General features: G+C 69.3%; 58 protein-coding genes (2 of these 58 cut by a window edge). 23 read left to right on the top strand and 35 right to left on the bottom strand.

The features are described 5' to 3' along the window. The 21 genes from G4G93_RS08050 to G4G93_RS07955 all read right to left on the bottom strand — a co-directional run. Positions 1-196 carry the 5' end (the start) of a glycoside hydrolase gene (locus G4G93_RS08050; RefSeq protein WP_165082941.1) on the bottom strand. Its footprint begins 200 nt before the window's first position, so only the first 196 of its 396 coding nucleotides appear in the window; its start codon is at positions 194-196; its stop codon lies off the left edge, out of view. Further along, positions 193-744 (bottom strand): DUF1833 family protein, encoded by a 552-nt coding sequence (locus G4G93_RS08045; protein ID WP_165082939.1) that lies wholly within the window; start codon positions 742-744, stop codon positions 193-195. Before G4G93_RS08045 ends, G4G93_RS08050 begins: the two co-directional genes overlap by 4 nt. Positions 745-748: 4 nt before the next feature. Beyond that, complete coding sequence (locus G4G93_RS08040) at positions 749-1,123, bottom strand: hypothetical protein (RefSeq protein WP_165082937.1); 375 nt, start codon at positions 1,121-1,123, stop codon at positions 749-751. Then, entirely contained in the window at positions 1,123-5,070 is a 3,948-nt protein-coding gene (locus G4G93_RS08035) for a phage tail length tape measure family protein (protein WP_165082935.1), read from the bottom strand. Before G4G93_RS08035 ends, G4G93_RS08040 begins: the two co-directional genes overlap by 1 nt. Beyond that, on the bottom strand, positions 5,060-5,260 hold the full coding sequence (locus tag G4G93_RS08030) for a hypothetical protein (protein ID WP_165082933.1): 201 nt from the start codon (positions 5,258-5,260) through the stop codon (positions 5,060-5,062). The genes G4G93_RS08035 and G4G93_RS08030 overlap by 11 nt, the downstream gene beginning before the upstream one ends. A gap of 50 nt (positions 5,261-5,310) precedes the next feature. Beyond that, positions 5,311-5,727: a hypothetical protein gene (locus G4G93_RS08025; protein ID WP_165082931.1), complete on the bottom strand. Its 417-nt coding sequence runs from the start codon at positions 5,725-5,727 to the stop codon at positions 5,311-5,313. Positions 5,728-6,240: 513 nt separating this feature from the next. Beyond that, complete coding sequence (locus G4G93_RS08020) at positions 6,241-7,182, bottom strand: phage tail tube protein (RefSeq protein WP_165082929.1); 942 nt, start codon at positions 7,180-7,182, stop codon at positions 6,241-6,243. 17 nt (positions 7,183-7,199) lie between these two features. Beyond that, positions 7,200-7,634 carry a hypothetical protein gene (locus G4G93_RS08015; RefSeq protein WP_165082927.1) on the bottom strand — a complete coding sequence of 145 codons (435 nt, stop codon included), beginning with the start codon at positions 7,632-7,634 and terminating at the stop codon, positions 7,200-7,202. After that, a complete protein-coding gene (locus tag G4G93_RS35795; RefSeq protein WP_246736613.1) occupies positions 7,634-7,891 on the bottom strand; it encodes a hypothetical protein in 258 nt (85 codons plus the stop codon). Before G4G93_RS35795 ends, G4G93_RS08015 begins: the two co-directional genes overlap by 1 nt. 239 nt (positions 7,892-8,130) lie before the next feature. Continuing rightward, the gene (locus tag G4G93_RS35790) at positions 8,131-8,289 is read right to left on the bottom strand and encodes a hypothetical protein (protein WP_246736612.1); all 159 of its coding nucleotides are present in this window, start codon (positions 8,287-8,289) and stop codon (positions 8,131-8,133) included. A gap of 174 nt (positions 8,290-8,463) precedes the next feature. Continuing rightward, positions 8,464-9,042, bottom strand: a complete 579-nt coding sequence (locus tag G4G93_RS08005) for a hypothetical protein (protein WP_165082923.1) — start codon at positions 9,040-9,042, stop codon at positions 8,464-8,466. Positions 9,043-9,056: 14 nt separating this feature from the next. After that, positions 9,057-9,722 carry a DUF6441 family protein gene (locus tag G4G93_RS08000; RefSeq protein WP_165082921.1) on the bottom strand — a complete coding sequence of 222 codons (666 nt, stop codon included), beginning with the start codon at positions 9,720-9,722 and terminating at the stop codon, positions 9,057-9,059. After that, a complete protein-coding gene (locus G4G93_RS07995) occupies positions 9,719-10,066 on the bottom strand; it encodes a hypothetical protein (RefSeq protein WP_246736611.1) in 348 nt (115 codons plus the stop codon). Before G4G93_RS07995 ends, G4G93_RS08000 begins: the two co-directional genes overlap by 4 nt. A gap of 11 nt (positions 10,067-10,077) precedes the next feature. Next, entirely contained in the window at positions 10,078-10,425 is a 348-nt protein-coding gene (locus G4G93_RS07990; RefSeq protein WP_246736610.1) for a hypothetical protein, read from the bottom strand. 23 nt (positions 10,426-10,448) lie between these two features. Then, entirely contained in the window at positions 10,449-11,504 is a 1,056-nt protein-coding gene (locus tag G4G93_RS07985) for a major capsid protein (protein ID WP_206289614.1), read from the bottom strand. A gap of 6 nt (positions 11,505-11,510) precedes the next feature. Then, the gene (locus G4G93_RS07980) at positions 11,511-11,891 is read right to left on the bottom strand and encodes a head decoration protein (RefSeq protein ID WP_165082916.1); all 381 of its coding nucleotides are present in this window, start codon (positions 11,889-11,891) and stop codon (positions 11,511-11,513) included. A gap of 3 nt (positions 11,892-11,894) precedes the next feature. Continuing rightward, positions 11,895-13,046 carry a head maturation protease, ClpP-related gene (locus tag G4G93_RS07975; RefSeq protein ID WP_165082914.1) on the bottom strand — a complete coding sequence of 384 codons (1,152 nt, stop codon included), beginning with the start codon at positions 13,044-13,046 and terminating at the stop codon, positions 11,895-11,897. An 11-nt stretch (positions 13,047-13,057) separates the two neighbouring features. Further along, positions 13,058-14,605: a phage portal protein gene (locus tag G4G93_RS07970; RefSeq protein WP_165083227.1), complete on the bottom strand. Its 1,548-nt coding sequence runs from the start codon at positions 14,603-14,605 to the stop codon at positions 13,058-13,060. A 62-nt stretch (positions 14,606-14,667) separates the two neighbouring features. Then, a complete protein-coding gene (locus tag G4G93_RS07965) occupies positions 14,668-14,922 on the bottom strand; it encodes a phage head-tail joining protein (protein ID WP_165082912.1) in 255 nt (84 codons plus the stop codon). A 2-nt stretch (positions 14,923-14,924) separates the two neighbouring features. Further along, positions 14,925-16,925, bottom strand: coding sequence for a phage terminase large subunit family protein (locus tag G4G93_RS07960; RefSeq protein WP_246736609.1), 2,001 nt, complete (start codon positions 16,923-16,925; stop codon positions 14,925-14,927). A gap of 34 nt (positions 16,926-16,959) precedes the next feature. After that, entirely contained in the window at positions 16,960-17,625 is a 666-nt protein-coding gene (locus G4G93_RS07955; protein ID WP_312891795.1) for a hypothetical protein, read from the bottom strand. A gap of 244 nt (positions 17,626-17,869) precedes the next feature. On the opposite strand from G4G93_RS07955, the gene G4G93_RS07950 reads away from it, so the two are divergent. Then, positions 17,870-18,169, top strand: coding sequence for a hypothetical protein (locus tag G4G93_RS07950; RefSeq protein WP_165082908.1), 300 nt, complete (start codon positions 17,870-17,872; stop codon positions 18,167-18,169). Between the two features lie 292 nt (positions 18,170-18,461). Here G4G93_RS07950 and G4G93_RS07945 read toward each other — a convergent pair whose 3' ends face one another. The 8 genes from G4G93_RS07945 to G4G93_RS07910 form a co-directional block, all read right to left on the bottom strand. Further along, the gene (locus G4G93_RS07945; protein ID WP_165082906.1) at positions 18,462-19,076 is read right to left on the bottom strand and encodes a transcription termination/antitermination NusG family protein; all 615 of its coding nucleotides are present in this window, start codon (positions 19,074-19,076) and stop codon (positions 18,462-18,464) included. A gap of 69 nt (positions 19,077-19,145) precedes the next feature. After that, positions 19,146-20,072, bottom strand: a complete 927-nt coding sequence (locus G4G93_RS07940; RefSeq protein ID WP_165082904.1) for a toprim domain-containing protein — start codon at positions 20,070-20,072, stop codon at positions 19,146-19,148. Next, positions 20,053-21,531 carry a DEAD/DEAH box helicase gene (locus G4G93_RS07935; protein WP_165082902.1) on the bottom strand — a complete coding sequence of 493 codons (1,479 nt, stop codon included), beginning with the start codon at positions 21,529-21,531 and terminating at the stop codon, positions 20,053-20,055. The genes G4G93_RS07940 and G4G93_RS07935 overlap by 20 nt, the downstream gene beginning before the upstream one ends. Next, positions 21,528-22,169: a helix-turn-helix domain-containing protein gene (locus G4G93_RS07930; protein WP_165082900.1), complete on the bottom strand. Its 642-nt coding sequence runs from the start codon at positions 22,167-22,169 to the stop codon at positions 21,528-21,530. Before G4G93_RS07930 ends, G4G93_RS07935 begins: the two co-directional genes overlap by 4 nt. Then, positions 22,166-22,429, bottom strand: coding sequence for a hypothetical protein (locus tag G4G93_RS07925; protein ID WP_165082898.1), 264 nt, complete (start codon positions 22,427-22,429; stop codon positions 22,166-22,168). Before G4G93_RS07925 ends, G4G93_RS07930 begins: the two co-directional genes overlap by 4 nt. A gap of 85 nt (positions 22,430-22,514) precedes the next feature. Continuing rightward, positions 22,515-22,817, bottom strand: coding sequence for a hypothetical protein (locus G4G93_RS07920; protein WP_165082896.1), 303 nt, complete (start codon positions 22,815-22,817; stop codon positions 22,515-22,517). Beyond that, positions 22,817-23,131 (bottom strand): DUF837 domain-containing protein, encoded by a 315-nt coding sequence (locus G4G93_RS07915; protein ID WP_165082894.1) that lies wholly within the window; start codon positions 23,129-23,131, stop codon positions 22,817-22,819. Before G4G93_RS07915 ends, G4G93_RS07920 begins: the two co-directional genes overlap by 1 nt. A gap of 3 nt (positions 23,132-23,134) precedes the next feature. Beyond that, a complete protein-coding gene (locus G4G93_RS07910; protein ID WP_165082892.1) occupies positions 23,135-23,494 on the bottom strand; it encodes a hypothetical protein in 360 nt (119 codons plus the stop codon). A 272-nt stretch (positions 23,495-23,766) separates the two neighbouring features. Here G4G93_RS07910 and G4G93_RS07905 point away from each other — a divergent pair, with 272 nt between their 5' ends. The 9 genes from G4G93_RS07905 to G4G93_RS07865 all read left to right on the top strand — a co-directional run bounded on the left by G4G93_RS07905 (position 23,767) and on the right by G4G93_RS07865 (position 30,513). Beyond that, positions 23,767-24,033 (top strand): hypothetical protein, encoded by a 267-nt coding sequence (locus G4G93_RS07905; RefSeq protein WP_165082890.1) that lies wholly within the window; start codon positions 23,767-23,769, stop codon positions 24,031-24,033. Positions 24,034-24,213: 180 nt separating this feature from the next. Beyond that, positions 24,214-24,429 (top strand): hypothetical protein, encoded by a 216-nt coding sequence (locus tag G4G93_RS07900; protein ID WP_165082888.1) that lies wholly within the window; start codon positions 24,214-24,216, stop codon positions 24,427-24,429. A 553-nt stretch (positions 24,430-24,982) separates the two neighbouring features. Next, positions 24,983-25,927, top strand: a complete 945-nt coding sequence (locus G4G93_RS07895; protein WP_165082886.1) for a helix-turn-helix transcriptional regulator — start codon at positions 24,983-24,985, stop codon at positions 25,925-25,927. 181 nt (positions 25,928-26,108) lie between these two features. After that, positions 26,109-26,918 (top strand): Bro-N domain-containing protein, encoded by an 810-nt coding sequence (locus G4G93_RS35495; RefSeq protein WP_206289613.1) that lies wholly within the window; start codon positions 26,109-26,111, stop codon positions 26,916-26,918. Positions 26,919-27,030: 112 nt separating this feature from the next. Further along, positions 27,031-28,482 carry a hypothetical protein gene (locus G4G93_RS07885; protein WP_165082884.1) on the top strand — a complete coding sequence of 484 codons (1,452 nt, stop codon included), beginning with the start codon at positions 27,031-27,033 and terminating at the stop codon, positions 28,480-28,482. Between the two features lie 3 nt (positions 28,483-28,485). Beyond that, positions 28,486-28,866 (top strand): hypothetical protein, encoded by a 381-nt coding sequence (locus tag G4G93_RS07880; RefSeq protein WP_165082882.1) that lies wholly within the window; start codon positions 28,486-28,488, stop codon positions 28,864-28,866. Next, a complete protein-coding gene (locus G4G93_RS07875; protein ID WP_165082880.1) occupies positions 28,863-29,333 on the top strand; it encodes a hypothetical protein in 471 nt (156 codons plus the stop codon). Before G4G93_RS07880 ends, G4G93_RS07875 begins: the two co-directional genes overlap by 4 nt. Continuing rightward, positions 29,330-29,803, top strand: a complete 474-nt coding sequence (locus G4G93_RS07870; RefSeq protein ID WP_165082878.1) for a hypothetical protein — start codon at positions 29,330-29,332, stop codon at positions 29,801-29,803. The genes G4G93_RS07875 and G4G93_RS07870 overlap by 4 nt, the downstream gene beginning before the upstream one ends. Continuing rightward, positions 29,800-30,513 (top strand): hypothetical protein, encoded by a 714-nt coding sequence (locus G4G93_RS07865; protein WP_165082876.1) that lies wholly within the window; start codon positions 29,800-29,802, stop codon positions 30,511-30,513. Before G4G93_RS07870 ends, G4G93_RS07865 begins: the two co-directional genes overlap by 4 nt. Positions 30,514-30,524: 11 nt before the next feature. On the opposite strand, the gene G4G93_RS07860 is transcribed toward G4G93_RS07865, so the two are convergent. Beyond that, the gene (locus G4G93_RS07860) at positions 30,525-30,707 is read right to left on the bottom strand and encodes a hypothetical protein (protein WP_165082874.1); all 183 of its coding nucleotides are present in this window, start codon (positions 30,705-30,707) and stop codon (positions 30,525-30,527) included. 289 nt (positions 30,708-30,996) lie between these two features. Here G4G93_RS07860 and G4G93_RS07855 point away from each other — a divergent pair, with 289 nt between their 5' ends. Continuing rightward, positions 30,997-31,257: a pyocin activator PrtN family protein gene (locus G4G93_RS07855; protein ID WP_165082872.1), complete on the top strand. Its 261-nt coding sequence runs from the start codon at positions 30,997-30,999 to the stop codon at positions 31,255-31,257. Here the strand turns inward: G4G93_RS07855 and G4G93_RS07850 are convergent. After that, on the bottom strand, positions 31,242-32,330 hold the full coding sequence (locus G4G93_RS07850) for a site-specific integrase (protein WP_165082870.1): 1,089 nt from the start codon (positions 32,328-32,330) through the stop codon (positions 31,242-31,244). The two genes, G4G93_RS07855 and G4G93_RS07850, sit on opposite strands and share 16 nt — an antisense overlap. 130 nt (positions 32,331-32,460) lie before the next feature. Between G4G93_RS07850 and dusA the strand changes: the two genes are divergently transcribed. The 3 genes from dusA to G4G93_RS07835 all read left to right on the top strand — a co-directional run bounded on the left by dusA (position 32,461) and on the right by G4G93_RS07835 (position 36,961). Beyond that, a complete protein-coding gene (gene dusA, locus G4G93_RS07845) occupies positions 32,461-33,483 on the top strand; it encodes a tRNA dihydrouridine(20/20a) synthase DusA (protein WP_165082868.1) in 1,023 nt (340 codons plus the stop codon). A gap of 90 nt (positions 33,484-33,573) precedes the next feature. Continuing rightward, positions 33,574-35,658, top strand: a complete 2,085-nt coding sequence (glgX, locus tag G4G93_RS07840) for a glycogen debranching protein GlgX (RefSeq protein ID WP_165082866.1) — start codon at positions 33,574-33,576, stop codon at positions 35,656-35,658. Between the two features lie 700 nt (positions 35,659-36,358). Continuing rightward, positions 36,359-36,961: a phasin family protein gene (locus tag G4G93_RS07835; protein ID WP_165082864.1), complete on the top strand. Its 603-nt coding sequence runs from the start codon at positions 36,359-36,361 to the stop codon at positions 36,959-36,961. Between the two features lie 467 nt (positions 36,962-37,428). Here the strand turns inward: G4G93_RS07835 and G4G93_RS07830 are convergent, their stop codons facing one another. Then, entirely contained in the window at positions 37,429-38,349 is a 921-nt protein-coding gene (locus G4G93_RS07830) for a LysR family transcriptional regulator (protein WP_165082862.1), read from the bottom strand. 93 nt (positions 38,350-38,442) lie between these two features. Between G4G93_RS07830 and G4G93_RS07825 the strand changes: the two genes are divergently transcribed. From G4G93_RS07825 to mmsB, 3 genes are all read left to right on the top strand, one after another. Beyond that, positions 38,443-39,942 carry a CoA-acylating methylmalonate-semialdehyde dehydrogenase gene (locus tag G4G93_RS07825; protein ID WP_165082860.1) on the top strand — a complete coding sequence of 500 codons (1,500 nt, stop codon included), beginning with the start codon at positions 38,443-38,445 and terminating at the stop codon, positions 39,940-39,942. A gap of 174 nt (positions 39,943-40,116) precedes the next feature. Then, positions 40,117-41,259 carry an acyl-CoA dehydrogenase family protein gene (locus tag G4G93_RS07820; protein WP_165082858.1) on the top strand — a complete coding sequence of 381 codons (1,143 nt, stop codon included), beginning with the start codon at positions 40,117-40,119 and terminating at the stop codon, positions 41,257-41,259. A 61-nt stretch (positions 41,260-41,320) separates the two neighbouring features. Further along, positions 41,321-42,208: a 3-hydroxyisobutyrate dehydrogenase gene (mmsB, locus tag G4G93_RS07815; protein WP_165082856.1), complete on the top strand. Its 888-nt coding sequence runs from the start codon at positions 41,321-41,323 to the stop codon at positions 42,206-42,208. A 281-nt stretch (positions 42,209-42,489) separates the two neighbouring features. On the opposite strand, the gene G4G93_RS07810 is transcribed toward mmsB, so the two are convergent. Both G4G93_RS07810 and G4G93_RS07805 read right to left on the bottom strand, forming a co-directional pair. Next, positions 42,490-42,999: a GNAT family N-acetyltransferase gene (locus tag G4G93_RS07810; protein WP_165082854.1), complete on the bottom strand. Its 510-nt coding sequence runs from the start codon at positions 42,997-42,999 to the stop codon at positions 42,490-42,492. 244 nt (positions 43,000-43,243) lie between these two features. Beyond that, the gene (locus tag G4G93_RS07805; RefSeq protein WP_165082852.1) at positions 43,244-44,158 is read right to left on the bottom strand and encodes an outer membrane protein; all 915 of its coding nucleotides are present in this window, start codon (positions 44,156-44,158) and stop codon (positions 43,244-43,246) included. A 233-nt stretch (positions 44,159-44,391) separates the two neighbouring features. Between G4G93_RS07805 and G4G93_RS07800 the strand changes: the two genes are divergently transcribed. The 5 genes from G4G93_RS07800 (at position 44,392) to G4G93_RS07780 (ending at position 53,963) form a co-directional block, all read left to right on the top strand. Continuing rightward, positions 44,392-45,843: a cobyric acid synthase gene (locus tag G4G93_RS07800; RefSeq protein WP_165083224.1), complete on the top strand. Its 1,452-nt coding sequence runs from the start codon at positions 44,392-44,394 to the stop codon at positions 45,841-45,843. Positions 45,844-46,186: 343 nt separating this feature from the next. Next, positions 46,187-47,572, top strand: a complete 1,386-nt coding sequence (locus G4G93_RS07795; protein ID WP_165082851.1) for a DUF1800 family protein — start codon at positions 46,187-46,189, stop codon at positions 47,570-47,572. 21 nt (positions 47,573-47,593) lie between these two features. Continuing rightward, on the top strand, positions 47,594-48,853 hold the full coding sequence (locus tag G4G93_RS07790; protein WP_165082849.1) for a DUF1501 domain-containing protein: 1,260 nt from the start codon (positions 47,594-47,596) through the stop codon (positions 48,851-48,853). A gap of 194 nt (positions 48,854-49,047) precedes the next feature. Then, the gene (locus G4G93_RS07785) at positions 49,048-52,365 is read left to right on the top strand and encodes a helicase-related protein (RefSeq protein ID WP_165082847.1); all 3,318 of its coding nucleotides are present in this window, start codon (positions 49,048-49,050) and stop codon (positions 52,363-52,365) included. Between the two features lie 101 nt (positions 52,366-52,466). Continuing rightward, the gene (locus tag G4G93_RS07780; RefSeq protein ID WP_165082845.1) at positions 52,467-53,963 is read left to right on the top strand and encodes a DUF2252 domain-containing protein; all 1,497 of its coding nucleotides are present in this window, start codon (positions 52,467-52,469) and stop codon (positions 53,961-53,963) included. A gap of 89 nt (positions 53,964-54,052) precedes the next feature. On the opposite strand, the gene G4G93_RS07775 is transcribed toward G4G93_RS07780, so the two are convergent. Next, positions 54,053-54,877 (bottom strand): LysR family transcriptional regulator, encoded by an 825-nt coding sequence (locus G4G93_RS07775; RefSeq protein WP_409513820.1) that lies wholly within the window; start codon positions 54,875-54,877, stop codon positions 54,053-54,055. Between the two features lie 120 nt (positions 54,878-54,997). On the opposite strand from G4G93_RS07775, the gene G4G93_RS07770 reads away from it, so the two are divergent. Further along, a protein-coding gene (locus G4G93_RS07770; protein WP_165082841.1) for a tautomerase family protein crosses the window boundary here: on the top strand, positions 54,998-55,249 show its 5' portion. The gene runs 129 nt beyond the window's last position; only the first 252 of its 381 coding nucleotides appear in the window; its start codon is at positions 54,998-55,000; the stop codon falls past the right edge of the window.

Here is a 55,249-nt window from a genome sequence, read left to right as displayed (position 1 = left end):
GCCAGGCGGCCCGGGCGGGATGGCTCGCCAGCACCCGCGCTCGCTCGCGCGTGTCCGCCACCAGCGCCGGATCGGCGACCGGCAGCAGGCGGTCGAACAGCGTCGCCTGGACGAGGCTGGCGAGGTGCCAGCAGTTGAAGGCATCGCGGTCATAGGGCCGGCCGCGGACGCTCCGGAGGAATGCAGCCCGGGTCACGTCGTGAACAGCCCGGGATATTCGTCGCGGTTGAAGAAGGCGTGGGGCCCGGTCGGGACGTTCTGCTGCCGTCCATCCGGCCAGGCGATCGTGCCCTCGGCCCGGTCCGCCGTGATGTCGAACGCCACCATCTCCATGCCCGACAGCGTGTCGTCGTCGGGGCCGGTCACCGCGTCGAGCCGGCCGGGCAGGACCCGGTACTGGCGGAAGGCGACCTTGATGGCCTCGTTGTAGCCGATCACGCCCTGCATCAGGTCGTGGAGCAGGTCGCTGACGTTGTCGATCTGGAGCCGACCATCGGTCGGGCCGTCCTGGTCGGCGCCGGGCGCGATCAACGCGAACGCGCAGAGGAGGTGCGGGACCTTCGGGCCGCCCTCGACCAGCGGCAGCAGGATCGTGTCGCCCGGCTCGCCGAGCTCGCTGTCGACGTTCTGGGCCAGCAGGATCGCCGCGTCGAGCGAGGCGTGATCGACCTCCACGGTGGTGATGATGATGCCCTCGGTGTCGCCGGAGGCGTAGGCCTCGCGTAGGGCTGCGCTGACAGTCACGGGGTCACCAGTCCTGGACGGTCAGGGCGAAAGAGACGAGGTACTCGAACTTCTTCGGCGCCGACCACGCGACCTTGCCCTTGATCTGACAGGTGCGGGTACCGACGCTCATGTCAGGCAGCAGCACCGGCGCGGTGAAGCGCCGGGCGCCCGTGTTCAGGTCGTTCAGGTGGAAGGCCTTGAACGCCACGAACTGCGTCGGCGAGAGGCGCAGTTGCATCGCGAGCGGTGTCGTGACGAACAGCGTTCGACGGCGGACCCGGTCCGGCCCGTCGTCGAACTGGGTCGACTGCGCCTCCGGATGCAGGCTGTCGGAACCGGCCGACGAGGCGAGCCCCCGCAACGGCGGGAGCCCGGCCGGCCAAGTGGGGAGCGCCATCAGCCGATCCGCGCCCAGGCACCGCCGGCCGCCTGCTGAAGCGGGCCACGGCCGTTGCGGGCGCGCCCTGCCAGCCCGCTCTCGACGGTCCGCAGCACCTGGTCATAGGAGCCGTCGGCGCGGCGCTGTGGCGGGCCGTCCGCCTCGAGCGCCATGCCCGGGGGCGTGACGAAGTTGATCGTCGGCGCTCCCCCACCCGCGCTCGCGGCAGGGGCGGCGCTGGGCATGGTGAAGCCGCCTGAACGGCCGACGTACCCTCCATCCGCATAGCCCGGAGCGCCGCGGTGCATGACCCGCAGGTTGTCGAGGCCGATCCGTCGCACGGCGTCTTGATCGAAGACGTACTCGCCCTTGTGGACGATGCCGGCCGCTTCGAGGCGAGCGCCCGATCCGGTCCACCCTCCGTCCGCGAACTTCGGCATCCAGGACGTCGCGCCGACGTCGACCCCGCCACCGCCGCTACCCTTGGCCGCCCCGAGAAGGCTGCCGAGAAGGCCGCCCGGCCCGCCGCCCTGACCCTGCATGCCGAAGAGGCTCGCGAGCGGACCCTGCCCGAACAGCGCAGCCTGAAGCGCCGCGCGCGAGATGTTCTTCGACAGATCGAGGAAGGAGTCCGACCACGAGCGGGTGCTGTCCACGAGCGGGTCGATGAGCGTGTTGCCCATGCTCGCCAGGCTCGACATCGCGGCCTGCGTCTGCCGTATGCTCTCGTTCAGGCGCAGGCCCTCGGCCTCAGCCGAATCCATTCCGAGTCCAGTGCCACGAAGGCGAGAATACACGGCCTGCTCCGATGCCGTGCGCCCGAGCTGTGCGCGGTCGAACAGGATGTCTTTGCCGATGCGGCTGTTCTCCAGGCTCGCCGAGGCCTTCGCGTAGGCGTCCGCCACATCGAGCATGGCCTGCCGCTCGTTGCGGGCGGTGTCCGTCAGCTTGTCGCTCTTGGCCGCCATCAGATCCTGGGCGGTCGTGAACTGCCGGCCGATCTCGGTGCCGCGCGAGATTGCGTCCGATAAAAGCTCCTGCACCTTGGCGCGCCTGGCCTCCGCCTCGGTCGTCTGGTCGGTCGCAGTGACCTGAGAGCGGAGGATGAAGGCGTCCCGCTCGGTGTTGCGGATGCCGGGCGCATTCTGGTTGATGGTCCGGTCGGCCCAGTTGAGCACCTGCCCGACGCTGCGCCCCTCGAGCACCTTGCGGTTGGCCGCGATCGCGTCGGCTGACGCCACCGAAGAGATGGGGGCGTCGGGATCGGCCCGGAGCGCCTTGACCGCCGTGGGCGACCCGAGGAACCACGCGAGATACTGATTCCGGTTGTTGGTGGGCAGGTCCGCACGCTCGAGCGCCCGCCGGTTTTCAGCCGCGAGCGCCTGGATGAGGGCGATACTGTCCTCCCGGTCGGTCCGGCGAGACAGTATCTGCTCGGGCGTCATGCCGGCGGCGCGATCCGGAAAGACCTGCGGGAACAGCCGCAGCCACGTCTTGTCGATGAACTGCCCCAGTCCGGTCGCTGTGGAATTGGGGTTGCGGGCGTTCGGATTGCCGCGGCTCTCGACGTTGATCATCGCCGAAATGAAGTCGCTCGACGCCGAGGTGCGCTCCGCCCGAACCTCGGTCTCCTTCCGGATCGTGTCGGTGTCGAGGTTGAGGGAGTTCTGCAATCCCTCACGCGCCAGGGCGTTCCTCAACGCGGCGTCCCGCGCCGCGGTTAATCCTGCGATGTCGCGAGCATCGGCGTTGCCGATCCGGGTCTCGTAATCGGCGCGCACTTGCGTGGAAGAGGGGCCAGTCGCAGGGATGCCAAGGCGACGAACCTCAGTGTCGTATTGCTCTTGTCGGCCAGCAAGGGCCCGGTCGACCGGGTTCAGGCGCTGCGTCGCAGCTCTGTTAGCGAACTCAGACGCGCGCACCTGGGCTGCGATGGTCGCGCTACCGAAGCGCTCCATGTCTTCGGTCATCGTGCGCAGCTGCGCCGACACTCGCCCGAACGCGCCCTCGGTCTCAGCCAGGGCCCGCGGACCGAGGCCGAAGGTGATTGGATCGGAAAGGGAGCGGCGCAAGCGCTCCGCCGTGCCCTGGAGCTTATCGAGCTGCGCCTGCTCGGGGTCGAGCGAGCGCACGAGGTCACCGATCTCCCGCGACCGCTGCGCCGTCTGGGCCCGCTCGGTCTGTTGTGCCTGCCGCGCCTGGATCCCCCGCAGGCGCGCGATCTCACCTCGAAGCTCGTTGGCCGGAGCGTCAATCCGATAGTCGAACAGACCGCCGAGCCGGCCGCGCAGGCTCTCGGTTTGCGCCAGCTGCGCCTCGAGATCCTCGATGCGGTCGGCGATCGGGCCGCCGGTGATGGCCTTGTCCAGCCGCTCGCCGATGGTGTCCCAGACGTTGCCGAACACACGGCCGAACGCCGAGGTCTTGTCGCCGAGGGTGCCGGTCAGCTCCGAGGCCTTGGTCAGGGCCGCGGCATAGGCGTCGAACCCGACGCGCTGGGCCGCCAGCCGGTCGCCTTGCTCAGCCAGCCGACGGACTGTCTCCCGGGTGCGATCGTCCAGGAAGCCCAGTCGCTCGTTCAGGGTGTCGAGCCCGCGGACCAGGTCCGGATTACCGAAGGCCTTGGCGAGATCGCCGTTGGCGTCGGCCGCGTCCTGGTTGGTGCTGGCGGCGTAGTCCCGCACGGTCCGGGCGAGGCTGGCATACATCTCGACGCCGACGCGTCCCGTGCTGGCATACTCGGCCGAGAACTGCCGCGCCTGCCGGACGGAGACCTCGCCCGAGGCCGCGGCCGCACGGGCGGCCGCATTGATCTGCATGGCCGTAGCACCGGAGGCCCGGCCGGCGCCGGCCAGCGCACGCTCGGTCTCGCGCATGGAGTTCTGGTAGGACACCACCGCGGCCGTGCCGGCAACCGCCGCGGTGGTGACGACGCCGATAGCGCCGCCAACGAAGCCGATGCGCGAGACGAAGCCGGTCACCGCCTCACTTGCCTGCCCGAGCGCGCCCTTGATGCTCGCCGAGCCGGGGCCGGCGAAGATGGGCGCGATCTGGCCGCCCTGCTGCAGCAGGATCGTCATCGGGCTCATGCCGCTCGCCGCCGAGGCGACGATGTCGGTGCCCTGGTAGAACAGACCCTGCGCCTGGTAGCTGGTGAGCCGGCCGTCTCCCTTGGCGCGCAGGTCGGTCACCTGCCGGGCGAAGGCGTCCTTGGTGCTCTGCACCGCCTTGGCGCCCTCGGCCTGGGTCAGCGCGCCGCTCCGCACCGCCTGCCGGATCTCGGCAAGCTGCCCCAGGTACTCGCGCTGAGCGGCGAACAGAGGGCTGTACTTGGCCCGCAGTCGGTCGAGTTCATCGCCATAGGCGGCGACGTCCGCGCCGCGGTTCGGCACGATCGTCTGGCCGTTGACCATCGCCTGCGCGCTGGCCTTCTGGGCGAGGCCTGCGCGCTCCAGGCGCTGGGTGCTGTCCTCGAATGTGCGCACCGCGGCAAGGCGCGCCGCCGCGGCCTTGTTGGCCGAGAGGGCGCCGATCTCCTCCGCCCGAGCGATGTCCGCCAGCGCGGCCGAGTAGCGGGCACCAGCCGCCGCCATCGGATCGAAGCGGCTCTGCAGCGTTGCCACCTCGCGCGACAGCACCTCGGTCCGGCGCGCCGCTTCGTCGGCAGCCCGCGCCTGCAACTCGAACACTGAGGCCGAATCGCGCGCGGAGCCGGTCGAGCCCTGGCCGACGCCGAGCACGGCGTTGATGTTCGCCTGCGCCCGCGCCTGCGTCTCCGCTTCACGGGCGGCTGCCGCCAGCCGCTGGAACTTGGCGGTCTGACGATCGACGGCTGCGCCGGCCGCGTCGCTGGCGGCGGCGATCTTCTGAAAGGCGGCCTGGCCGTCCTGGCCGGTCTCAGCCAGGACGCGCTTGACCTCGGCCCCACCCTCGACGCCGAGGCGGATGGCGACGCTAGTCGGCATTCTCGCTCTGCTCCTGGTAGGCCTTCACGATGACGGGCTCGACGTGCGGCAGGACGTCGGCGAGGAGCGCCGAGGTGGCGCCCATGGCATCGGCGAGCGCCAGCACGGCGCCGAAATCGAGGGCGTAGGGGGCGCCAATGCCGGCTCGGACCTGACCGCCACAGCGGCGGATGACGGCCCAGGCCGTCACGCCGTCATCCGTTGCTGGCGCGTGCTCGCGATACGGGCAGGTCTCGCATTCTACGCCGCAGGCGTCGCAGTATTCGGCGCCTCCGCCGAAGTGCCACTTGCAGAGTTCGACGATGCGTTTTTTTCCGCGTCCCTCGCGAGGGCGGGAGCGACGTAGAGGTTGTCGATCGCGTCATAGGCCGGCCAGTTCTCCATCAGGAGATCGACGGCCTCGCGGGTGACCGGGATCGGCTGCTCGTCGGCGTCGCCGATGCCCTCCCACTCCACGATGCCGCGCCGGGTGAGCTCGCGCACGAGGGCGATGTTGGCGCGAGCATCGACATCGTCCTGGTCCTCGTCGCGGAACACCTTGCCGACCGCTTCGCGGGCGACCAGCATCGACGCGACGGTGATCGGCCGGAAGCGGATCCGGACGCCGGGCAGGACATCGAGCCAGAACGAATCGCTCTGAGGGGCGAGCTTCAACATTAAAATTCCTAGGGGCTAGAATGAGATCGTTTGTTTTTACCGCTGGAACAATCTTATATTCCTGCCATGCGTTCGCGCAGGCCGTGCCTTCGAGCTACCCGGCAGGTGAGGCGGAAAGCTTGTGTTTGATTACGGCAACAAGACAGCTTCCAACAATATCTGGATCGACCCTGAAATCGGTAGAAATTACGACAAATACATTTCGCGCCACTCCAGCCTACAGATTTTATGATGTAAAAATGACTGTAGACTTGGCTGGAAGGTTTACATTATTTAAACAAACTTGCTCAGTAGGTCCATTTGGTGAGGTAAAAATATTCTAATCATGGAAATCAGTCGAGCCGCTTGAGGCGCCATTACAGCTTCAGTGTCACGGTGAGCAAAGCTAACGCACGGCAGGTGCGGACACCTTCCGTGCGATCCATCCCCGCAATCGCGGAGGCATGCCGTTCTACCGAGGGCCGACCCCAGAGGGCAAGAGATTTGCCGGCCGGAGCGCGGCCCGTACCGCGTTCAGTATGTCGCGACGTTGTTGATGAGCGTCGCGGTGACGGTCTTGTTGAGCGTCATGTCCTTGGCCGCCTGCCACGCGAACGTAGCCTGCACGCCGCCCGGGCCTGTCACCGGCGTCTTCGCCCGCGGCAGGTAAACGGCGTGCGCCTTGAAGACGAGCGACCGGGTAGCATCGGTGACCCACCCGAAGGTGAGCTCCACCGGCGCGCCCGACGTGGCCTGGTCGAGGAGCGTGGTGTCCTTGAACCGCACGGCGATGCTCCCGGACATGCCGACCATGCCGGGGTCGGCATCCTCGATCCGGCCGTCTCCGCGGATGACCTCCACTTTGTCGAGGTTGTTCGTGTAGGTGAAATCCGCGCTGACCACGGAGCCGAGCGCCGCGCCGGCGCGAGTGATGGCACCCTGGAACGGCGAGAACCGCTCGACCGAGGCCTCGGCGAGCGTGCCGGCGGCCGACGCCACCAGCTTGTTCTCGCCCTGAGCCATCAGGCCGAGCGTCGCGGTGAGCAGGCCGGAGCGCTGCATCTGCACCCGCATGGTGTTGCCGCGCACGCCGTAGTTCTGGCCGTAGCTCGGCACCTCCGGCAGGCCGACCTCGACGGTGCACGACGGCAGGGCGATGGCGCCGGAGGTGAAGACGTGCGTGGTCGTGCCGGTGTTCGTGGTGCTCGTCGGCTGGCCCATGAAGAGCTTCAGCCAGTTGCCGAAGTTGCGCAGGTCGATCGGCACGACCACGTCGCCGTCGTTGTTGATGACGTCGCGGGTCGGCGGCAGCGGCTCGCGGCCATAGCCGAGCAGGTCGCTGGCGATCAGGCCCTGCTCCTCGCCGAGGTTCGACGAGACGAAGGGGAGCTTCCGGAACCCGCTGGCGGGCGGGGTGCCGTAGGTGGTCTCGAAGGCAGCCGCCAGGATGGCGTTCGCTCCGCGCGCGCGAGCCATGGTTCTCTCCTCAGGGTTCAGTTCAGGGGGTCGGTGGTGCCGTAGACGGCGACGATCTCGACGAGCGCCAGGCGCGAGACGGCCGCGCCCTCCGCCGTCAGCGGCTCGGTGGTGGCGGCCTGCACCATCAGGTAGTCGCAGAGGCCACCGAGGGTCCGATCCGCCGCCACGGCCGCGCCGATGGCCTGCAGCATGGCGTCCAGGCGCAACTCGGCGCTGACGGTCCGGCTCTTGAGCGCCGCGACGTCGACCGGGATGGCGTGCTCGTAGATCCAGGTGGTGGGATTCAGCGTGACCTCGGGCTCGCCCGGGTCGCCGTCATCCATGTTGACGAAGCCGTTCGCCGGGATGGCCTCGGGCTTCACCTCGTTGCGGAAGTGGGCGGCCTTCGGGAGGGCACCTTTCAGCAGGGCTGAGACGCCCTGCAGTACCTGCTCTCGCTTGCTCGGCATCAGCGATTCACCGCGTAGACGGCCACGGGGATGGAGTAGGAGGCGCCGATCGCCAGGGCCGGCGCGCTCAGAACCGCCTTCACCTGGCCGGCGGCGGTCGGGAACAGGTGGTGCACGGCCAGACCCTTCGATGCCCCGGTGCCATCGGTGAGGCTCGCGAGGCTGGTCGGGTAGACCTCAAGGATGTCGGTGGTCAGCGCCCCGGCGCATGTGGCCGCCGGGCTGACCCGAATTCCAGCCGAGACGGCGAGCAGCATCGTCTCGCTGATCGTGGTGTTGCAGATGAACTGGCTGGATTTCGGACCGACCGGCCCGGGGGCGCCGGTCGCGCCAGCGGGCCCCTGAGCGCCGGTTGCTCCAGGCGCGCCCTGCGCGCCGGCTGGTCCCGCGGCACCTGCTGCCCCGGTTTCGCCTTTCGAACCCTGCGAACCCGCCGGACCCTGCGCGCCTGTCGGCCCGGGCGATCCGGCGGGACCGTTCTCCCCCTGCGGGCCCGTCAGCCCCTGCGGGCCGGCCGGTCCGGTTGGTCCAGCAACTCCCGGGCTACCTTGAGCACCGGCGGGGCCAGGCGGCCCTGCTGGCCCAGCAGCGCCAGCAACTCCCGCATCGCCTCTCGGACCTTGTGCGCCTGCGGCCCCTGCATTGCCCTGCTCACCCCTGGAGCCTTGTGCCCCCGGGTCACCTTGTGGCCCCTGAGAGCCGGGTTGACCAGCGGGGCCGGGCTCGCCCTTCTCGCCGCGCAGGCCGGGCGGGCCCGCGGTCCCGGGAACGCGCGCCGCGGCGGGAGCGGCCAGCAGCGCGGCGCAGAGCGCAAGGTGGAGAGCGCGCATCAGCCGCCGTTCCCGTACATGAGCTCGAATTCGCAGGTCATGCCGGACACGTCGGCCGGATAGCCGGGGATGGGCACGATCATGATGGAGACGATGCGGTTCGGGCCGCCCATCGGGTTGGCGGCGCTGCCCAGCGTCTCCGCACCGCGGCCGAACCGGGTGCCGCTGAACCGGTCGATCGTCCCCGTGCGGGAGGTGACCCGCGCCACGCCCGGGTACTCGGTCGCTACCGCAACCAGCGGCTCGAGCGCCGACACGCTGGTGATCCGGACGTCCGCCGCGGCGCACGGGTTATAGGCCCGGTAGGTGGTGGTGCCGCCCGGCTGGGTGACCAGGAACTGCTGAGGCGACGAGGTCGCCGGGAGCATGAAGCCGCTACCGGTCGCCCGGACGAACGGCATCACCATCGTCCGGTTCTGATCCGGGAACGAGACCACCTTGCCGTCGGCGCCGTAGATCGCGACCGGCTGCAACTGCACGCTCTGCGCGGCGCCCGGCGCCATGGTCGGCGGCGGCTCGGCCAAGGCAGGCGCGATGAGCAGCAGGAGCAGAGCGACGAGCGGAGCGAAGCGCGCCATGCGACGTCCTCGGTTCAGGCTTGCCAATTGGCGGCAATGGCCGCGGGCACACGCTCGGCCCAAGCGCGTGCCGTGGTGTCGATATCGAGCCGCTTGCGGAGCTTCGCCTGGCGCACCAGGACGAAGATCACCACGAACTTGCGGCCCCTCTCCGGGCCCGCCTCGCGGATCGCCCGGAAGCTCTTGCGCCGCTGGAAGCGCGCCGCCTGCCGCCGGTAGAAGGCATCCGCCACCAGCACGCCGCCGCTGCGGGTCGGGATGAAGCGCAGCTTGACGCCGGTCTCTCGCTCCCACGACGAGGGCGATAGGGTGTTGTCGGTCGAGCCCTTCGTTCGGCGCTTGGACAACTGCCGGACGCCGGCATCGGGCGTCGGGATCGCGAGGTACTGGCCGCCCTTGGCCTTGATCGTCACCCCGCGATCGAAGGCGTCGATCAGCTTCGGGGCGTTCGACGAGACGTAGGCCGCGGCGTCCGTGCTCTCGCCGGACTTCGGGAAGGCTTGGCCGCGCCAGGTGTTGGCGAGGCGCGGACCAAGCCCGGCTTCGCGCACCTCGGCGCGCAGATCCTCCTTCAGCCCGTCGGTGACCTTGCGCATGCCGGCGGTGACCGAGCGGGCGATCTGCACCTCGGTGCCGGAGAGAGCGCCGCGGATGTCCGGCGCCCGGGCGGTGAGCCTCACGGCTCCTCGTCCTCCGGATCGTCCTCGGCGATCGCCGCCACCTCGCAGGTGCGCACCAGGCGGTGGCTGTCGATCGTGGCGAGCCCGATGACCTCGAACAGGCCGCCGGGCTCGCCGTCCTCCACCCCTACCTCGAAGGTGTCGCCCTTGGCCGGGCTCGGCACCTCCGACAAGCGGACGTCGATCAGCATGGCATCGAGGTCGAATTGACCGCCGCCCGCTCCGACGATCCCCTCCGGCGAGCGCCGGCGGATCCGGACGGGCAGGCCATCGCCGGCACCGTTCGCCCGCCACACGGCGTCGCAGCTGAGGTTCGGATCCTCGAAGAGGGCGTCGACCGCCATCGACAGGACGCTCATCGCGCGGCGCGCTGCGCCTTGGTGGCGTCGGCCTCGGTCTTGGCCTTCGAAGCGTCGCCGCTCTGCTTGCCCTGATCCGCGCCCGCGGTGCCCTCGGCCTCGGCCGCCGGGGCATCGCCGCCGGTGTCGACATCTGAGCCCTCGGCGACCTCGTGCGTGCCGGCGGCGAGGGCCGCCTGCGCCTCGTCCCAGCCCATGGTGACGGGCTCGCCGCCCGTCTTGCCCTTCTCGCGCAGCCGCATGGCGTCGCTCCTCTGGATGATAGCCTGCTGTGCAGGCGTCAGGACGATGGGGCCGCCCAGGATCCCGGGCGGATAAGGGTCGACCTCGTCGGCGACGATCATGCGGATGGGCCGCGTGCCCCGCCTCAGTTCGAGGTGGTGCCGCGCACCAGCAGCGCCGGGCGCTTCACGAGCGGGAGCGGGTTGGACTCGGTGTGGATGTCCATGCCCTTGCCGAACTTCTTCGGCTCGAGCGGCGCCACGAACACCTCGGCGTCGCCGATCGCCGGCGCCTGGTTCACCGCCGACCAGAAGTCGGGCGGCGCCCAGTAGTTCGTGAAGGTGTCGGTGGTGCCGAGCGGGAAGAACCGCACGTCGCCGGCCGGGACGAACCGCTCCGGCACACTGGTGGTCCCGTCCTCCTGCACATAGGAGGCTGAGCCGCGGTACTCCTCGAAGGTGATGCCGCCGAAGGTGAAGCCCTTGCGGACGTCCTCGCGCAGGATCTGCGGCCCCGACTGGTAGTACTTGTAGGCCTCCTTCACGCTGGCGTGCGTGGTGAACTTGCGGAACCACTCGGGCGACGCGAGCGCGTGCACTCCGGTCATGGTCTCGCCGAGGAGGTTGTCCTCCATGTAGCCGGTCACGTCCTGGCACTTGCCGAGCACGTCGGTCGCCGCAGTGCCGAGCGCGAAGTCCACCACCTGCTGCGTCACCCCGAAGGCGGCGAACAGGTCGAGGATGACCGAACCGTCGTAGTCGCGGATCACCCCCTTGAGCGCGTCCATCCGCAGCTTCTCCAGCGTGATCGCGTGCTTGTTGCGCATCACGATCAGCTTCCGGTTCAGGAAACCCAGGACAGTCTCCAGGCCGACGATGCCGTTCGGCGTGAGCGCCAGCATGTTCTGGACATCGGTCGCCAGCACGCTGTCCTCGTGCGGGATGTGCGGCACGGGGAACGCCTTCGGCCGCTGCCGGCCGCGGGTGCCGAGCGTCGCCGGGGCGCCGCGCGGCCGGGTCGGCAGCAGGTTGAGCACGCCGTTCTCGAGGATCACCGTCACCGTGGTGGTGGCGATCGGCTCGGGCCGGAACAGCCCGAGCGCGTTGATGCGCCCATAGGCGTTCGGCACCAGCGTGATGTTGCCGGTGAGAGCGGACGCCGAGAAGGCGTCCTGGTTGAAGATATCGAGGATCTCGGGCATCGCGGTTCAGGCCCCCTGACGGACGATGATGCCGACCGCGCCAAGCTGGGCGTTCGCCGCTGCGCGCTTCGTGGCATCGTTGATGGTGGCCCCGTAGGTGAGGCCGGCGTGGCTCGCGATGGCGTGCCGGGACACGATCACCGCCTTGGCGTCGGCGCTCGTCGTGTCGACCGGGAACAGCAGCACCGCCACGGCGGTCTGCGAGCCGTCGGAGCCGGAGGCCGCGGCCGGCACGTACTTGCCGGTGGCCGTGACCTTGGCGAGCACGGTGCCGGAGACGAGCTTGCCGGAGCCCGAGGCGATGATCGCCGTGTCGCGGCTGCGGTAGGAGCCGTCCTCCGACTTCAGCCAGTCGGAGGCGACGATTGCGGTCTCGAGGAGGGCCATGGATCAGGCGTCCTTCTTCATGCCGGCGCGGCGGAGCTCGCGCTCCATGCTGCTGGCGGAGGCAATGAGACCGGCGTTGCCCGTGGGCGCCGGCGGGTGGGACGAGATCGAGGTCTTCTCCTCGGCGGCTACCAGCCTGTCGAAGAGCGCGGCCCGGGCCTGCTCCACGGTCTTGCCCTCGGCGAGCATCGTGGCGTCGAGGTCGGCCGGCAGGGTCGGATCCTTGCGGCGGGCGAGCGCGACGAGGTTCTTGATCTCGCCGGCCGCCCCGATCCGGGCCTTGGCCTGGTCGATCGTCACGCCCTCGGCGAGGAGGTTCGACGCCATAGCCGGGACGCCACCCTCGACGCAGAGCCGGGCGATCTCGGCCGCGTCGGAGCGAGCCACGGTGGCGGTCGGAGCGGGCGCCGGCTGAGGCGCCGGCTTGGTGGTGGGGGCGGGCTCGTTGCCCGCCTTCTCGGTCGCCATCAGCTTCTCCTTCTGGCGGGGTGGGGCGGCGGGCGCCGCGGCGGTCGCACGGGCACGGTTCGTCCACGCGCGCTGATCGGCCAGGGCGACAAGGCGCTCCGGCGGATGGGTGAAGAGGCGGTAATCGAAGGCGGTCGGCTCGGCCGGCACTGCATCGTCGTTGGCAGCCTTGGCCTGGACGCGGTCCGCATAGCCGCGCTCGACCGCCTCCTCGGGCGTCATCCAGATCTCGGCGCGCATGTCGGCGCGGGCCTCATCGGCGGTGTGCCCGGTGCGGTCGGCGTAGATGCCAGCCATCGCCGTCGCGAGTGCGGTCAGGCTGCGCACCGAGGCCTCGTGATCCGACACGGTGCCGAAGGTGAAGCCTGAGGGGTCGTGCACCATCATCAGGGCGCCAAGCGCCATGACGATCTCATCCCCGGCCATCGCGATGACGGAGGCCGCCGAAGCCGCGATGCCCTCCACGACGATCGTCTTGCGGCCGGTGTGCGCCGCGAGCGCGGAGTGGATCGCCGCGCCCTCGGTGGCGATTCCACCGCCGCTGTTGAGGCGGATCGTGACGTCTGCGCCGCGCCCGACCTGGGCCAGGGCCACGATGACGTCGGACGCGGTGAAGCACTCGTCCCAATAGAGGTCGCCGACCGTGCCCGAGAGCACGATCTCGTTCCCGTTGACCAGTACGGCCATGTCGGATCCTGTCAGGTTGTCGGCTGGGGCTTGGTCTGCGGCGCAGGGTCGGCCGGCGGCGCCGGATCGCTGGCCGGCGCAGTGTCGACCGCCTTCCGCCCATCGCTGGTGTAGGCGAGCCCCATTTCGTCGGCCCGCTCGTTGTCCGCCTGGTTCTCGGCGTCGATGGTCTCGGCATCGAAGCCGCCCTCGGCGACCTTGCGGGCGCGCGAAGTGAGACCGGCCTGGATCTCCTTCGTCTTGCCCTCGACGTCCTGCACCGGGTGAATGTACGGCCAGGCCTGCGGGACCCAGTTCGCGGCGTAGGCGGCGGCGCGCGGCATGCCGGCCGGCAGCTTCAGCGCGCCCGACATCAGGGCGAGATCAATCCACCGGCGCCAGATCGGGCGGCAGAACTGGAACACGACCTGATGGTGTTGCAGTGCCTCGACGCCGCGGCGGAAGTCGTTGAGGGCGGCACGCAGGGTGCGATCGTCGAGGGTGCTGTAGTCGCCGCTCAGGATCTCGTAGAGCAGGCCGCAGGCCGCCGCGATCTGGCGCTTGGCCTCCCGGACGAACATGTCGAAGTTCGGCCCGACGTCCTTCGGATCCGAGAACTGCACCTCCTCGCCGTCGGCCAGCACCTGCAGGGTGCCGGGCTCGAATTCCAGCGACACGGCGCCATCGTCATCGGCGCCGTCCGTCCCCAGCGGGCCGGATCCGGCCGGGCTGTCCGCCCCCTCTTCCATGGACCGCTTGATGAAGCCGACGAGGCGGGCGGCGTTCTTCTTGCGGACGAGTTCGGCGTCCAGGTAGCCGTCGAGGTCGTAGAGCGTGCGCAGCGCCCGGGCGAGCCAGGGTTCGCCGCGGTCCTGCCCGGGGCGCATCGCTCGATAGAGGTGCGCCACGTCGGCTGCCGGCACCTCGGCGAGTTCGAGGCCGGCCGGGGCCATCACGCCGTCGCCGGGGTGCTCCCGGTAGAGGAAGTAGCTCTGGCGCCGCCCGATCGCGTTGTAGCGGATGCCCTGGCGGATGTTGCTGCCGGGCTCGGTCTTGAGGTGGGGGCAGTGGTCGCCTTCGAGCACCTGCAGCTGCAACGGCACCGACAGGCCGTCCGAGAGCAGGCGGGTGCGCAGGCGGGTGAAGCTCTCGCCGCCCTCGACCATGCCGCGTACCGCGATAGCCTGCAGGCCGTAGAAGTCATGGGCGCCGATGCTGTCGGCCTCGTCGGTCCAGGCCAGGAACAGCGCCTGCAGCCCGGCCCGGAACGCGGCGTCCTCCTTCTTGATCCGGCGGGCCTCCGCCTTGGACAGCCCCTCGGTCGAGCGCGCCGCGGTGGAGCGCGGCACGATACCGGTGCCGACGATGTTGCTCACCAGCCGGTCGACCGCGGCGCCGGCATAGGGGTTGCGCCGGGTCTGGTCGCGGCTCTTCCGGCGCAGCTCGTCCAGCGCGTAGGTGATCGCGCTGTTCGGGCCGTAGCTGCCGACCCGCCAGGATCGCGAGCGCCGGCCGCGCCCGCCCGCGACGTCGTAGGCCGGGGCCTCGAGCGTACCGGCCGGCTCGCCGTCGAGATCCATGGCGACCGGCGCGACGTACTCGCCGGTGCCTTTCACCCGGAACCGGACCGGCGGCTGCACGCTCACCACCCGCTGCGCCCCGTCATCACGACCTGCCGGGCAGGCCGCACGACCGTCCCGCCGGTCGCGACCACCAGCGCGGTGATGTCCCGATCCAGGTCCCGGAGCGCCTTCTTCATCTCGTCGTAGGTGCGGTAGGTGACGCGCCCCGTATTGTCGGCGCCCTCGACGGTGAGCACGCCGCTCGCCATCGCCACGCGCAGCTTCACCCGCTGGGCGCGCAGCTTCACGAGTTCCTGTTCCGGCGTGTCGGCCATGCTCACCTCGTGGGCCTGTTGTTGACCCGGCTGCGCCGGACGGCGCGACGTTGCAGGTTCCGCGCGGCCAGGGTGCCGGCGGCGACCGCGGGCGGCAGCGGCGCCTCATCGGTCGCCGGGCGGGCCCGCTCGATGCCCAGCGCCGCCTCGAGGTCGCGCCAGTGCAGTTCCCGCCACCGGTCCCATCCGCGCATCGCGGCGAGGCCGCGGGCGTAGTTCGCGCAGTCCAGCACCTCGTTGCGCCGCCCGCCGATCGGCACCCACTCGCGCCGGGTGCGGCCGCGCGTGACGTGGGTGACCAGTTCCTCGGCGGTCAGCTGCTTGACCTGATCCTCGGGCACGTCGCGCGGCAGGTGGACGAAGCCGGCCGGGAAGGGGTTGCCCTCGGCCGGCCGTTGCAGGGCGAGGCAGCCCATCAGTTCCTGCTTGGCGAACGACGCGCCCACCCGGATCGTCTTCAGCCCGCGCCGCAGCTTCTTGCCGGCGGGGGTGGTGTCCTTCGCCCCCACGCCGAGGAAGGCCGACGCGTAGCTGTCCTGGCCGTCAACGGCGTGGACGTTGCCGCGCCCGGCCTGCGAGCGGACGAAGGCGTAGACCTCGGCGGTGAAGCCGCTCGAATCGATGCCCCAGTCCCGCACCGCCATCTCGGCGCCGGCCTCGTGCTGCCACGTCTCCTGGAACATGGCCTCGAGGTCGACCCATACCTCCGGCCGGTTCGTCGGCCCCGGCAGCACCCGGTGCTCGACCAGCCAGCGTTCCCGGTTCCGCCCGAAGCCCCAGACCCCGACCTCGAGGCGATCCTTCTGGACGTCGACCCCGGCGAACAGGATCAGCGCGGCCCGGCAGACCGTGCCCGACAGGTAGGTGTCCCGCCGGGCGTAGACGTCGTGCCAGTCCGGCGCGTCGGCGCCCTCCTTCCAGGTGCGGGCGAGCTGGGTGTTGAAGAAGGTCCGCAACGTCTCCGGCCCCCGTCGCAGCGCCCGCGCGAACTTGGCGACCGTCTCCCGGATCGTCTGCTTCGGTGCGTAGAGCTTCGAGGCGACGCCGCCGGCATGGTCGTTCGGTACCGCCTGCACGCCGCAGTGCCGGCAGAGCGCCCGCCGCACCCCGTGCGCCAGCGGCGCCCACCGCTCCGGCGTCTGCGGCTCGCCGCAGCAGGTGAACGACCGGGTCTGCCTCCACTCGACCTGCTTCAGCGCGACCAGGCGCTGGGCCTCGGTCCACGGCCGCTCGCAGGCCTCGCACTCATACCACGCCGTCTCGGAGCGGATCTTGCCGGCCTCGTCCTTCTCGAACCGGACCCGCTCCCATTCCAGCGACTGCCAGGTGCCGCAGCCCGGGTGGGGGCAGCGGACGAAGGCCTTGCGCTGGTCGCTCTCCTCGTAGCTCGCCTCGATGGCCGAGCGCCCGGCGATCGTCGGCGAGCAAGCCACCACCGTGAGGCTGTTCGCCTTGAACTCGGCCTGCCGCTCCTCGGCGAGGTCGATCGGCGGGCCCTCTCCGCCGGCGGACAAGGGGTACTTGTCGATCTCGTCGCAGACCAGGAGCCGGATCGGCCGCATCGCGAGGTTGGTCGGGCTGTTCGCGCCCACCAGGGTGATGTGCCCGCCCGGGAACTGCTTGTGCGACAAGGTCGCGCCGGCGTCCCGGGACTTGGCCTCGCCGAACAGGTCGGTCAGCACCTTGGTGTCCCGGATCATCGGTGCGAGCCGGTCCTTCGAGAAGGTCTCGGCCGCATCGTCCTTCGGGAACACCCCGAGCATCGGGCAGGGATCGACGTGGGCGAAGCGGCCGATGACGTTCTCGATGAGCGTCGTCTTCAGCAGCTGCGTGCACGCCATGAGCGTGATCTTGCTGACCCCGGGCTCGGTCGCCCAGAGCATCGGGCCGCGGGCGACCTCCACCCGCGACACGAAGAACTTGCCGCCGTTCGAGCTCTCCTTGCTGAGCTTCCGGTACCGCTCCGCCCACTGCACCACGTCGAGGTTCGGCGGCGGGGTCATGCCGCGCCGCCAGGACCGGCGTAGGCTGGTGACGTCAGCCGGCCTCGGGGGAGCCGAGATCGGGACTGCTGGGCTCGCCGAGTTCGGCGAGGTGCTGTTGGACATAGGTGGCGAGGACCTGGGTCAGCGTCCGGGCATCGACCTTCAGCGCGTCAGCCATCTCGATGCCGACCCGGGCCGGCCAGGCGAGCCAGGCGTCCCGCATCGCCCGGGCCTCGTCGAAGAAGGCGGCCTCGGCCTCGGCGCGATCGACCAGCTTGCCCTGCTTGGTCAGGTACTCCTGCCGGCGGAGCAGGCCGAGGTGGTTCTCCTTTCGCTGCGCCGCTGCGGCGAGCGAGAGATTCGGGTTCTCCGGGTCGAACTCGGGCGGCTCTTCATCACCGTCTGGCTCGGACCGGCTCGGCTGCGGGATCGCGCCCCTGTGGTCCGCCTTGCTCGGCCGCGGCGTCGGGCGCTCGCGCGGATCGAGCTCGGCTCGTGGCATGGTGCGGATCGGGCGGTGCGTCGTGCCGCCCCGGTTGGTGGCGGGGCGCTGGTCGAGGTTCCATTCGGTGGCCTCGACCTCGACCCGGCCGTCCGCGGCCAGCGCCAGCAGGCCTTGCCCCTTCCACTTCGTGACGATCGCCTTCGAGACGCCGCGGTGCCGAGCGAACTCGGCCTGGGTCATCGTGGCGGCGGGGCGTTCACTCGGGGCGTTCACCGTACACCGTTCACGGGTTTTGGCACTCTGGCGCTAGGAAACTCGGGGGCCCCGACCACCCGTATAGGTCCAGATCCCCCAGGGGCCCTGACACTTCGGGGCGGGAGGCGTCAGTCTCCACCACCGCTCGACCCGCCCCAGGACACGCCGCTGTCGTGGTGGCTGTGACAGGACGAGGTGTCGGGCTGAACTTTCCCTCAGGAGGCTTGTTGCCGACCTGCGCCTACGCACGCCGGAGTTCCCCATGTCGAAGATCATCACAGCCGATTTCAAATCGCGCCGGGACGCCGAGATGGCGGTCGAACACATCGTGCAGGAGCACAACCTTGATCGTAAGGCTGTCAGCATCGGACCGGCCTCAAGCGAGAACACGGCCGGGACGGAGGCGGCACGGGCGGATGTCGAGGACGGTCACCTCAAGTCCGACACGGACGGCGAGCCTGCCCTTCACGGGAAGGTCAGGGTGTCGGTCCAGGTGGATGATGCGAACGCCGACAAGGTCATGGATTCCATAAAGACCTTCCACGGTGAGAAGGTCTCCTGAAAGGGCATCTTACGCGGTCGTTCCATGCCAGCCGGTCAGCCGCATGGAACGACCTGGCTGACCGGATGGTCGGTCAGCTCAACAGCATCATCGGCAGCGAAGTCATTGTGGTGGTGCCGGTGGGCTGGCAGGGGGTGGGGCTCAACTGAGCCCCCTCACCGCGGGGCGGCCCTCTCGGCCGCTCACCCGCTCAGGTCCACCGTCGGGGCGGAATTACTGACTCGGCGGTCATTGGCGCCAAAGCTAACGCACGGCAGGTGCAAGAGCACTGCCGGGCGGACGTCTCCCGATATCATGCCACGTCCTTGAATTTCAATCCCAAGTTCCGCGCTGCCTTGTGGGTGCAGGTCGCCGAGTACGGCAGCGCCCCGATCTTCACCAAATGGCGGATCAGCGGCGGCACCTCCATCTGCGGGTCCGTCTGCCTCAGTGTGGCGTCGAACTCGCCCCGCAGGATGCGCAGACGCAGATCCTGCACCTCGCCCTGGTTCAGCACCGCCCACCGATCCGACGCGCCCCTCACGACCCGCTCCAGGCCGTAGATGCCGGCGACGTGCTGGCTCAACGGGTCGAGCCCGAACACCACGATGCGGGCCATCAGCGGGCGCTCGGCGACGATCCGCTTGCGATTCCGCACCCGCCAGAACCGGAGCATCGGGAGGACCGTGTCCACGCCCCTTCGGGCCATGGCGTCGCGCACCTGGATCTCGCAGCCAGGGTTAGTGACAGCAGCATGCCAGCGGACCGGGTTGGGCTCGCCGGCGGCCTGGCACATGGCAGCCTCGCGGCGACTGTCCCGCGGCCAACGGCAGCGATCACCAAGGCGCAGCGACGGCGCGGCCGGCAGCACCGGCGCGTCCGTCGCGTCACCAGCAGCCTGGGCAAGAGCGATCGAGCGGCGGGACATTTCAGACTACTCCATACTCAATCATGGCAAGGTCCACTCACGACGCCGGCGAACAGGATAAGCAAAAATTCAGGCGGCAATTAGTCGAGTTGCCAGGACATCACACCAGTCAGCCCCGATTTGCGTGGGTATCTCCACTCGCACGGTGGATATGTCGCGTCGAATTCGGTGAGCGAGGGCATAGGCGGCGGCCTGCCCAGCGTAAGCTGCATCAGAATCCCCAAACACGACGACTTCCTGAACGTCGGGTGGCGGCTCCCACTTGGCGAGCAGGGTGGAGTTGATTGCGGCCCAACACGGGATGCCGAAGAGAGACGCCGCGGCAAAAGCGGTCTCGATACCCTCGGCGATCCCGAGGACGGGGCCGGGATCGAAGAGGCGGATCGCGGCGCCAGCAGGGATGGGGCCGGGCATCATCCGGCGCGGATCGTCGACCGGCGCCTTCCTGCCGTCCTCGGTCAGGTAGGTGCGGTGGATCGTAGCCGGCGCGCCGTCGGGCCCGGTGACCATGGCGAGCATGGCCGGATGCCAGGAGGGCGTCTCGCCCTGGTAGCGGAGGCGGGTGACTGTGCGCAGGCAAGCCGGGATGGTCGCCAGGCCAACGCGCTGTGCGAGGTAGCGAGCAACGGGGTCGCCGGGCTGAACCGGAGCGGAGGACCGCCACAGCCGGTTCAGGCGCTCGCGGCAATCGTCGGCGGAGCGCTTTCCCCGCACTGGGCGGGCTGGGACCGTGCCCATTAGAGCATCGACGCGCTCGGCCACCTCCCTGAACGAGATGCCAAGCACCCGTATCGCCAGCGTCGGGCCGTCGCCGGGCCCGCAGTGATTGCAGATCCAGGTCCCTCGACCTTCGAGGTCGTCGAAACGGAATCGTGTCTTGCCGCTGCAGAGAGGGCAGGGGCCTTGCTTCGCGGTGAGGTACTTCCGATCCACCCCGAGGAGGGGCAGGAGTTCGGACCACCGACCGCTGGCGCGTTCACTCAGCGGCCTGGACATGGTGGACCTCCTGCTTCTTGGCGAAAGCGATCGCGCGAGACCGGACCCAGCTCAAGATTTCTGGGGTGGGCTCGACCTCCGGCACGTCCCGGTAGTGGTTGGGCCAGACGCCGGTCAGCTCGCGGAACTGGTTCGCCGCCCAGCCGGCGGAGTAGCCCCGGCGCCGCCCGACGAGCTTGAGCTGCCCGAACAGGTCGGCCTTCTCGAGCGTCTTGGCCCTGGCCTTGAGCGGCTTCACCTCGACGAGTTCGCCGTCCTCGCACTGGATCTCGCTCTGCTTCTCCGGCTTGAAGCCGCAGGCCGGGCAGGCATGGACCTTCGGCGGCTTGAGGAAGGAGCAGGACGAGCACTCCTTCGGCAGGGGCTCCGGGCGCTCCCTCGCGTCGCGCTTCTGGCGCTCCCGGCCGTCGTCGAGCCGGTCGTGGTGGATGTCGGTCACGAAGCCGAGCCGCAGGTGCGTGTCGGAATGGTCGAGGACCAGGCAGTCGGCCTTGCCCGGCGCTGTCCGCAGGCCCCGCCCGATGATCTGGACGAACAGCATCTCGGACTTGGTCGGCCGCGCCAGCACGATGCAGCGCACGTCGAGATCCACGCCGGTGGTGAGGCAGCCGACGCTCGCGATCGCCTTCAGCTCGCCGTGGGTGAACTGCCGGAACAGCGATTCGCGCTCCTCGCTGCCGGTGTAGGCGTCGATGTAGCCCGTCGCTACACCGGCGGCCTGGAACTGCGCCTGGAGGTGCTTGGCGTGCGGCCGGTCGACGGCGAAGATGAACGTCGGGCGGTTCTCACCGCGCCGGAGCCAAGTCTGGACGACGTCGGCGACGAGGCTGGCCTGGTTCATCGCCTCGCCGAGGTCGCCCTCGTGGTAGTCTCCGGCCACCGTGCGGACCTCGGACAGATCGGGATGCGACGGTGCGTAGACCCGGAACGGCGAGAGGTAGCCGGCCTCGATCAGATCGGCGGTGGTCGTGACCTGGATCAGGTCGTCGTAGAACTTCCCCAAGCCCTTCGTCCACGGCGTCGCCGAAAGGCCGACGAACGGGACTCGCTGCCAGGCCGGATCGCCCATCCACACGCCCAGCATCTCGAACCAGCGATGCGCCTCGTCGATCACGACGATGTCGAACGGCGGGATCGCCCGGCGCTGCAGGGTCTGGATCGACGCGACCTGCACCGGCTTGCTCGCATCGGTCATAGGGTGGCTGCCCTGGATCACCCCCACGTCGTGGATTCCCTCGGTGAAGAACGACCGGACGGTCTGGTCGATGAGGGACAAAGCGGGAACAACGAACAGGATCCGCTTGCCCTTCGCCAGCGAGCCCTTCACCAGCGCCGCGCCGACGACGGTCTTTCCGAAGCCGGTCGGGGCCTGGAGCATCGGGCGGCGCCGGCCGCTGCGGAGCGAGTCCCGGAGGCGGTCGATGATCGCGACCTGATGGGGGCGAAGCTGCCGGGTCATCGGTCGCCCCCTGCGGCAACGTCGAGATCGTCCCAGGCCGGGCTGTCCAAGCCGAGGGGGGAGCTTGGGCCGAAAGCGTCGTCGCCAAACGGGTCGAAGGGGGTGCCGGGGCGGCGGGTCGCGCCTACCTGCTCCACATCCTGAAACCTCTTCTCACGGCTAGGAAGAAGGTTCATGGTAGTTCTTGGTAGGTTCTTTCCCCGGCACGTGGTGCCGCTAACCTTACCTTCAGATGCCGCTAACCCGTCCTTGATATGCCGGTAACCATTTCCGGATTTAGCGGCATCATCTGCCGGTAAATCATGGCCTGAGGGGCGGGCCGGCTCGGGTCGGTCCATGGGATCGACAGCAACCGTGACGAGGTCGAAATCTGCCGCCAAGTTGAGGACGATCAGGTCCGAGGCGCGTCCGCCCACACCGTTGCCGCGGTGCGTCCGGGCGATGGCACCGGCGGCGCTCAACTCGGCCAGGACAAGGCGGATGGTGCGAACTGCGAGGCCGGTCTCAGCGGCCAGCGTCGCCTGCGAGGGCCAGCAGCGGCCCTCCTTGTCCGCGTAGTCGGCGAGCGCGTTCAGCACGACCCGGCAGGTGGTGCGCACGCGCTGACGCTTGGCCCATTTGGTAGCGACGACGCTCACTGCTCGCCTCCCTGCATGGAAGCGGCAACCAGATCGTCGGCCACGCGGTAGGCACGCTCGGCGGCGTCCGGCAGGCTCGTCGCCTTTGCGATGGTGGAGCCGCCGTAGCGGAGTAGGCAGTCGCCAAAATCGACCACCATCCGGTAGTCGCCTGCCTCACGGGCTCGGCGGACCAACTCGTGGCGGAGGGCGTACAGCGCCGCGTCGGCGGCGGCGTAGAGGCTCGGGTCGGCGCGAAGCTGTGTCTTGAGTTCGGGCATGACGAGACCGTTCCGAGAACCGCTGACGCGGTCGGTTGCAGGTTTCGGCGGATGGGAAGGGGGCTGGCGCCCTAGGCGCGGGCGGTCACGGCGGCGCGCGCACCTGCGCCCTCGGCCGCTCCTTGGTGGTCAGGTGGGCCCGGAATTCGGTGACAGGCGGCTCGGGTGCCGGCTGCAGCAGCGAGAGAGCCAGGACCGTGTCGCGGTGCGCGCGAGCCCGGGCCCGATTCTTCTGTGCCGCCTCGGTCAGGTCGCTGGTGGCGAGTGCGTCGGCGAGTTGTTCTTCCGAGCGGGCCTGGGCGTCGTACCAGCGGATGAGCTGGTCGAGCCGGGGGCCGGAGATCGGCCGATCGCTCACCAGGATGGTGATGGCGCACTTGTCCGCCATCACTCGGCCGCCTCCGGCAGGGTGACCGCCGAGGCTGCGGTTAGGATCGCACCCCGCAGCCGCAGGTTCTCGGCCGTCAGGCGGGAGACCTCATCCTCGAGCGCCAGGTGGTCGCGCTCGTCGCGGGCGAGGTGCGCTCTCATGAAGGCGGTGTAGGCTGCACCGACCGCGGCGTGGTCGGCCGGGTCCTCGCTGTCGGCGGCGATCCGCTTGGCGTCGACCCAGGCCCGGAACAGACGGTCCCGGTACGCGCGGGCCGGCGCGAACTCAGCGTCCGGCGCGACCGCGGCGAGGACGGGATCAGGGGTGGTCATGGATCACTCTCCCTCAGCCAGACGCCGAGAGCGGCCAGCCAGCGCCCGGAGCGCATCAGCATCCGCCCCAGCGGTTCCCGCACGGAGACGGGACACGCGTTCCGCCAGCGCTTCGAAGTCTGCTGCCAACGAGGCGTACTCATCTGATCTCTCCCGGGTGCGGGCCGCACGCGCCGCTCGGATCGCCTCGATCTCCGCGGCCTGGACGCACCGGGCCTTGCGGTACCAGAGGTCGAAGGCCCGCCAGTACGAGAGCCCGGCCCGCCGAGCGGCGCGGCCAATCTGAACCTTGATGCTGTCGTTACCGACCGGCTGCGCGATCTCGCGCAGACCCTCGGCCGCCTCAAGCAGGAACGCGGTCACGCGCTGCTCCCAAGACTTTTGGGACATCTCCCAATCCACCTCCGCCACGATCCGGGTCGTGACGGAGGTGCCAGATGAGGAGATGCCCCGAGGATGAGTTGACGGAGACGGAGGCCACGCTGCGCACCACCCTGGCAGGACCGGGCGCGGCGCGGGCCGCCGAGACGAGACGCAAACACAAGGAGCGGGCGCGCCAGCGCCGACGCCGGCACGCGCCCTGGGAGCGAAGCGCGCTCCAGTCCCGCCGCCGGCCCCGATGAGAGGAGCCGGTCATGACCGGACGCGAGACCGACCCCGATCAGGACTTCACGATCGAACTGCAGCGCATGGAGTTCGAGGACGACGACCCCTTCGGCCCGGAGACCTACGTGATCACCTTCCGGGTCGAGCGGGACGGCAGAGGATTCGACGTCAACGTCTGGCTGCTGGCCCACAGCGTGCCGACGGTCGATTTGATCAGAGCCGCGATGGTGCTGCTGCACGAAGTGGTGGCGAAGCTCACCGAGCAGACCAGGGCGTGGAAGGGTGGGACGGCCTGACCACGACACACGGCGGTTGAGAAGTGCGAGCGCCGGGCGGCGGAGGATTCGCGCGCGCCGTCCGGCAGCGCTACCCTGGAGTTGTCGAGGCGCCGTGGAGCGCGTCGAAGCGTTGTGAAAGTGAGGGGTCGGGTGGCTGCCCGACCCCTCGCGCCGATGCTCGCACTCAGGGAGACGACTTTGAGCAACGACGATTTGAAACTGCACGCCATGGTGCTCGCACTGCGAGCTACCGTTCAGGCAACGATGGTGCATCTCGCGGCGAAAGATCCGGTCTTGCGTGGCAAGATCGAGATCGATGCTGGCGAGTACATCAACAAGACGGTTGGCGAAGGCACCCCTCTCCATCAAGAGGCCCTGACTGCCCTGAGGATGTCGATTTTCAACTTTCGCTAGCATCATTGCGCCGCAGGCCTCGTCTGGCCTGCGGCGTGCCGCGGCGCGAACTCGCCCATGCGCTCGCGCTCAGCGTCAGAGACTTGAGCCCTCAAGTCATCCCATCTGCGCTTTCGATCGGCCAAGATCCGCGCATCGATCCGCCGATCCAGCCAGGAGAGGAGTGAGCGGATCAACATAGATCGAACTCTTTTGAGGAGGCTTCTTCCAATGGTCTATGAATGCCGTTAGGCCACTCAGCTTTTGGCGGCCAATGTCGCGAGAACCAAATCATTACCTGGGTATATTTTTTTACTGTGAATGTTCTAGTTCTATCGTCCAGTCTTTCGAAGAACCGCCAATCACCCGCGCAGCGCTGAGCCACGGTTGATGGGCTTATATTTGCGGAATGCGCCATGAACGTCGAAAAGCACATTCGCAAATTTTGCCTCAGGATCTCATCCATGGAGCACCGCGTGAAAGTCGGATTTCCGACCATGCTATCGGATTTTTCCGAGCAGGCAAGCGCGACAATGCGTCTGGCCCCACAGCGGGGCTCATGGGATAATCGGATATGACCGATACCACTCCGACATTCGACGCCGACAAGGCTCGGCTTAATATCGCAGCCCTGCTCGAAAGCACGGGTCGCAGCTCATTCTATATATCTGAAGAAATTGGGCGCAACAGAACATACATAGACGATTTTCTTCGTGGAAAAAAGAAATCAATCCCATATAAAGAGATTGTTGCTATTGCAACAAAGCTGGGTGTGTCACCAAATTTTATTGCAGGCATGCAGCTTCTTCCTGCTAACAATGATACAGACCTCTTTCTTCCATCTTGGGGCGGAGAGGATGAGCAGACTGCGGACAATTGGCTCAAAAGCTCTCCCGTGAAATGGAATGGATCGAGAATAGTAGCAACGACTGAGGATGATCCTTACCACTTTAAGCTGACAGTTGAAACTGGAGAGCGATCGTTCGCATTTGCCGAGAAAAATTATAATATACCAAGCTGGGCCAAAATTGATGCGATGTCCAAGGTCAATGTGAACACCGACGGCATACCCGAGTTGGACACCTCAATCCCAGAAATCGGTTATCCACAACCCGTAAAAACGCACCCGAAAGGCAGAATATATCAGCCAGGGGTAGTTATAGATATATGGGATATTCCGTGGAAATATCTATCAGACGAACTTAGGCTCGATCCAAAAAATTTAGATATTATAGCTATCACTGACAGTGCGATGACGGATCAAAGCGGCTCAGGTTATTTAGATGGGGATCGTGTATTTATAGATAGATCTGACTGTAATATTCGCAGGGGTGGAGTTTTTTGTATCACAGACCAGGATATCACGCTGGTGCGTCAGATTGAAATTGTACGCAATAGTCAAATCGATAAAATTAAATGCATTAGTTATAATCCTAGATTTGATAACTTCGAGGCCGAGCTGGGTGAGGATGTAAAAATTATTGGCCGCGTGGTGCTACGAATCGGCAAGCCGAGATAGGGCCTTGCTACCGATCCGATTGACGTGTCGGATTTTTCCGACATAATGGCCTTCGTGCATCGGAAAGAGATGCTGGAGGCCGCCCGTGCTGCCCAACCCGATCCCCGTTATCCCCATTCTCGCCGTGGCCGTGCTCTGGTGCGCTGGCCGCGCGCTCACCCACCAGACGGAGGGCTGAGGGATGGGAGCGCTCACCACCTTCGACTTCGAGACCAAACCGCTGCGCTTGGTCGATCGGAACGGCGAGAGCTGGTTCGTCGCCGCTGACGCTGCGATCATCCTCGGCCACCGGGATGCTGAGAAGCTGACCCGCACGCTCGATGACGACGAGAAGGGTACCCACACGGTGGGTACCCCTGGAGGCGAGCAGACGGTCGCCATCATCAGCGAGGCGGGCCTGTACCGGGCCATCCTCCAGCGCCGTGCGACGAACTCCGTCCCGTCCGAGATCCGGCAGGCCATCACCCGCTTTCAGCGCTGGGTCTTCCACGAGGTGCTGCCGAGCCTCCGCCGGACCGGCACCTACGCCCCGGCCGAGCGGTCCGATGCGCCCGGGGTCGCCACCGCCTTCCGCTCCTACTTCTCCATCGGCGAGCTGATCGGCCTCGACCGCAACCAGGCGGCTTTGGCGGCCAACCGCGCGACGCGCACCACCACCGGCATCGATCCCCTGGCGCTGATGGGCGCTACCCATCTCCTGGCACCGCAGCAGGCCCCGCTTCTCACCCCGACCGACCTCGGCAAGGAACTCGGCGGCCTCTCGGCCATCGCGACCAACAACATGCTGGCCGAGCGCGGCTTCCAGGAGGGGCGTCGCGACGCCAAGGACCGGCCCTACTGGGTTCCGACCGAAGCGGGCGAGCGCTTCGCCGTCTTCCTCGACACCGGCAAGAAGCATTCCGACGGCACGCCGGTGCGCCAGCTCAAGTGGTCGGCCGACATCGTTGCCGCCCTGCGCGAGACGTCTGCGGCCGACGCGCCCGTAGCCTGATCCTCTTCTTCCCAGTTCCCGCCCTCGTCGGCTGAGAGCCGGCCCGGACGGGCCACCCCGCGGGTCCTCGCCCGCCTTCTCCCCACACAGCCAGACCCATCAGGAGGCTGCTATGCTTCACGTTCCCGGTATGCCCGAAGGCGTTCACGTTTCATTCTCGCCGGAGAACCTGCCGGCGCCGGTTCCGGCCCAGACGGCCCTCGTCGGGGCCGGCACGCCTTCGGAGGCCCTGGCTGCGCTGATCCAGGCGCACGAACTGGCATATGCGCACGCTCTCTTCGCCGACACCTACGGCCAGCCGGACGCCGCGGCTCGGAAGCAGGCTGAGGAGGAGGCTTTCCGGGCGCTCCTGCACACCCCGCTTCACTCCGACGCCGACCGGGCCGCCTACGCCCTCGCCGTGATCGAGCGGCAGAGCAGCGCCCTCATAGTCGAGCGGTCCCTCGGCCGGGATCACCCTATGCCGGTCGCTTACCGCAACCTCCGCTTCGGCGAGCATGCCCGAGAGCCGGAGCAGATGCTCCACCTTGGGCGTCCGGCCAAGTCCGAGACCCCCACGGACCCGATCCTCACGGCGATCGAGGAGCAGCGCCGGCTCAACCAGGAGCATGAGAGCCTGCACAAGGTTTGCTGCGGCGAGCCGAACAACCACCCGTCTTGGGTGCCCGAGAGGCCAGCGCATGCCGCCATGTGGGATCACTGGCGCAACGTCGTTCTGAATACCGTCCCGCAGACCGCTGAGGGCTGCCGAGCGCTCGCCGCCTACGCCCTCGAATTCGAAAAGGATCAGGGTACCGGCTTCGAGGAAGAGGCGCCCGTCCTCTTGGATCTGATCGCCCGCTCTCCGCTGGCGACGTCGGCGGGTGAGGACATAGCAGCCTTCGCGATACTCGACGCCATCGAGCGGGAATGGGTGGCGCAGATGGCCCAGGAGCACGAGGAGCGCAACGATCTCAGCCAGCAGGCCGATGAGCGCGACGGTGTGAGGATAGATCGGAAGTGGGCGCTTCTGGACGCTGCCGCGGCACTGCCCGGTCACTCACGAGAAACCCGGCACGCAAAGGCACTCGCCCTCTCTTGGAGCGTGCAAAGTGACCTCTGGCGATCCGACTGGACGCGTGACCAATACCGGGCTGACGGTCGCCTCTTGCTCGACCTGATGAGCAGCCTCGCCGGCCAGGTTCCGGCTTCGCCAACCACGGCACCGAAGGTCACCGACCCCGAGACGCCGAACCTCGATCTATCCGGCTATTCGGTCCCGCAACTCTGCGCCCTGTTCGATGTCTACGATCGGGCGGAGGACCAATTCCACACCGCCGGATGGTGGCCGAAGCTCGGCGATGCAGGCTGTCAGCAGGTGACCGACGAGGGTGATCGCTGCATGGCGCTGAAAGGCGCCGTCGCTGACGAACTCCAGAAGCGCCAACCCGGAACCGAGAGCGACGCCGACGAGCGGGCCGAGAAGCTGTTGCGTCGCGCCGTTGTGAACGGAGACTGGGAAGGCATCGCCCGCCTGGCTTGCAGCCTCCGGAATGAGGTCACCGCCTTCCACGGGAAGCACTGACCCATGGCGATCGCCCTCAGCATTCAAACCCGGCAGCCTTGTGCTGCCGCCCCCTTCGGAGCGGTCCTCACGTCGCTCCACCCCGCCGCTGCCTGGGCCGGCCTGCCGCCCGAGACCCGGGACGCCCTCGGCACCACCCTCGTAGATCTCGTGTTCCAGGACTTCCTCTCGGGCGCTGCCTACGCCGAAGAGGACCGGGTGCTCACCGACGACGGTCAGCGCAGCGCCGCCATCGAGCGGGCCGAGCGTCTGCTGAACCGGATCTACGACGACGTCGCCGCCGCGCTGCCGGCGCTGTTCGGCCCGGCCGGTGAGAACCCGGCTTGGGTCGAGGACTACCGCGCTGGCCGCCTGACCATGTCGAACGAAGGGGTGCTGTCGTGATCTCTGCCCAGACCACCACCGACCCGCACGTTGCCTACCGGCATCGTCTCCTGACCGCCTATGCCTGGTTCGTGGCCTCCAGGCCGATTGAGGGGAGTTCGAATCCCTCTCTCTCCGCCCATAAGGCCGCGCAGGCGGTGAACAGGGCTAAGCGACACGAGGTTGCTCGCGTCCTTGCCTTGCCCGTTCCTGCGACGCTGGACGGCCTACGCGTCTTCGGTTTGGCGCTGGCACTGTCGCTTGAAGGCACCTCCGTTGAGGGCGACACCGACGTAGCTGCGGCGCGTGCGATCCTCAGCGCCACCCAGGAGGGCCTGCCGCCAGGATTCATCGGTTTCGGCGACGAACCGGATTACGATGACCGTGACCGGGCCGCATGGACCGGCACCGGGTCTCTCCCCGCATGGGCTCGCGACGGCAAGGCTGCGCCCGACGATGCCGACTTCCTGGCGGAGGGACGGGCATGAACGCGATCGGTCGCCTCCCGCCCACCCGCGGCCTCGTCGGGATCGACGTCCTGCTGATCGAGGGGCGGGTCATCCACCTCGACGACATTCCGACAGCCGAGGAGGGGCGCCAGCTTCTGGCGGTCCTCGACGGCGAGATTGCCAGGATCGAGGACCAGCTGTCCGCCGCCGATCTGCGCGGCGCGGATCCGGAGTGGCGCCGGCGCGCCACCACCGCGCACAAGCGCAAGCGCCGGATTCGTCCTCGTCTCCAGGAGCGAATCGGCACCCTTCGCCGGGCTGAGCGGGACCAAGCCCACTCCGCCGACACGCTCGCCGCCACCTCCGCTAAGGACGGCCGGCGGCGTGCCTTCATCCTCGCCGCTCAGCAGCTACTGAGCCACGAGGTCGTGACAGAGGTCTGGGCGCGGGCTGCCGAACTGAAGCCGGACCTGTTCACGGACAGCGGATCAGCCGAGGGCTCGGCATGACCGCGCCCGATCCCATCCTCGTGGCGATCACCGCCCATCGCACCGCTTACGATGCCTTCCAGGTCGCGCCCGAGGGCGAGGCGTCTGTCCTCGCCGAGGAGGCATACCGCGAGGCTGGTGACGCACTAATCACGACGGCGTGCACCACGGCTGCTAGTGCGCTGAAGCTCCTCGACCATCTGCGCTGGTGGCTTGCCGACGAGGCCGAGTTCGCCGAGGCCCACCAGCCGACCTATGGGGCCGCCCAGGTCCGCGTCGCCGATCTTACGGTGCTCGCCTGTACCTGCTGGCCGGTCGAAGCGGTCGAGGCGGATCCAATCTTCCCGGCCATTACCGAAGCGGTGAGCGCCGAGGCGGCTCACTCCGCCGCGCTGTCGGACCTCGATGAGAGTAACGACGCGCAGATGCGCCGCGCCAACGCTGCAGCCGATGCGAGTTCGGTTGCGTTCGAGGCGCTGACCAAGGTCACGCCCACCACCCGGGCCGGGCTGTTCGCTCTGGCCGAATTTTACGCCCGGGAGAGCGAGGAATTCGAGCCGATGTGCGCGGGTGGTCAGTATCTGCAGCACCTCGCGGCCGCTCTAAAGGGCAGTGATTCAACAGCCCTGATTTCGGGCACCTCGCAGGCGAAACATGCATCAAATCAGCGGCTTGTCTGCCTGATTCCGCGAACGGCTGTGCAGGCCGTCTCATCGGCGAGGGTGCAGTGAGGCCGCTGCGCTCAGCCGTAAGCCAAGACAGTCTCCGGCACGCGCCGAATGGCGTTGCGCCGGATGGTCCCTTTACGCAGCGCGGTCGCCGACGGATCGGCATCGCTACGACCGGTCGGCTGGCCTGCCTCCACCTCGCCGTTGGAGAGGTAGGTGTCGAGTGGCCTCATGACATCGCGAAAGAGGCCACCCACGCCAAGGGCGTCCGTCGCTTTAGAAAGCAAAACGACTGTTCGACTTTCCAAGATGAGTTGTTGGGGCGCCACTCACGGGCGCCATGTCTGCGCGCTTTGCGATTGGGCGCACGACACGTTCCCGCTGATCCCGGAAAGTTTGTACATCACCGAACCGCGAACGGTCATCCCCCCGGGCCGTCATCAGCTTCGCCGCCAATCACGCCAACAGCGACATCTTGACGGAGCTGCCGTAATGCCGCGCGCCCGAGCTTCTACCATCGCCAATCCCGTCGCGAGGCCCGAGCCCATGAACACCGCGTTTCTCCTGCTGGCGCAGTACGGTGGCGCGGCGGTGATCCCGATCGAGCGCGTGTGCCGGGACTATTTCTCGCACCTGACGCCCGAGAAGCTGGTGCGGAAGATCTCCGCCGGCGAGATTGCCCTGCCGCTGGTCCGCATTGAGGCGAGCCAGAAATCGGCCAAGGGGGTGCACCTGAACGACCTCGCGCGGTGGGTCGACGAACGGGCCGAGGCCGCGCGCAAGGAGTGCAGTCAGCTCTGCGGCTGATCGGCCGCGGTCACCACCACGAGCCAGGGCCAGCCCGCATACCGGTCACCCGCCTTGCGGATGTGCGTGTAGCGCTGAAGCGACGACCAGCTCTTGTGGCCGGAGACCGACGCCGCCAGCGGCACGGTCCGGCCCATCTCGAACAGCCGCGAGACGCCCTCGTGGCGCAGATCGTGGAAGGTGAGGTCGTCGATCCCCAGGAAGGCGCACGCCCGGGTGAAAGCTGCCGAGATCGCATCGGTGGTGTAGGGGAAGATCCGCTCTCTGACGCGCGGCTGCGCCTGAACGATCCGCAGCGCCTCCGGCGGCAGCTCGCACCAGACGTCGTTCCCGATCTTCTGCCCCGGGTTCTTCATGTCCCGGACCAGCACCCGCGAGCCCTCCTCGTCGAGGTCAGCCCAGGCGATGCGGGTGATCTCCTCCTGGCGCCGGGTCGAGAACAGCGCGAACGCGACGATCGCCTGCATCGGCAGGCTGCCGGGTCGCCGATGCCGGACTCCGCCGAAATGCGTCATCAGCCGGTCGAGCTCGTCGAGCGTGGGGCGGCGGCTGCGCATCTTCGACTTGGCGACGAGGCCGAGCTTCGCGGTGACCTTCCGGGCGTCCTGCATGCTCGAGGGATCGAGCTGGTAGCCCCACGCGGCCTGCGCGATCGAGAACACGCTGCCGAGGTGGGCGAGGTAGTTGGCGACGGTCTGCGGCTGCCGACCGGCGGATAGCTCCGTGGCGAATGCCACCACGTCGGCGCTGGTGATGGTCGAGCAGGCCTTGTCCGCGATGTCGAAGGTCTTGATGGTCTTCAGCACCTGCGCCTTGGTGCGCCCCAGGGCGCGCCGGCTCTCGGCCACGTACCTGTCGATCGCCGCGCCGAGTGTGGGGTCCTCGGCCTTCTTGCCCGACACCGCGCCGGGTGCGGACAGTTCGCGCTCCCGCTTCGCGATCCATGAGTTGGCCGCCGCCTTGCGATCGAAGGTCTTCGTCTCACGGTGGATGACGTCGTCCTGCCTGACCACCACCTGGGCGTGGTAGCCCAGGGATCCGTCCTTGCGCTTGCGCTCGACGATGGTTCCCACGATGCCCCCGGGCGCGCTACAGCATGGGTCGGAGGCGTACAGCATTGCTGTACTTTCGACAAGAAACCGGCTCAAAACGCCGGAAACGGGTTCAAATCGTACAGCATGAGGGTCGGGTCAGGTGGTTGCCATGGTTGAAAAAACGAGCAATTTCAGTCCTTGGCGCTTTTCTATAGCACCCATGATGGACTGGACCGACCGCCATTGCCGGGCGTTCCATCGCACCCTCTCGGTCCGGGCCCTGCTCTACACCGAGATGGTGACGACCGGCGCCGTGCTGCACGGGCCGCGGGAGCGGCTGATCGGGTTTGATGCGGCGGAGCATCCGGTGGCGATCCAGCTCGGCGGGTCGGATCCGGGCGACCTCGCCTCCGTCGCCCGCATCGCGGAAGGATTCGGCTATCGCGAGGTGAACCTCAATGTCGGCTGCCCCTCCGACAGGGTGCAGGACGGGCGGTTCGGCGCCTGCCTGATGCGCGAGCCGGCTCTGGTCGGTGACTGCGTCGCCGCCATGAAGGCGGCCGTCTCGGTGCCGGTGACGGTGAAATGCCGCATCGGCGTCGACGACCAGGACCCGGAGGCGGCGCTCGACGCACTCACCGCCGCGGTCCGGGCGGCGGGGGTCGACGCGCTGATCGTGCATGCCCGCAAGGCCTGGCTGAAGGGCCTGTCGCCGAAGGAGAACCGCGACATCCCGCCCCTCGATTACGCCCGGGTCCACCGGCTGAAGGCCGCGAACCCGGATCTGCCGGTCGCCCTCAACGGCGGCCTGCAGGACCTCGCGACCGCGAAGGCCGCGCTCGAACCGGTGGAGGGCCACGCCCTCGACGGGGTGATGCTCGGGCGGGCGGCCTATGCCGAGCCGGCCCTGCTGCTGGGCGTCGATCCCGGCCTGTTCGGCGTGCCGGCGCCGGTGGCCGACCCGTTCGCGGCGGTGGAGGCCTACGAGCCCTACATCGCGAAACGGCTCGAGGAGGGCCTGCGCCTGCACGCCATGACCCGCCACATGCTCGGCCTGTTCAACGGCCGGCCCGGGGCGCGGCCCTATCGCCGCCACCTCTCGGTCGCCGGCACGCGGCCGGATGCGGGCTTGCACACCTTGCGCGAGGCGGTGGCGCTCGTCTCCCGCGAGCCGGCGGTCGCGGCGGCCTGAAACCCGGACCTCAGGTCAGCTTGGCAGCCGGCCGGTCCGCGGGCATGGTCGCTTTCGAACAGGCTCGCGCCCGAGGGAACGACGGACCGGATGATCGCACTCGATGACGGGGCGCCTGCGCCGCTCGGCGCCCATTTCGACGGGCGCGGGGTCAATGTCGCGCTGTTCTCCGCCCATGCCACGGCGGTGGACCTGTGCCTGTTCGATCCGACCGGCCGGGTGCAGACCGACGTGGTCCGGCTGCCGCGGCGCACCGACGACGTCTGGCACGGCCATCTCTCGGGCGTGCTGCCGGGGCAGCTCTACGGCTACCGGGTGCACGGCCCCTGGGAGCCGGCGCGGGGCCACCGCTTCAACCCGCACAAGCTCCTTCTCGACCCCTATGCCCGGGAGGTCCACGGCCGGGTGCGCTGGCACGACGCGCTCTACCCCTACCGGCGCGGCAGCCACCGCGAGGACGTGCTCGACCGGCGCGACAGCGCCCCGATGATGCCGAAGGGCGTGGTCACCGCGCCCGAGGCGCCGGTCCACGACGACCCGCCTTTGCGCCACCCGCTGGTCGACAGCGTGATCTACGAGGCCCATGTCCGGGCCCTGACCCAGACCCATCCGGGCGTGCCGCTGCCCTGGCGCGGCACCTACGCGGCCCTGGGCCACCCGGCGATCGTCGATCACCTCGTGCGCCTGGGCGTCACGGCGATCGAGCTGCTGCCGATCCAGGCCTTCGTCGACGACCGCTTCCTGGTCGAGAAGGACCTGACCAATTTCTGGGGCTACTCGCCGCTCAACTACTTCTCGCCCGAACCGCGCTATCTCGGCCCCGCCGGCACCGCCGGGCTGAAGAGCGCGATCCGCCAGCTCCACGCCGCCGGCATCGAGGTGCTGATCGACGTGGTCTACAACCACACCTGCGAGGCCGACCATACCGGCCCCAGCCTGTCGTTCCGCGGCATCGACAATGCGAGCTACTACAAGCTGAACCCCGAGGATCCGCGCCGCGACATCGACTGCACCGGCTGCGGCAACACCCTCGACGTGGCGGTGCCGCGGGTGATGCAGATGGTGCTCGATTCCCTGCGCCACTGGGTCGAGGTCTACCGGATCGACGGCTTCCGCTTCGACCTCGCCTCGAGCCTCGCCCGCTCGCCCCACGACTTCACGCCGCGCGCCGCGGTGCTCCAGGCGATGGCGCAGGATCCGATCCTGTCCCGGGTCAAGCTCATCGCCGAGCCGTGGGACATCGGCATGGGCGGCTACCAGCTCGGCGGCTTTCCCGTCGGCTGGAGCGACTGGAACGACCAGTTCCGCGACGCGGCCCGCGGCTTCTGGCGGGGCGATGCCGGGCAATTGCCGAAGCTCACCCAGGGGCTGACCGGCTCCAAGGAAATTTTCTCCGCCTCCGGCCGGGGTCCTTCCGCCAGCATCAACTTCATCGCCTCGCACGACGGTTACACGCTCGCCGACGTCGTCGCCTACGAGGAGAAGCACAACGAGGCCAACGGCGAGGGCAACCGCGACGGCCACGGCCACAACGTCTCGCGCCATTACGGCGTCGAGGGGCCGACCGACGACCCCGAGATCCTGTCGGTCCGGGCGCGCCAGAAGCGCAACCTGCTCGCCACGATCCTGCTCGCGCAGGGCGTGCCGATGCTGCTGATGGGCGACGAGCGCTCGCGCACGCAAGGCGGCAACAACAACGCCTATTGCCAGGACAACGCCACCTCCTGGATGGATTGGGAGACCGATTACGGCGATCCGGGCCTCACCGACTTCGTGCGCAACCTGCTGGCGCTGCGCCGCGAGCACCGGGCCCTGCGCCGGCGAAAATTCCTCACCGGCGAGACCGTGGCGCCGGCGGGCCTGAAGGACGTGCACTGGCTCTCGCCCTGCGGTGCCGAGATGGATGACGGCGCCTGGGGCGACGGCGAGCGGCGGGCCTTCGGCATGCAGATCGGCAACGACGCGCCGGACGGGCGGCGGCTGCTGATCCTCGCCAATGCGGGGGAGGGGGCATTGGATTTCCGGCTTGCCCCGGTGATCGGCGGGCCTTGGACGCCGTTGTTCGACACGACCGTGGCGGATGGGCGGCCGGTGGGGCGGGAGGCGGTGCGGGGGGGCGGAAGCCTCAGGCTGCCGGGGCGGGCGCTGCTGGTGCTGGCGCGGGATGTGAGGTAGCGCGCCTCCCTCCGGGCCTGGACCTGGCTGCTTGATCGCGTGAACGATCGCAGCGGGTGAGGAACGCTGCTTGGCTCGGCGCCATGCGGGGGCCGGCCGCCGACATCGCGGCCACAAGAGCTCTGCTTAGGCCGGGGTCTCGCGAGATCGGGCAGCTCACCCGTGGCACAGGACGGGGGGCGGCGACGCAGGTCGCATGGAACCTCCCCGTCGATCCAGCCATTGTTTTGTGCGGTGCAACATGACCGCTGAGGAGCGATCATGCTCGGACCCGCCGACATCGAAGACATGATGCTGGAATTCGCAGTCGCGGAGGCCGCAGCCCATAAACGCGATCCGTCGGAGGGTTCGTACTGGCCGCCCGCGTATTGGTCATGGGGCGGCGGTCCGCGCACGCCCTACCCGCACGCGTCATATCCAGAAAGCGGCCCAATCGTTCCGATCTCCGATCAAAGCTCCAACGCGGCACGATCAAATCGTGTAACGCGATGAGTTGTCGGCAACCCAATCGTGATGCTGCGCTGCATATAACATAGTACATCTTTTATTTAAATGTCCGTATCCTCCTTGAAATCCGGTAATTCACCACGATATCGATGAGGTGCAGCAAAAAACCAACATGGTTTGTCGATTGAAGTCGACGTGCTTATAGAATAAATAGGCACTTTATGCATATCCAAGGTAATTCAGGGAAGATATCATGGCCGTCCATTCCAACACCGCGCCGAACAAGCAGGCCGAGCAGACTGAGAAGTTCACCGATGCCGTCAAGGCGAGCATCAACGAAGCCGGCGAGCAGGGCACTCAGTTCGCCGATGTTGCTCGCGACGGCATGAGCCGGATGACCAATCTCAATGAAAAGGCTGCCGAAAACGCCAAGCACATCCTCCAGAAGAACGTCGACACCGCCTCTCAGCAGGCCCGCGAGGCAGCGGATCGACTCACCCGTTCACTGGGGTTCACCGGGCAGGACAGCGAGCGCCTGTCGCGTCAGTCGAAGCAGAACGTCGAAGCGATCACGCGCTGCGGCACGGTTCTGTCTCAAGCCTACCAGGATGCTTCCCGCAACTGGTTCGAGCTGGGTCAGAAGCAGTGGCAACGCAACCTCGACGGCCTCAACAAGCTGATGCGCGCGACCTCGGTGCAGGAGTTCACCGCGATCCAGAGCGAGCTGGTCCGTGAAGGACTGCAGCACATGGTGCAAGACAGCAAGGCCATCGCCGAGGGCTCGGTCCGCGCGGTCGAGGAGGCCAGCAAGGCGTTTTCCAGTATTGCCCCGCAGGGTCCCACGGCTGTCCGCTGAAGTCGTGCGCCTCCCGGTTCATAATACCTGAAGAATCTCCAGAGGGGCGGCTCAGCCGCCCCTTCTCTCGTCTTGAAAGCACCGGTTCTCATGCGGCGCAGCACGGATTGCGCCATGTGCTTGCAAGTCTTCAATATGACGATGCTTGGCGTCGAGGCTCAAAGGTTGGCCGAGACTTGGCTCGATCTGAAAATAAAATTTGCCGTCTTCGCTAAAAATATAGTTGATTCACTAATAAAATATTAAAACCATGAATTATTATTTGCATTGGATATTCAGGTAATCGAATTTTTTACTGGGCTGTATTTTGCTCGGCGATCACGTCAGGCGGATGGTCGACGGTCGTCTCGACAGCGATGATGCAATTGCGTATCGCCTGCATCGGCTCGGCACCGCCCGGGTTGGAGAGGTGTCGAGGGTCGAAGGCAGCCCCATCGGTCGGGTCGACCGGAATTCGCCTCCGTCCCTCACCCCACCGGCTCGAACATCTCCCGCTCCGCCTCCACCACCGCGTAGATGTGCTCCGCCACCGCCCGGATACGGGCGAGGTCGCGGCTGTCGGCGTGCATCATCAGCCAGAAGCTGCGGGTGAGCGTGATCTCGTCCGGCAGCACGCAAGTCAGGTCGCCTCGCCCGGCGGCCATGAAGCAGGGCAGCACCGCGAGGCCGAGGCCCGCCACCGTGGCCTGGAGCTGCGCGTTGAGGTTGGCGCTGCGCAACCGCGCGCTCACCCCCGGCGCCACCTGGTGCAGGTAGTCGAGTTCCGGCGAGTAGAGCAACTCGTCGATGTAGCCGATGAAGCGGTGGCCCTCGAGGTCGGACCGCGTCCGGATCGGCGGGCACTGCGCGAGGTAGGCGGGGGCCGCGTAGAGCTTGAGGGCGTAGTCGGTGAGCTTGCGCCCGACGATGCGGCCCTCCGGCGGCAGGCTCAAGCCGATGGCGATGTCGGCCTCGCGCTTCGACAGGCTGAACAGCCGGGCGGTCGCCACGAGTTCGATGTCGAGTTCGGGATGGCGCTCGACGAGGCCGGCGAGGCGCGGGGCCAGGAAGGTGCTGCCGAAGCCGTCCGGCGCGCCGATCCGTACCGTGCCGACGAGCTGCGCCGCCGCCCGGCCGATTGCCGCCTCGCCGTGGATGATCGCCGATTCGACGGCATCCGCCGTCGCCACCAGCGCGAGGCCGGCCTGCGTCGCGGTGTAGCCCGAGGCACGGCGGTAGAAGAGCTTTTCGCCCAGGCGCCGTTCAAGCCGGTCGATGCGGCGGATCACCGTCGCGTGATCGACCCCGAGCCGGCGCGAGGCCGCCGAGACCGTGCCGGCCCGGTGCACCGCCAGCACGAAGCGGTAATCGTCCCACACGTCGCCTTTGGCGCCTTCCGGTTCCCGCATCCGCGCACACCCGTTCCGCTCCCACGCCCCTTCCGCTATGGGGATCGCCAGGGCAAGGTGGCCTCAACACATCTGATCCAGGGAGGATCCCTCATGGCGCGCGAAGTCGGGCACTTCATCGGCGGCGAGCACGTTCCCGGCCGCTCCGGCCGGTATTCCGACATCTACCAGCCGATGACCGGCGAGGTGATCGGGCGCCTGGCGCTGGCGAGCCAGGCCGAGATGCGTGCCGCGATCGAGAACGCCGCCAAGGCGCAGGTAGCTTGGGCCGCCACCAATCCGCAGCGCCGCGCGCGGGTGATGATGCGCTTCCTCGACCTCGTGGCCCGCGAGATGGACAGCCTCGCCGACCTGCTGGCCCGCGAGCACGGCAAGACGATTCCCGACGCCAAGGGCGACATCCAGCGCGGCGTCGAGGTGGTGGAATTCGCCTGCGGCATCCCGCACCTGCAGAAGGGCGAGTACACGGAGGGCGCCGGCCCCGGCATCGACATCTACTCGATGCGCCAGCCGCTGGGCGTGGTCGCCGGCATCACGCCGTTCAATTTCCCGGCGATGATCCCGATGTGGAAGTTCGCTCCCGCCATCGCCTGCGGCAACGCCTTCATCCTCAAGCCCTCGGAGCGCGATCCGGGCGTGCCGATGCGGCTCGCCGAGCTGATGATCGAGGCGGGACTCCCGGCCGGCATCCTCAACGTCGTCAACGGCGACAAGGAGGCGGTCGACGCGATCCTCGACGACGACATCATCCAGGCGGTCGGCTTCGTCGGCTCCTCCGACATCGCCCAGTACGTCTATGCAAGGGCGACCGCGACGGGCAAGCGCGCCCAGTGCTTCGGCGGCGCCAAGAACCACATGATCATCATGCCGGACGCCGACATGGACCAGGCCGTCGACGCCCTGATGGGCGCCGGCTTCGGCTCGGCCGGCGAGCGCTGCATGGCGGTGTCGGTGGCGGTGCCGGTCGGCGAGAAGACCGCCGACGCGCTGATGAGCAAGCTGATCCCGCGGGTCGAGAGCCTGAAGATCGGCCCGTCCACCGATCCGAGCGCCGATTACGGCCCGCTTGTGACCAAAGCCGCCCTGGAGCGGGTGCGCAACTACGTCGAGATCGGGGTCAAGGAAGGCGCCAAGCTCGCGGTCGACGGCCGGGCCTTCAAGATGCAGGGGTACGAGAACGGCTTCTACATGGGCGGCTGCCTGTTCGACCACGTGACGCCGGAGATGCGGATCTACAAGGAGGAGATCTTCGGCCCCGTGCTCTCGGTGGTGCGCGCCAAGGACTACGCCGAGGCCCTGCGCCTTCCCAACGAGCACGAATACGGCAACGGCGTCGCGATCTTCACCCGCGACGGTGACGCGGCCCGCGACTTCGCCGCCAAGGTGCAGGTCGGCATGGTCGGCATCAACGTGCCGATCCCGGTGCCGCTGGCCTACTACACCTTCGGCGGCTGGAAGCGCTCGGGCTTCGGCGACCTCAACCAGCACGGCCCCGACGCGGTGCGCTTCTACACCAAGACCAAGACGGTCACCCAGCGCTGGCCGTCGGGGGTGAAGGAAGGCGCGCAGTTCTCGATGCCGGTGATGCAGTAGGCAGCAATTCCCCCTCCCCAGGCGATCCCGGGCTTGCCCGGTATCGCTGCAAGTTGTGGGGAGGGGTTAGGGGTGGGGGTGGTGCCGGATAGAGCTGGGCGGTGCCTGCTGCACCACCCCCACCTCCAACTCCTCCCCACAAGGGGGAGGAGAGGAGCCAGGAGGAACCGCCGCATGACCCTGTTCACCCTCCCCGAGGACCAGATCGCGATCCGCGACATGGCGCGCAGCTTCGCGGCCGAGCGGATCGCGCCGCACGCCCTCGACTGGGACGAGCGCAAGCATTTCCCCCTCGACGTGCTGCGCGAGGCCGCCGCGCTCGGCATGGGCGGCATCTATATTTCCGAGGAGCATGGCGGCTCGGGGCTGACCCGGCTCGACGCCGCCCTGATCTTCGAGGCCCTGAGCCTCGGCTGCCCGACGGTGGCGGCGTTCCTGTCGATCCACAACATGGCCGCCTGGATGATCGACAGGTTCGGTTCGGCGAGCCAGCGCGAGCGTTTCCTGCCTCCCTTGTGCCGGATGGATCAGGTCGCGGCCTATTGCCTGACCGAGCCGGGCTCGGGCTCGGACGCCGCGGCTTTGCGCACCACCGCCCGGCGGGAGGGGGAGCACTATATCCTCAACGGCGCCAAGCAGTTCATCTCGGGCGCCGGCGCGGCCGATCTCTACGTCACGATGGTCCGCACCGGCGAGGCGGGGCCGAAGGGCATCTCGACCCTGGTGGTGCCCTCGGACGCGCCGGGCCTGTCCTTCGGCCCGAACGAGCGCAAGATGGGCTGGAACGCCCAGCCGACCCGGGCGGTGATCTTCGAGGAATGCCGGGTCCCGGTCGAGAATCGCCTCGGCGAGGAGGGCATCGGCTTTCGCATCGCCATGGCGGGGCTCGACGGCGGCCGGCTCAACATCGGCGCCTGCTCGCTCGGCGGCGCGCAAGCCGCCCTCGACAAGAGCCTCGCCTACATGGCGGAGCGCAAGGCCTTCGGGAAGCGCCTCGAGGAGTTCCAGGCGCTGCAATTCCGCCTCGCCGACATGGCCACCGAGCTGGAGGCCGCCCGCGCGCTCCTCTACGGCGCCGCGGCCGCCCTCGACCGGAAGGATCCCGACGCCACCCAGCGCTCGGCGATGGCAAAGCGCTTCGCCACCGATACCGGCTTCCGGGTCGCCAACGAGGCGCTCCAGCTGCATGGCGGCTACGGCTACCTGTCGGAATACGGGGTGGAGAAGATCGTTCGCGACCTGCGGGTGCACCAGATCCTGGAGGGCACCAACGAGATCATGCGGGTGATCGTGGCGCGCGGACTCGCCGCGGGCTGAGCCGCACGCTGTCCGCGGCCCCGTCGAGAAAAGCAGACTTCAACAGAGGAAACGCTGAGCCATGACGCAGATCGCCTTCCTGGGCCTCGGCAACATGGGCGGCCCGATGGCCGCCAACCTCGTCGCGGCCGGTCACGCGGTCACGGGCTTCGACCTGATGCCCGAGGCGCTCGACGCCGCCCGCGCCGCCGGGATCACGGTGGCGTCGAGCGCCGAGGCCGCCGTGCAGGGAGCCGAGATCGTCGTCACGATGCTGCCGGCGGGCAAGCACGTGCTCGCGGTCTACGACGCGGTGCTGCCGCAGGTCCCGCCCGGCGCACTGATGATCGATTGCTCGACCATCGACGTCGCCAGCGCCCGGACGGCGCACGAGAAGGCCAGGGCCCGCGGGCTCGCGAGCCTCGACGCCCCGGTCTCCGGCGGCGTCGGAGGGGCCAAGGCCGCGACCCTGACCTTCATGGCGGGTGGCTCTGCCGACGCCTTCGCCCGCGCCGAGCCGATCCTCGGCCAGATGGGCCGCAAGGTGGTGCATTGCGGCGAGGCCGGCGCCGGCCAGGCCGCCAAGATCTGCAACAACATGATCCTCGGCATCTCGATGATCGGCGTCGCCGAGGCCTTCGTGCTGGCTGAAAAGCTCGGCCTGTCGCACCAGGCGTTGTTCGACGTCGCCTCGACCTCGTCGGGCCAGTGCTGGTCGCTCACCACCTATTGCCCGGTGCCGGGCCCGGTTCCGGCCTCGCCGGCCAACAACGACTACAAGCCGGGCTTCGCCGCCGCCCTGATGCTCAAGGACCTGCGCCTGTCGCAGGAGGCCGCCGCGAGCGCCGGCGCCGCGACGCCGCTCGGCGCGCAGGCGGAGGCGATCTACGCCGCCTTCGAGGCGGCGGGGCAGGGGGGCACCGACTTCTCGGGCATCATCCGCCACCTGCGGGAGGCGGCACGGGACTGAGGACCCGTCACGCCGCGGCCGGCGCGCCGAAGACCTTGCGGCCATGGACTGTAAGGGCTTCGCGTCCGTCGGCGCCGCTTAGGACGGGGATATGGGGATATGAGCCGCGAGCGCGCGCCCGATCGCGTGGCGACACGGTAAACGACACCGGCGCATGCGGTGCCGGCCGATCCGTGGTCGACCGTAAGCCACGCCCCCCTATCCCGAATCCCCTTCCGCTTGAACTCCGGTCGTCCGGGCAGGTGGAGCTTGCGAAATCCCACGCGGGCGGTCGAACCGGACTAACGGCGCTCACCTGTAAGGATTCGAGAAGCGTCGAGCGGGATTTCGAATCTCGGCCCGTGGGGCGGGAGATCCGGACAGCCGAGCATCCGGTAGAAGGATTGGGCACGTCGGTTCTCAGGGTGGGTTCCGACCACCAGCCGAACGCATCCTCGTGCTGCGGCTTCCGTCCGGGCCGCTTCGATCAGCGCCTTGCCGATACCGGAGTTTCGTGCGTCGGGTACGACGAAGAGATGGTGGAGATCCATGGCGCGGGCCGCGTATTGGGCTTGGTACAGGCGGACGAGCAGAGCGTAGCCCACCAGTCGTCCCCCTCCCTCCGCGACCAGGGCGGTTGCCCAGGGTGACGAGGCGAAGAGGTCGGTCCGGAGGGCGTTGTCGTCGGTCGTCGCGCGATCGCCGTGATGCGCGGCCAGCTGATCGATCAAACCGGCCAGCGCGCGGGTGTCGTCCGCGACGGCGTGACGAACGACGAACGCGGCAGGGGGATGAATGAGATTGCTCGGCATCACCTCTCCGTCGGGGCGGTTGCCGCGAGATTTCGGCGCCCGATGCCTGCGATCGCGCTCGTTGCGGCTTTGTTACGAACCGCGCCTCCCGTGCTTTGTCCCACGGCATCGGTTCGGAGGGTAGGTCGTCCGATCGGCCGATCGACGCGACGACGAAAAACGGCCGCCGGGCCTATGCCCAACGGCCGTTCGAGAGGGGCGGGCCTTCAGCAGGCCCGCCGATGCGGCTCAGCCGATCGGACGATCAGAGGCCGTTGAACTTGTAGCTGAACCCGGCGCGGACCAGGTTGCCCTCGGTGGTGAAGCGCGAGGTGTAGGAGCCGCGCGGCTGGGCGCCGACGCCGCCATTCACCGCGAGCGCGGTGTTGTTGACGAGCACGTTGCGGCTGCCGAGGTCGTAATGCAGGTACTCGGCCTTGATCGTCACGGCCTGGGACTGCACGCCGAGCAGGCTCAGCAGGCTGAAGCGGGCCAGGAACGAGTCGGTCGGCAGGGCGTACTCGATGCCGCCGCCATAGGCGTAGCCGGTCGCGATGTCGTTGTAGCGGCCGGTATAGGCGAGGGCGAGCGGCGGGTTGGCACCGGCCGTGGTGTAGAAGTTGGCGCGGTAATCGACGCCGCCATAGGCGAAGCCTCCCATGCCGTAGACGAAGACGCGGTCGAAGGCGTAGCCGGCGCGGCCGACGACGGTGCCGAGCCAGGACAGCTCCTGACGGAAGGCGCTCGGATCGGAGAAGCCGTTATTCGCGGCGAGCTGCGGGCCGAGATAGAAGGTGTTCTTGTGGATGTCGGTCCAGGCCCAGTCGGCCTGGACGCCGACCACGAAGCCCGAGCCCGGCGTGAACTGGTAGTTGTAGCCGAAGCCGCCGCCGATATTGGCGAGGCCGTCCTGCTCGTTGCGCACCACCGGCGGGCGACGCAGGGTCGCGACGTTGCCGATCGTGTTGGTCGGCGTCACGTCGTTGCCGAGCGTGGTGATGCGCTGGCGGTCGGTGAAGGTGTAGTCGGTGTGCAGGCCGGCGTAGAAACCGGTCCAGGTGAAGACCGGCACCGGCGTGAAGACCGGCGGCGGAGCGACGCGGGCCGGCAGGTCGGCCGCGAAGGCCGCTCCGGTGAGGAGCGACGTCGCGGCGCCGGCGAGCATGAGCTTCTTGATCACTGGAATACGCCCCGGTTGAACGGATATATGGCAAAACCGTAGCTTCACCGTGGCCGGACGCCTATGACCGCCGCGCCACACCCGGCCTCCGACCGCCACGGTTTCCGAATTTTTTCCGTGCGCTGCCGCCAAGTCCCGGCGAGACCGGGTCCCAGCATGAACTGCCGGCGCCAGCGACCGGCCAACCCCGAGGATCCATGCCTGCACGAGACGAGTCGAGGCCCCGCGCCCTGATGATCCAGGGCACCGGCTCGGATGTCGGCAAGTCGCTGATCGTCGCCGGGCTCGCCCGCCTCTATGCGCGGCGCGGCCTGCGGGTGCGGCCGTTCAAGCCGCAGAACATGTCGAACAACGCCGCCGTGACGATCGACGGCGGCGAGATCGGCCGCGCCCAGGCGCTCCAGGCCCGGGCCGCCGGCGTCGCCCCCTCGGTTCACATGAACCCGGTGCTGCTCAAGCCCCAGAGCGAAACCGGCTCGCAGGTGGTGGTGCAGGGCCGGATGGTCGGCACCGCGCGGGCGCGGGAGTACCAGGACTGGAAGCCGCGGCTGCTCGCGGCCGTGGTCGAGAGCTTCGGACGCCTGCAGGCCGAATCCGACCTCGTGCTGGTCGAGGGGGCGGGCTCGGCCTCCGAGGTCAACCTGCGCCGGGGCGACATCGCCAATATGGGCTTTGCCCGCGCCACCGGAACGCCGGTGGTGCTGCTGGGCGACATCGACCGCGGCGGGGTGATCGCCAGCATCGTCGGCACGAAGGCGGTGATCGATCCGGAGGATGCCGCGATGGTACGCGGCTTCCTGGTCAACCGCTTCCGCGGCGATCCGAGCCTGTTCTCCGACGGAATGGGGCTGATCGCCGCCCGCACCGGCTGGGAGGCGCTGGGGCTGATCCCGCACTTCCCCGACGCCGCGCGGCTGCCGGCGGAGGACGTGCTGGGGCTGAAGGGCGCCGGCCGCACCGGACCCACGCTTCCGGGCGCCAAGGTGGTGGCGGTGCCGGTCCTGCCGCGCATCGCCAATTTCGACGACCTCGATCCCTTGCGGGCCGAGCCGGGGGTGAGCGTCGTGCTGGTCGATCCGGGCCGGCCGATTCCGCCCGAGGCCGACCTCGTGCTGCTCCCGGGCTCGAAGACCACGATCCCCGATCTCGCCTTCCTGCGCGCCCAGGGGTGGGACATCGACATCCTGGCCCATCGCCGGCGCGGCGGGCGGGTGCTCGGCCTGTGCGGCGGCTACCAGATGCTCGGCACGAGCTTGAGCGACCCGCAGGGCATCGAGGGCCCGCCCGGCACGGTGGCGGGCCTGGGCCTCCTCGACGTGGCGACGGTGATGACCGGCGAGAAGCGGCTGGCGGCGGCGAGCGGCGTGAGCCTGCCGGACGAAACCCCGTTCACCGGCTACGAGATGCATGTCGGCGAGACCGGCGGGCCCGACGCCGCCCGGCCGCTGCTGCGCCTCGCCGACGGCCGCCCCGACGGCGCGGTCTCGGCCGACGGCCTCGTCTGCGGCACCTACGTCCACGGGCTGTTCGCCGGCGAGGCCCAGCGCGCCCTGTGGCTCGGCCGCCTCGGCGCCGCGCCCGGGCCGGAGGCCTACGAGGCGGTGATCGAGGGCGTGCTCGACCGCCTGGCGGACCATCTCGAGGCGCATGTCGCTTGCGAGCGGCTGCTGGCGCTGGCGGGATGAGAGGCCGCTCGGCCGGGCGCCGGGCGGCGCACCGGTCGATGAAGCCCGACGCGTCGTCCCGGGGCGGCGAGAGCGGAGCCCGGGATCCAGAACCGCCGTATGGAAGGAGCGAGCGGCGCGCCGACCGCCTCGTCCCGACGAACCCGAGTGCCCGGAATCCGGGCTCCGCTTTCGCGGCCCCCGAATGACGCGGAGCATGGTCGATCCCTGTCCGTCACCGCGAAAAGACCGACCCTTCCGCCCGCACCGAACCTTACGAAACCGTCATCTCCCGCTCAGCATCGGTTAAGGCCTCACAGCGCGTCATGCCGGCTGGCGGCGGATGGCCGGGGAGGGGCGCACCATGACGGTCGATCCGCGTCGGACGGCGCTCGCCCTCGGGCGGTTCGGTCTCGGTGCCCGGCCGGGCGACCTCGCCCGTGAGGAGCCGGTCGAGGAGTCCCTGCGTCGCGAGGTCCTGGCCGGCACCGTGCCCCTGCCGAGCGGGCCGGACCTCTCCGCCACGCCGACGCTGCTCGCCGGACTCGGGGCCGAGGAGCAGGCGCGCAAGCTCGTCCGGGCGGGACCGCCGGACGCCGCGATGCCGGCAGGCCCGGCACCGCAGCCGATCCAGGAGCGCGTCTACCGGGCCGAGGTGGCGGCGCGGCTCGCCCTCGCGCAAGGCGCGCCGACCGGCTTCGTCGAGCGGCTGGTCTGGTTCTGGGCCAACCACTTCACCGTCTCGGTGGCGCGCGGGCCGCGGATGCGGGTCAGCGCCGGCGCCTTCGAGCGCGAGGCGATCCGCCCGCACGTGCTCGGGCGCTTCCGCGACATGCTGCTCGCCGCCGCCACCCATCCGGCGATGCTGATCTACCTCGACAACGTCGCCTCGGTCGGCCCGAACTCGCCGGCGGGCCAGCGCAAGGGCAGCGGTCTCCACGGGAACAAGGGTCTCAACGAGAATCTCGGCCGCGAACTCCTCGAACTCCACACGCTCGGGGCGGATGGCGGCTACGCGCAGGCCGACGTGACGGCGCTCGCCCGCATCCTCACCGGCTGGTCGGTGCAGCGCGACGGCCAGGCCGAGGGCCTGCCGGGCTCGACCGCCTTCCGGCGCGGCGCCCACGAGCCCGGCGCCATGGCGCTCATGGGCCGCACCTACCTCGATGTCGGGCCCGAGCAGCTGCGCATGGCGCTCGCCGACCTCGCGGCGCACCCGGCGACCGCCCGCCACGTCGCCCTGCGGCTCGCGCGCCACTTCGTCGCCGACGATCCGCCCCCGGCCCTGGTGGCGCGGCTGAGCCAGACCTTCCTCGACCAGGACGGCGACCTCGCCCGGCTCGCCCTCGTGCTGATCGAGTCTCCCGAGGCCTGGGACCCGGTGCCGCGCAAGGTGCGCAGCCCCCAGGAATTCCTCGTCGCGGCGACGCGCGGGCTCGCGCTGGCACCCGAGCCGCGGGTGGTGATGGGAGCGCTCGCGAGCCTCGGCCAGCCGTTCTGGTCGGCGCCGGCCCCGAACGGCTATCCCGACGAGGCCGGCGCCTGGGCCTCGCCGGAGGGCCTGCGCACCCGGCTCGACGTCGCCGCCCGGGCGGGCCAGCTCGCCGCCGGCACCGATCCGACGGCCTTCGCCGACGCGGTGCTCGGCCCCCTCGCCACCGACGAGACCCGCACCGCCCTGCGCCGGGCGGAGAGCCGGGCGCAGGGCATCGCCCTCGTCCTGATGGCGCCCGAATTCCAGCGCCGGTGAGCCTAGAGGGAGGTGAGCCTCATGAGCGACCATTGCGAATCCCATCCGAGCCGCCGCGCCGTGCTCGGCACCGCCGGCGCGCTGTTCGCCTGGGGCGCGGTTCCCCGCACCGCCTACGCCGCCCCGGGCTCCCGCGACGCCCGCCTCGTCGTGGTGGTCCTGCGCGGCGCCCTCGACGGACTGTCGGCGGTGGCCCCCCTCGGCGACCCGGCTTACGCGGACCTGCGACCCGGCATCGCGCTCACCCGCGACGGCAATGGGGACGGGAGAGCGGCGGCGCTCCCCCTCGACGGGTTCTTCGCCCTCCACCCGGCCCTTCCGACCTTCGCCCGGCTCTACGGCGCCCGCCAGGCGCTCGTCGTCCACGCCGCCGCCACCGGCTACCGCGAGCGCTCGCATTTCGACGGGCAGGACGTGCTCGAGAGCGGCCAGCCCGGCCCCGGCCACACCGCCAGCGGCTGGCTCAACCGCCTCGTCGCCGCCCTGCCGGCGGGAGAGGGCATCCCGCCCCGCACGGCGCTCGGGGTCGGCGTCGTGCCGCCGCTGATCCTGCGCGGACCCGCTCCGGTCCTCGGCTGGGCGCCGCCGCGCCTGCCGCGGGCGAGCGACGAACTCGGCCGCCGGGTGCTCGGGCTCTACGAGGCCCGCGATCCGATGCTCGCCGAGGCCCTCGCCCGCGGCCTCGACGTCGATGCCCTGACGAAGGGCGGTCCGAGGGAGGCGGGGGGCAAGGAGGCGGGGGGCAAGGAGGCGGGGGGCAAGGAGGCGGGGGGATTGCGCGGCCTCGCCGAGGGCGCCGCCCGGCTGATCGCGGCCGATGACGGCCCGCGCATCGCCGCCCTGGCGCTCGACGGCTGGGACACCCACGCCAACGAGGGCGGCGCCACCGGCCGCCTCGCCGGCCTGCTCGGCGGGCTCGACGGGGTTTTTTCCGCCTTCGCCGAGATCCTGGCGCCGCGCTGGTCCGACACCGCGATCCTGGTCGTCACCGAGTTCGGCCGCACCGCCCGGGTCAACGGCACCACCGGCACCGATCACGGTACCGGCACGGTGGCCTTCCTCCTCGGCGGCGCCGTGCGCGGCGGCCGGGTCCTGGCCGACTGGCCGGGCCTCGCCCCGGCGCAGCTGCACGAGGGCCGCGACCTCGCGCCCACCACCGACCTGCGGGCGGTCGCCAAGGGGTTGGCCGCCGACCTGTTCGGCCTGTCGCCGGCTGTCCTCGCCAGCCGCGTCTTCCCGGGCAGCGAGGGAGTGCGGCCGGTGCGGGGACTGGTGGTGTAGGCGGCACGCAGGTCTTCGCAGGCACGACCCGCGCCGCGCCTTGCCTCTCGGAGCCCTGTCCACACCCGCAAAGCCTCCTGCGCCCGCGCCCCTCCCGTACTCCCCCGCATCATTCCTGTGCATGCGACAGCCTCGGCCCGGACCCGTCGCAGCCTCGGAGCGTTTCCCGCACCAGACAAAGGGAGCGGGGGCCGATGGCGAAGCGCAAGGCGAGTCAGCGCGCGACTGTGGTGAGCGAGGAGAGCGTGGCGCCGCTGGTGCCGCCCGGTGCCCTCGCGGTGGCGCTGCTCGAGCTGCGCGACAAGGGCCGGCCCCTCATCCACGTCGCCCGCGATACCCGGCGGCTGGAGGAGCTGGCGGCGGTCCTGCGCGGGCTGGCGCCGGGGATCGGCGTCGCGATCTATCCGGAATGGGACTGCCTGCCCTTCGACCGCGCCTCGCCCTCCCGCGGCACGATGGGCGCGCGGGCCGGCGTGCTGCGCTGGCTCACCGACGCCGAGAACCTCCCGGACATCGTGCTCACCACCGCGCCGGCCCTGATCCAGCGGGTGCCGTCGCCGGAGATCTGGGCCGGCGCCCGGGTGGAGCTCGAAGCCGGCGACGCCCTCGATCCCGGCCGCCTGACCGCGGAGCTGCAGCGCCTCGGCTACATCCTCGACGACCGGGTGGACGAGCCGGGCGAGGTCGCGGTGCGGGGCCGCACCATCGACGTGTTTCCGGCCGCCGCGCCCCGGCCCTGCCGCATCGAGCATGCCGGCGGCACGGTGACGGCGATCCGCAGCTACGATCCGGTGTCGCAGCGCTCCCTCGACGAGGTCGGGACCCTGGTGGTCGATCCCGCGACCGAGATCATCCTGCCCGCCGAATCCCCCGTGCGCCTGCGGCCCTTCACCGGCCAGGAGCACCAGCTCCCCATCCTCTACGGCACGCTCACCACGGTGCTCGACTACGTGCCGGAGGCCCGGCTCGTGGTCGAGGCCGGGGCCGAGGCCCGCGCCGACGCCTTCTTCGAGCAGATCGCCGAGGGCGCGGCGAGCGAGGTGGGGAAGCGCGGAAAGGCGGTGCCGCTCTACCTCTCCGCCGCCGAGTGGAAACAGGCCCGCGAGGCCCGCGAGGTGGCGCAGGCCAGCGACGCGGAGGCCGATGCGGTCGCCGTGCCGGCCTTCGTGCGCGAGCGCCGGCCGGGCCCGGCCTTCTCGGCCTACCTGCGCGAGCGCCTGAAGGCCGGCGAGCGCGTGGTGCTCGCCGGCGACGCGACCGCGCTCAAGCGCCTGTCGCGCCAGGCGGCACGGGCGGGCGAGCGCAGCGTCCGGCCGGTCGCCGACTGGTTCGAGGCCGCCGCCGCGAGGGCCGGCGAGATCGTGGCGCTGACCGCCCCCCTCGATGCGGGCTTCCGGGTGCCGGACCTCGCTGCTACGGTCATCGCGGCGCCGGACGTCTATGGCGGCACCTCGGTCAAGCCCGGCGCCGGCCGGCCGGTGATCCTGCCGATGGGCGAGGTCGACCTGCGGGTCGGCGACGTCGCGGTCGACCGCGACCACGGCCTGTGCGTGTTCGAGGGGCTGGAGCGGATCGGCACCGGCGACGGCGGCGACACCGAGGCCCTGCGCCTGCGGTTTGCCGGCGACGCGATCCTGATGGTGCCGGTCTCCCAGGCCGACCGCATCTGGCGCTACGGCTCCGAGGAGGAGGCCGTCACCCTCGACAAGCTCGAAGGCGGCACCTGGTCGAAACGCCGGCTGACCACCGAGGCCGGGCTGGCGCGGGCCGCCCGCGCGATGCTGGCGGCGGCCGAGGAGCGCCGCAACGCCAAGGCCCCCGCCTTGGTGCCGCCGGAGCGCGAGATGGAGCGCTTCGGTGCCGGCTTCGGCTTCCCGCTCACGCCCGACCAGGCAAAGGCCGTCGACGGCGCTCTCGCGGATCTCGCCGGCGAGCGGCCGATGGACCGGCTGGTCTGCGGCGACGTCGGCTTCGGCAAGACCGAGGTGGCGTTGCGCGCCGCCGCCGCGGCGCTGCTGGCCGGGAAGCAGGTCGCCGTCGTGGCGCCGACCACCGTGCTGGTGCGCCAGCATCTGCGCACCTTCGAGCGGCGCTTCGCCCGCTTCGGGATCGAGGTGGCGCAGCTCTCCCGCCTCGTCGCACCGGCGGAGGCCAGGCGGGTGCGCCAGGGCCTCGCCGACGGCACGATCCGTCTGGTGATCGGCACCCACGCGCTCGCCGGACGCGGGGTGACGTTCGCCGATCCCGGCCTCGTGGTGATCGACGAGGAGCAGCGCTTCGGGGCCGCCCTGAAGGAGCGCCTGCGGACCATGGCGGGCGACGCCCACGTGCTGACGCTGACCGCGACGCCGATCCCCCGCACCCTGCAATCGGCGCTGGTCGGCCTGAAGGCGCTCAGCGTCATCGCGACGCCGCCGGCGGTGCGCCAGCCGATCCGCACCGTCCTCACGCCCCTCCACGACGACACCCTGCGGGCGGCCCTGCTGCGCGAGAAGGGCCGCGGCGGCCAGAGCTTCGTCGTCTGCCCGCGCATCGAGGAGATCGGCCCGATGGCCCAGCGCCTGACGGCGCTGGTGCCGGAACTCGCGACCGTCGTCGCCCATGGCGAGATGAAGCCGGCCGAGCTCGACGAGATCATGGTGCGCTTCGCCGACGGCGAGGGCGACGTGCTGCTCGCCACCTCGATCATCGAGAGCGGCCTCGACGTGCCGCGGGCCAACACCATGCTGGTCCACGATGCCGAGCGCTTCGGCCTCGCGCAGCTGCACCAGCTGCGCGGCCGGGTCGGGCGCGGTCAGCGCCGCGGCGTCACCTACCTGCTGACCCGGCCCGACCGCGAGCTGCCGCCGGCGGCCGAGAAGCGCCTGCGGACGCTCGAGGCCCTCGACCGCCTCGGCGCGGGCTTCGCCATCAGCGCCCGCGACCTCGATCTGCGCGGTGCCGGCGACCTCGTCGGCGAGAACCAGGCCGGCCACGTCAAGCTGATCGGGCTCGGCCTCTACCAGCACCTGCTGCAGCTGGCGCTGCGCGCCGCCAAGGGCGAGCCGGCGGAGGATTGGGCGCCGGAGATCCGCCTCGGCCTCGCCGGCGACGTGCCGGAGGATTACGTGCCCGAGCCCGAGGTGCGGCTCGGCCTCTACACCCGGCTCCTGCGCCTCGGGGCGGCGGAGGAGGTCGAGGCCCTGCGCGGCGAGGTCGAGGACCGGTTCGGGCCGCCGCCTGCCGGCGTGCGCGCCCTGTTCACCCTGGCCCACCTGCGGGTGGCGTGCCTGGCGCTCGGCATCGCCCGGCTCACCGGCGGGCCGCAGGGGCTGGCGGTCGATTTCCGGCCCGGCTGCGCCCCGGCGGCGATGCCGCTGACCGACGAGGTCACCGCCCGCGACGGGCGCCTCATCCTGCGCCGCCCCTGCGACGACCCCGACCGGCGCGGCGAGCTGGCGGCCGAGTTCCTGCACCTCATCCAGGAGGCCCGCGATATCCAGGGGCCCGCGACCGTCAGGGCGGAGGGGTGACACGTTCCGGGCCGGGATCTCATCCCGCGCCCGGAACGATCGGCCAAGGCCAAGGTTGACTCCCGTGCCCCGGACCGGGGCCGCCGACGAGCCGCGCCGCCATGGATAGACACGACCCGGACCGCCTGCCCGAGAGCGCCGCCCCCGACGAGGATTCCGGCGGGGCGCCGCCCGAGGACATCGTGCTGGAGCCCCTGGCCGACTTCCCCCGCATCGACCTGCGCACGCCCGGCGAGCCGTGGGAGAAGCGCCGCGCCGCCGGCAAGGCCCTGCGCGCCAGGGTTCCGCATGACGGCCACGGTCCGGTACCCCTTCCGGAGGACCGGCCCGACCCGGTGGCGCTGATCGAGGCGGCTCAAGCAGGGCGCCAGGAACGGCTGATCCCCCTGCGGGTCGCCCGGATGGCGAGCTCGCCCTTCGCCTTCCTGCGCGGCGCCGCCACGGTGATGGCCTGGGACCTCGCCCGCACGCCGACGAGCGGCATCGACGTGGTGATGAACGGCGACGCCCACATCTCGAATTTCGGCCTGTTCGGTACGCCGCAGCGCGACATCGTGCTCGACCTCAACGACTTCGACGAGGTCACGATCGGCCCGTGGGAATGGGACCTGAAGCGGCTCTGCGCCAGCATCGAGGTCGCGGCCCGCGACCTCGACGTGCCTCAACCGGAGCGCCGCGAGGCGGTGATCGCCGCGACCTACGGCTACCAGCACACCATGACCGAGCTGGCGCCGCAGGGCCCCCTCGACGTCTGGCACCGGGCGGCCCGGGCCGAGGAGCTGGATTTCAGCGGCATCGCCATCGACGACGAATCCCGCGCGGTCGTGGACCGCGCGGTCGAGAAGGCGCGCAAGCGCCACAACAAGAGCCTGCTCGCCCGGATCGGCGAGCGCCGGGTCGATGGCGGCTGGCGCTTCCGCCAGGAGCCGCCGATCCTGACCTGGGTCGATGCCGACACCCGCGAGGCGGTGACCGCCGGATTGGAGCGCTACGCCGAGACCCTGCCGCGGGAGCGCCGCTTCATGCTCAGCCGCTACCACGTCGTCGACGTCGCCCACCGGGTCGTCGGCGTCGGCAGCGTCGGCACCCGGGCCTACGTCGCCCTGCTCTGCGGCAACTCGGACCAGGACGTGCTCTTCCTCCAGGTGAAGGAGGCGGTGCGCCCCGCCCACGCCCCCTACGTCGCCGGCATGCCCGAGCCCTATGCCTCGCACGAGGGCGAGCGGGTGATCTACGGCCAGCGCCTGCTCCAGGCGGTCGGCGACCCGCTGCTGGGCTGGACCACCATCGACGACCGGCCCTTCTACGTCCGCCAGATGAAGAACATGAAGGGCGAGATCCCGGTCGGCTGCATGCGCGGGCAGCCCTTGGTCTACTTCTCCTGGGCCTACGGCGCGCTGCTGGCCCGGGCGCACGCCCGCACCGGCGATGCCGCGGCGATCGCCGGCTATTGCGGCCGCGACCGCCACGCCGACTTTCGCGAGGCCCTGGCCGATTGGGCGCGGGCTTACGGCGACCGGAATGCGGAGGATCACCGGTCGTTTCTGGAGGCGATCGCGGCGGGGCGGCTGGAGGCGGCGGAGGATCCGGAGATGTAGGGTCCGAGCCCGACCAGCCCGGTGACGGCAGGGCTCGATGGAAGGCGGCCCTCGACTGCCGTTCTTCAATGGGGTCCGGAGGCGCCTCATCAGGACCGGACGGCGCTTCGGAATGCCGCTGACAGCGCCGCGAGCCCATCGCGCGCCGGCCCATTGTGAATTCTCGTGTGCAGGAGGATCGGCAGGCGGGGGATTTCCGGTAGCCCAAGCTTCGCGCCCACCTCGACGACGCCGAGTGGCAGCATGCGTGGGGCGAGGGCGGCCACGCCCAGCCCCGCCGACACCGCGGCCGCTACGGCTGGGACGCTGCCGACGAAGGTCTCGGTCCAAGGAATGCCGGCGCTGTCGAGGAGACGCCCGGCCATGGCTCTTACGCCGCACGGTTCGGGCGACATGGCGAGCGGCAGAGGTTCGCCCCCGCGCGGATGCCAACCGGGGCCGGCGAACCATCCGAGGTTCTCCTCGGCCAGGGTCTCGCCGTCATCCCGGCCGACATGCGAGCGGGCGATGACAGCATCAAGTTCACGCCGATCGAAGCTTTGCAGCAGCTCGCCGGACGAGCCGATCCTGACTTTGATGACGAGTTGCGGGTCCTGGGCATTCATCCGCGCGATGAGAGCCGGCAGATCGGGGCCCGCGACATGGTCGCTGACGCCGATCGCGAGACGCTGTCGGGTCTCGCTGAAGGCGGCCAGGGCGCGATCGTGCGCCTCAACAAGGGCGCGGGCACGTTCCCAGAAGATCACGCCGTCCGGCGAGAGTTGCACGTAGCGCGGTGTCCGTTCGAGCAATTGGTGGCCGAGCCTGCGTTCGAGCCGCTTGATGCGGAGGCTGACCGCTGCCTGCGTCGCCCCTGTCGCCTCTGCGGCTCGTGTGAAGCTGTTCAGCTCGACGACGTGGATGAAGGCGCGCACGGCATCCAGGTCGAGTGATGGGGGAGTCATAACGTACCCTTATTACTGAAATTAACGCTAATAGCATATCGTTATTTCTCGGCCACGGCTACATATTCGCTGTGCAACGGGAGTTCATTCATGCCATTTATCTTCGTCTCAATGCGCGTTGGGAAATCAAAATTGTATAGGAGGGCGATCTTGGATGGCCTCTACCTTGCAATGCGGGAGACTTTCAGCGTACCGGAAGACGACCAATTCATGACAATCACTGAACATGACAACGACAGCTTTCGATACGGCGTGAATTACGGTGGGATCGATCGGAGCGATGATGTCATCTTTATCCAGATTAGTGCGATGAATACGAGGTCCATTGAGCAGAAAAAGGCG

This window comes from Methylobacterium sp. DB0501, from assembly GCF_011043735.1.
GTDB classification, from domain to species: Bacteria; Pseudomonadota; Alphaproteobacteria; order Rhizobiales; family Beijerinckiaceae; genus Methylobacterium; species Methylobacterium alsaeris.
Note: the sequence above shows the minus strand (reverse complement) of the source record. Positions and strands in the feature narration are given on the sequence as shown.

What these genes read in the sequence shown, in the direction of transcription:
- G4G93_RS07790 (WP_165082849.1), top strand. Translation starts at nt 47,594, where the DNA reads ATGAGCGACCATTGCGAATCCCATCCGAGCCGCCGCGCCGTGCTCGGC.
- G4G93_RS35495 (WP_206289613.1), top strand. Translation starts at nt 26,109, where the DNA reads ATGGGAGCGCTCACCACCTTCGACTTCGAGACCAAACCGCTGCGCTTG.
- G4G93_RS07995 (WP_246736611.1), bottom strand. Translation starts at nt 10,066, where the DNA reads ATGGCGGTCGACGCCCTCTTCGAGGATCCGAACCTCAGCTGCGACGCC.
- G4G93_RS07970 (WP_165083227.1), bottom strand. Translation starts at nt 14,605, where the DNA reads ATGGATCTCGACGGCGAGCCGGCCGGTACGCTCGAGGCCCCGGCCTAC.
- G4G93_RS07870 (WP_165082878.1), top strand. Translation starts at nt 29,330, where the DNA reads ATGAACGCGATCGGTCGCCTCCCGCCCACCCGCGGCCTCGTCGGGATC.
- G4G93_RS07865 (WP_165082876.1), top strand. Translation starts at nt 29,800, where the DNA reads ATGACCGCGCCCGATCCCATCCTCGTGGCGATCACCGCCCATCGCACC.
- G4G93_RS07895 (WP_165082886.1), top strand. Translation starts at nt 24,983, where the DNA reads ATGACCGATACCACTCCGACATTCGACGCCGACAAGGCTCGGCTTAAT.
- G4G93_RS08025 (WP_165082931.1), bottom strand. Translation starts at nt 5,727, where the DNA reads ATGTTGAAGCTCGCCCCTCAGAGCGATTCGTTCTGGCTCGATGTCCTG.
- G4G93_RS07835 (WP_165082864.1), top strand. Translation starts at nt 36,359, where the DNA reads ATGGCCGTCCATTCCAACACCGCGCCGAACAAGCAGGCCGAGCAGACT.
- G4G93_RS07810 (WP_165082854.1), bottom strand. Translation starts at nt 42,999, where the DNA reads ATGCCGAGCAATCTCATTCATCCCCCTGCCGCGTTCGTCGTTCGTCAC.
- G4G93_RS08005 (WP_165082923.1), bottom strand. Translation starts at nt 9,042, where the DNA reads ATGGCGCGCTTCGCTCCGCTCGTCGCTCTGCTCCTGCTGCTCATCGCG.
- G4G93_RS07885 (WP_165082884.1), top strand. Translation starts at nt 27,031, where the DNA reads ATGCTTCACGTTCCCGGTATGCCCGAAGGCGTTCACGTTTCATTCTCG.
- G4G93_RS07920 (WP_165082896.1), bottom strand. Translation starts at nt 22,817, where the DNA reads ATGGCGGACAAGTGCGCCATCACCATCCTGGTGAGCGATCGGCCGATC.
- mmsB (WP_165082856.1), top strand. Translation starts at nt 41,321, where the DNA reads ATGACGCAGATCGCCTTCCTGGGCCTCGGCAACATGGGCGGCCCGATG.
- G4G93_RS07985 (WP_206289614.1), bottom strand. Translation starts at nt 11,504, where the DNA reads ATGCCCGAGATCCTCGATATCTTCAACCAGGACGCCTTCTCGGCGTCC.
- G4G93_RS07990 (WP_246736610.1), bottom strand. Translation starts at nt 10,425, where the DNA reads ATGATCGTCGCCGACGAGGTCGACCCTTATCCGCCCGGGATCCTGGGC.
- G4G93_RS07945 (WP_165082906.1), bottom strand. Translation starts at nt 19,076, where the DNA reads ATGTCCCGCCGCTCGATCGCTCTTGCCCAGGCTGCTGGTGACGCGACG.
- G4G93_RS07785 (WP_165082847.1), top strand. Translation starts at nt 49,048, where the DNA reads ATGGCGAAGCGCAAGGCGAGTCAGCGCGCGACTGTGGTGAGCGAGGAG.
- G4G93_RS07820 (WP_165082858.1), top strand. Translation starts at nt 40,117, where the DNA reads ATGACCCTGTTCACCCTCCCCGAGGACCAGATCGCGATCCGCGACATG.
- G4G93_RS07965 (WP_165082912.1), bottom strand. Translation starts at nt 14,922, where the DNA reads ATGGCCGACACGCCGGAACAGGAACTCGTGAAGCTGCGCGCCCAGCGG.
- G4G93_RS07940 (WP_165082904.1), bottom strand. Translation starts at nt 20,072, where the DNA reads ATGTCCAGGCCGCTGAGTGAACGCGCCAGCGGTCGGTGGTCCGAACTC.
- G4G93_RS08035 (WP_165082935.1), bottom strand. Translation starts at nt 5,070, where the DNA reads ATGCCGACTAGCGTCGCCATCCGCCTCGGCGTCGAGGGTGGGGCCGAG.
- G4G93_RS07830 (WP_165082862.1), bottom strand. Translation starts at nt 38,349, where the DNA reads ATGCGGGAACCGGAAGGCGCCAAAGGCGACGTGTGGGACGATTACCGC.
- G4G93_RS08040 (WP_165082937.1), bottom strand. Translation starts at nt 1,123, where the DNA reads ATGGCGCTCCCCACTTGGCCGGCCGGGCTCCCGCCGTTGCGGGGGCTC.
- G4G93_RS08015 (WP_165082927.1), bottom strand. Translation starts at nt 7,634, where the DNA reads ATGCCGAGCAAGCGAGAGCAGGTACTGCAGGGCGTCTCAGCCCTGCTG.
- G4G93_RS07855 (WP_165082872.1), top strand. Translation starts at nt 30,997, where the DNA reads ATGAACACCGCGTTTCTCCTGCTGGCGCAGTACGGTGGCGCGGCGGTG.
- G4G93_RS07915 (WP_165082894.1), bottom strand. Translation starts at nt 23,131, where the DNA reads ATGACCACCCCTGATCCCGTCCTCGCCGCGGTCGCGCCGGACGCTGAG.
- dusA (WP_165082868.1), top strand. Translation starts at nt 32,461, where the DNA reads ATGGTTGAAAAAACGAGCAATTTCAGTCCTTGGCGCTTTTCTATAGCA.
- G4G93_RS07825 (WP_165082860.1), top strand. Translation starts at nt 38,443, where the DNA reads ATGGCGCGCGAAGTCGGGCACTTCATCGGCGGCGAGCACGTTCCCGGC.
- G4G93_RS07800 (WP_165083224.1), top strand. Translation starts at nt 44,392, where the DNA reads ATGATCCAGGGCACCGGCTCGGATGTCGGCAAGTCGCTGATCGTCGCC.
- G4G93_RS07935 (WP_165082902.1), bottom strand. Translation starts at nt 21,531, where the DNA reads ATGACCCGGCAGCTTCGCCCCCATCAGGTCGCGATCATCGACCGCCTC.
- G4G93_RS07905 (WP_165082890.1), top strand. Translation starts at nt 23,767, where the DNA reads ATGACCGGACGCGAGACCGACCCCGATCAGGACTTCACGATCGAACTG.
- G4G93_RS07980 (WP_165082916.1), bottom strand. Translation starts at nt 11,891, where the DNA reads ATGGCCCTCCTCGAGACCGCAATCGTCGCCTCCGACTGGCTGAAGTCG.
- G4G93_RS07925 (WP_165082898.1), bottom strand. Translation starts at nt 22,429, where the DNA reads ATGCCCGAACTCAAGACACAGCTTCGCGCCGACCCGAGCCTCTACGCC.
- G4G93_RS07780 (WP_165082845.1), top strand. Translation starts at nt 52,467, where the DNA reads ATGGATAGACACGACCCGGACCGCCTGCCCGAGAGCGCCGCCCCCGAC.
- G4G93_RS07960 (WP_246736609.1), bottom strand. Translation starts at nt 16,925, where the DNA reads ATGACCCCGCCGCCGAACCTCGACGTGGTGCAGTGGGCGGAGCGGTAC.
- G4G93_RS07950 (WP_165082908.1), top strand. Translation starts at nt 17,870, where the DNA reads ATGTCGAAGATCATCACAGCCGATTTCAAATCGCGCCGGGACGCCGAG.
- G4G93_RS07880 (WP_165082882.1), top strand. Translation starts at nt 28,486, where the DNA reads ATGGCGATCGCCCTCAGCATTCAAACCCGGCAGCCTTGTGCTGCCGCC.
- glgX (WP_165082866.1), top strand. Translation starts at nt 33,574, where the DNA reads ATGATCGCACTCGATGACGGGGCGCCTGCGCCGCTCGGCGCCCATTTC.
- G4G93_RS07795 (WP_165082851.1), top strand. Translation starts at nt 46,187, where the DNA reads ATGACGGTCGATCCGCGTCGGACGGCGCTCGCCCTCGGGCGGTTCGGT.
- G4G93_RS08020 (WP_165082929.1), bottom strand. Translation starts at nt 7,182, where the DNA reads ATGGCTCGCGCGCGCGGAGCGAACGCCATCCTGGCGGCTGCCTTCGAG.
- G4G93_RS07975 (WP_165082914.1), bottom strand. Translation starts at nt 13,046, where the DNA reads ATGGCCGTACTGGTCAACGGGAACGAGATCGTGCTCTCGGGCACGGTC.
- G4G93_RS35795 (WP_246736613.1), bottom strand. Translation starts at nt 7,891, where the DNA reads ATGCTGCTCGCCGTCTCGGCTGGAATTCGGGTCAGCCCGGCGGCCACA.